Annotated in this window: 50 protein-coding genes, 1 pseudogene and 1 riboswitch (1 of these 52 running past the window's edge); of the genes and pseudogenes, 23 read left to right on the top strand and 28 right to left on the bottom strand. The window is 59.3% G+C overall.

Going from position 1 to position 57,671, the window contains the following annotated elements:
• Window positions 1–154: the end of an ABC transporter substrate-binding protein gene (locus tag G5221_RS19445; RefSeq protein WP_421263744.1), read on the top strand. Its footprint begins 1,085 nt before the window's first position; the window shows 154 of its 1,239 coding nt (coding positions 1,086–1,239); its start codon lies off the left edge, out of view; the stop codon is at window positions 152–154.
• A 75-nt stretch (window positions 155–229) separates the two neighbouring features.
• Here G5221_RS19445 and G5221_RS19440 read toward each other — a convergent pair whose 3' ends face one another.
• Entirely contained in the window at window positions 230–421 is a 192-nt protein-coding gene (locus G5221_RS19440; RefSeq protein ID WP_005339471.1) for a hypothetical protein, read from the bottom strand.
• Window positions 422–590: 169 nt separating this feature from the next.
• Between G5221_RS19440 and tusA the strand changes: the two genes are divergently transcribed.
• Together tusA and G5221_RS19430 are read left to right on the top strand one after the other, a co-directional pair.
• A complete protein-coding gene (gene tusA, locus G5221_RS19435) occupies window positions 591–836 on the top strand; it encodes a sulfurtransferase TusA (protein ID WP_005339470.1) in 246 nt (81 codons plus the stop codon).
• A 21-nt stretch (window positions 837–857) separates the two neighbouring features.
• Window positions 858–1,205, top strand: a complete 348-nt coding sequence (locus tag G5221_RS19430; protein WP_106844546.1) for a RidA family protein — start codon at window positions 858–860, stop codon at window positions 1,203–1,205.
• A gap of 144 nt (window positions 1,206–1,349) precedes the next feature.
• Here the strand turns inward: G5221_RS19430 and G5221_RS19425 are convergent, their stop codons facing one another.
• A complete protein-coding gene (locus tag G5221_RS19425; protein WP_005339468.1) occupies window positions 1,350–2,006 on the bottom strand; it encodes an OmpA family lipoprotein in 657 nt (218 codons plus the stop codon).
• A 129-nt stretch (window positions 2,007–2,135) separates the two neighbouring features.
• Window positions 2,136–2,708, bottom strand: coding sequence for a DNA-3-methyladenine glycosylase I (locus G5221_RS19420; RefSeq protein ID WP_421263743.1), 573 nt, complete (start codon window positions 2,706–2,708; stop codon window positions 2,136–2,138).
• 222 nt (window positions 2,709–2,930) lie between these two features.
• Here G5221_RS19420 and glyQ point away from each other — a divergent pair, with 222 nt between their 5' ends.
• Window positions 2,931–3,854 (top strand): glycine--tRNA ligase subunit alpha, encoded by a 924-nt coding sequence (glyQ, locus tag G5221_RS19415; RefSeq protein WP_005339464.1) that lies wholly within the window; start codon window positions 2,931–2,933, stop codon window positions 3,852–3,854.
• A 9-nt stretch (window positions 3,855–3,863) separates the two neighbouring features.
• Window positions 3,864–5,933: a glycine--tRNA ligase subunit beta gene (glyS, locus tag G5221_RS19410; protein ID WP_421263742.1), complete on the top strand. Its 2,070-nt coding sequence runs from the start codon at window positions 3,864–3,866 to the stop codon at window positions 5,931–5,933.
• Window positions 5,934–6,003: 70 nt separating this feature from the next.
• Here glyS and G5221_RS19405 read toward each other — a convergent pair whose 3' ends face one another.
• The gene (locus G5221_RS19405; RefSeq protein WP_005339460.1) at window positions 6,004–6,801 is read right to left on the bottom strand and encodes a hypothetical protein; all 798 of its coding nucleotides are present in this window, start codon (window positions 6,799–6,801) and stop codon (window positions 6,004–6,006) included.
• Window positions 6,802–7,094: 293 nt separating this feature from the next.
• On the opposite strand from G5221_RS19405, the pseudogene G5221_RS19400 reads away from it, so the two are divergent.
• Window positions 7,095–7,854 (top strand): annotated as a pseudogene (locus G5221_RS19400) (EAL domain-containing protein).
• A 124-nt stretch (window positions 7,855–7,978) separates the two neighbouring features.
• Here G5221_RS19400 and G5221_RS19395 read toward each other — a convergent pair.
• Both G5221_RS19395 and G5221_RS19390 read right to left on the bottom strand, forming a co-directional pair.
• On the bottom strand, window positions 7,979–9,196 hold the full coding sequence (locus tag G5221_RS19395; protein WP_421263741.1) for a 4Fe-4S binding protein: 1,218 nt from the start codon (window positions 9,194–9,196) through the stop codon (window positions 7,979–7,981).
• Window positions 9,197–9,352: 156 nt separating this feature from the next.
• Window positions 9,353–10,060, bottom strand: a complete 708-nt coding sequence (locus G5221_RS19390) for a GntR family transcriptional regulator (RefSeq protein ID WP_421231678.1) — start codon at window positions 10,058–10,060, stop codon at window positions 9,353–9,355.
• A 282-nt stretch (window positions 10,061–10,342) separates the two neighbouring features.
• Here G5221_RS19390 and G5221_RS19385 point away from each other — a divergent pair, with 282 nt between their 5' ends.
• Window positions 10,343–11,932: an alpha-glucoside-specific PTS transporter subunit IIBC gene (locus tag G5221_RS19385; RefSeq protein WP_216954471.1), complete on the top strand. Its 1,590-nt coding sequence runs from the start codon at window positions 10,343–10,345 to the stop codon at window positions 11,930–11,932.
• Window positions 11,929–13,254 carry a 6-phospho-alpha-glucosidase gene (locus G5221_RS19380; RefSeq protein ID WP_206665121.1) on the top strand — a complete coding sequence of 442 codons (1,326 nt, stop codon included), beginning with the start codon at window positions 11,929–11,931 and terminating at the stop codon, window positions 13,252–13,254. Before G5221_RS19385 ends, G5221_RS19380 begins: the two co-directional genes overlap by 4 nt.
• A 64-nt stretch (window positions 13,255–13,318) precedes the next feature.
• Here the strand turns inward: G5221_RS19380 and G5221_RS19375 are convergent, their stop codons facing one another.
• On the bottom strand, window positions 13,319–14,323 hold the full coding sequence (locus G5221_RS19375) for a substrate-binding domain-containing protein (RefSeq protein ID WP_005355925.1): 1,005 nt from the start codon (window positions 14,321–14,323) through the stop codon (window positions 13,319–13,321).
• 434 nt (window positions 14,324–14,757) lie between these two features.
• Between G5221_RS19375 and G5221_RS19370 the strand changes: the two genes are divergently transcribed.
• From G5221_RS19370 to glpG, 7 genes are all read left to right on the top strand, one after another.
• Window positions 14,758–15,879 (top strand): branched-chain amino acid ABC transporter substrate-binding protein, encoded by a 1,122-nt coding sequence (locus G5221_RS19370; RefSeq protein WP_005339442.1) that lies wholly within the window; start codon window positions 14,758–14,760, stop codon window positions 15,877–15,879.
• Window positions 15,880–15,945: 66 nt separating this feature from the next.
• A complete protein-coding gene (gene livH / locus G5221_RS19365) occupies window positions 15,946–16,872 on the top strand; it encodes a high-affinity branched-chain amino acid ABC transporter permease LivH (RefSeq protein ID WP_005339439.1) in 927 nt (308 codons plus the stop codon).
• A complete protein-coding gene (locus tag G5221_RS19360; protein ID WP_005355922.1) occupies window positions 16,872–18,140 on the top strand; it encodes a high-affinity branched-chain amino acid ABC transporter permease LivM in 1,269 nt (422 codons plus the stop codon). The genes livH and G5221_RS19360 overlap by 1 nt, the downstream gene beginning before the upstream one ends.
• Window positions 18,137–18,910 carry a high-affinity branched-chain amino acid ABC transporter ATP-binding protein LivG gene (gene livG, locus G5221_RS19355; protein ID WP_005339435.1) on the top strand — a complete coding sequence of 258 codons (774 nt, stop codon included), beginning with the start codon at window positions 18,137–18,139 and terminating at the stop codon, window positions 18,908–18,910. The genes G5221_RS19360 and livG overlap by 4 nt, the downstream gene beginning before the upstream one ends.
• A 10-nt stretch (window positions 18,911–18,920) precedes the next feature.
• The gene (locus tag G5221_RS19350; protein WP_236297787.1) at window positions 18,921–19,622 is read left to right on the top strand and encodes an ABC transporter ATP-binding protein; all 702 of its coding nucleotides are present in this window, start codon (window positions 18,921–18,923) and stop codon (window positions 19,620–19,622) included.
• A 122-nt stretch (window positions 19,623–19,744) separates the two neighbouring features.
• The gene (gene glpE, locus G5221_RS19345) at window positions 19,745–20,068 is read left to right on the top strand and encodes a thiosulfate sulfurtransferase GlpE (protein ID WP_005355913.1); all 324 of its coding nucleotides are present in this window, start codon (window positions 19,745–19,747) and stop codon (window positions 20,066–20,068) included.
• Window positions 20,065–20,898, top strand: coding sequence for a rhomboid family intramembrane serine protease GlpG (gene glpG / locus G5221_RS19340; protein ID WP_005339431.1), 834 nt, complete (start codon window positions 20,065–20,067; stop codon window positions 20,896–20,898). The genes glpE and glpG overlap by 4 nt, the downstream gene beginning before the upstream one ends.
• Window positions 20,899–20,964: 66 nt before the next feature.
• Here the strand turns inward: glpG and G5221_RS19335 are convergent, their stop codons facing one another.
• Window positions 20,965–23,409: a VolA/Pla-1 family phospholipase gene (locus G5221_RS19335; RefSeq protein WP_421263740.1), complete on the bottom strand. Its 2,445-nt coding sequence runs from the start codon at window positions 23,407–23,409 to the stop codon at window positions 20,965–20,967.
• Window positions 23,410–23,709: 300 nt separating this feature from the next.
• On the opposite strand from G5221_RS19335, the gene ubiK reads away from it, so the two are divergent.
• Window positions 23,710–23,967 carry a ubiquinone biosynthesis accessory factor UbiK gene (ubiK, locus tag G5221_RS19330; RefSeq protein ID WP_005339429.1) on the top strand — a complete coding sequence of 86 codons (258 nt, stop codon included), beginning with the start codon at window positions 23,710–23,712 and terminating at the stop codon, window positions 23,965–23,967.
• 54 nt (window positions 23,968–24,021) lie between these two features.
• Here the strand turns inward: ubiK and G5221_RS19325 are convergent, their stop codons facing one another.
• The 6 genes from G5221_RS19325 to trxA all read right to left on the bottom strand — a co-directional run bounded on the left by G5221_RS19325 (window position 24,022) and on the right by trxA (window position 30,499).
• On the bottom strand, window positions 24,022–25,035 hold the full coding sequence (locus tag G5221_RS19325) for a sensor domain-containing diguanylate cyclase (RefSeq protein WP_227341660.1): 1,014 nt from the start codon (window positions 25,033–25,035) through the stop codon (window positions 24,022–24,024).
• Between the two features lie 218 nt (window positions 25,036–25,253).
• Window positions 25,254–25,952, bottom strand: a complete 699-nt coding sequence (gene fre, locus G5221_RS19320) for an NAD(P)H-flavin reductase (RefSeq protein ID WP_042054686.1) — start codon at window positions 25,950–25,952, stop codon at window positions 25,254–25,256.
• A 146-nt stretch (window positions 25,953–26,098) separates the two neighbouring features.
• On the bottom strand, window positions 26,099–27,568 hold the full coding sequence (ubiD, locus tag G5221_RS19315) for a 4-hydroxy-3-polyprenylbenzoate decarboxylase (protein WP_005339421.1): 1,470 nt from the start codon (window positions 27,566–27,568) through the stop codon (window positions 26,099–26,101).
• A 45-nt stretch (window positions 27,569–27,613) separates the two neighbouring features.
• Window positions 27,614–28,594, bottom strand: coding sequence for a hypothetical protein (locus tag G5221_RS19310; protein WP_421263739.1), 981 nt, complete (start codon window positions 28,592–28,594; stop codon window positions 27,614–27,616).
• A 108-nt stretch (window positions 28,595–28,702) separates the two neighbouring features.
• On the bottom strand, window positions 28,703–29,968 hold the full coding sequence (gene rho / locus G5221_RS19305) for a transcription termination factor Rho (protein ID WP_005342418.1): 1,266 nt from the start codon (window positions 29,966–29,968) through the stop codon (window positions 28,703–28,705).
• 204 nt (window positions 29,969–30,172) lie between these two features.
• Window positions 30,173–30,499 (bottom strand): thioredoxin TrxA, encoded by a 327-nt coding sequence (trxA, locus tag G5221_RS19300; RefSeq protein ID WP_005339416.1) that lies wholly within the window; start codon window positions 30,497–30,499, stop codon window positions 30,173–30,175.
• Window positions 30,500–30,612: 113 nt separating this feature from the next.
• Between trxA and rhlB the strand changes: the two genes are divergently transcribed.
• The 4 genes from rhlB (at window position 30,613) to G5221_RS19280 (ending at window position 34,872) form a co-directional block, all read left to right on the top strand.
• A complete protein-coding gene (rhlB, locus tag G5221_RS19295; RefSeq protein WP_421263738.1) occupies window positions 30,613–31,902 on the top strand; it encodes an ATP-dependent RNA helicase RhlB in 1,290 nt (429 codons plus the stop codon).
• An 11-nt stretch (window positions 31,903–31,913) separates the two neighbouring features.
• On the top strand, window positions 31,914–33,404 hold the full coding sequence (gene gppA / locus G5221_RS19290; protein ID WP_227341662.1) for a guanosine-5'-triphosphate,3'-diphosphate diphosphatase: 1,491 nt from the start codon (window positions 31,914–31,916) through the stop codon (window positions 33,402–33,404).
• A gap of 195 nt (window positions 33,405–33,599) precedes the next feature.
• A complete protein-coding gene (locus tag G5221_RS19285) occupies window positions 33,600–34,577 on the top strand; it encodes a DUF4382 domain-containing protein (RefSeq protein WP_266135501.1) in 978 nt (325 codons plus the stop codon).
• A 25-nt stretch (window positions 34,578–34,602) separates the two neighbouring features.
• Window positions 34,603–34,872 (top strand): Rho-binding antiterminator, encoded by a 270-nt coding sequence (locus G5221_RS19280; RefSeq protein ID WP_421173146.1) that lies wholly within the window; start codon window positions 34,603–34,605, stop codon window positions 34,870–34,872.
• A gap of 59 nt (window positions 34,873–34,931) precedes the next feature.
• Here G5221_RS19280 and G5221_RS19275 read toward each other — a convergent pair whose 3' ends face one another.
• On the bottom strand, window positions 34,932–35,678 hold the full coding sequence (locus G5221_RS19275) for a class I SAM-dependent methyltransferase (protein ID WP_421258819.1): 747 nt from the start codon (window positions 35,676–35,678) through the stop codon (window positions 34,932–34,934).
• Window positions 35,679–35,748: 70 nt separating this feature from the next.
• Here G5221_RS19275 and G5221_RS19270 point away from each other — a divergent pair, with 70 nt between their 5' ends.
• On the top strand, window positions 35,749–36,489 hold the full coding sequence (locus tag G5221_RS19270) for a substrate-binding periplasmic protein (RefSeq protein WP_227341664.1): 741 nt from the start codon (window positions 35,749–35,751) through the stop codon (window positions 36,487–36,489).
• A gap of 5 nt (window positions 36,490–36,494) precedes the next feature.
• Here the strand turns inward: G5221_RS19270 and G5221_RS19265 are convergent, their stop codons facing one another.
• Together G5221_RS19265 and prlC are read right to left on the bottom strand one after the other, a co-directional pair.
• Entirely contained in the window at window positions 36,495–39,041 is a 2,547-nt protein-coding gene (locus G5221_RS19265; RefSeq protein ID WP_421258821.1) for a putative bifunctional diguanylate cyclase/phosphodiesterase, read from the bottom strand.
• A 204-nt stretch (window positions 39,042–39,245) separates the two neighbouring features.
• On the bottom strand, window positions 39,246–41,288 hold the full coding sequence (prlC, locus tag G5221_RS19260; RefSeq protein WP_421263737.1) for an oligopeptidase A: 2,043 nt from the start codon (window positions 41,286–41,288) through the stop codon (window positions 39,246–39,248).
• A 424-nt stretch (window positions 41,289–41,712) separates the two neighbouring features.
• Window positions 41,713–41,798, top strand: a riboswitch (cyclic di-GMP riboswitch).
• Between the two features lie 54 nt (window positions 41,799–41,852).
• On the opposite strand from prlC, the gene G5221_RS19255 reads away from it, so the two are divergent.
• Both G5221_RS19255 and G5221_RS19250 read left to right on the top strand, forming a co-directional pair.
• Window positions 41,853–44,042, top strand: coding sequence for an immunoglobulin-like domain-containing protein (locus tag G5221_RS19255; RefSeq protein WP_421263736.1), 2,190 nt, complete (start codon window positions 41,853–41,855; stop codon window positions 44,040–44,042).
• A 168-nt stretch (window positions 44,043–44,210) separates the two neighbouring features.
• A complete protein-coding gene (locus tag G5221_RS19250; RefSeq protein WP_421263735.1) occupies window positions 44,211–47,717 on the top strand; it encodes a hypothetical protein in 3,507 nt (1,168 codons plus the stop codon).
• 83 nt (window positions 47,718–47,800) lie between these two features.
• On the opposite strand, the gene hemB is transcribed toward G5221_RS19250, so the two are convergent.
• From hemB to codB, 11 genes are all read right to left on the bottom strand, one after another.
• Window positions 47,801–48,817 (bottom strand): porphobilinogen synthase, encoded by a 1,017-nt coding sequence (gene hemB / locus G5221_RS19245; protein WP_005357271.1) that lies wholly within the window; start codon window positions 48,815–48,817, stop codon window positions 47,801–47,803.
• Between the two features lie 3 nt (window positions 48,818–48,820).
• A complete protein-coding gene (locus G5221_RS19240) occupies window positions 48,821–49,606 on the bottom strand; it encodes a TatD family hydrolase (protein WP_042054696.1) in 786 nt (261 codons plus the stop codon).
• A gap of 188 nt (window positions 49,607–49,794) precedes the next feature.
• A complete protein-coding gene (gene tatC, locus G5221_RS19235; protein WP_005339388.1) occupies window positions 49,795–50,550 on the bottom strand; it encodes a twin-arginine translocase subunit TatC in 756 nt (251 codons plus the stop codon).
• On the bottom strand, window positions 50,547–50,993 hold the full coding sequence (gene tatB, locus G5221_RS19230; protein WP_042054697.1) for a Sec-independent protein translocase protein TatB: 447 nt from the start codon (window positions 50,991–50,993) through the stop codon (window positions 50,547–50,549). Before tatB ends, tatC begins: the two co-directional genes overlap by 4 nt.
• Before the next feature lie 3 nt (window positions 50,994–50,996).
• Entirely contained in the window at window positions 50,997–51,248 is a 252-nt protein-coding gene (gene tatA, locus G5221_RS19225) for a Sec-independent protein translocase subunit TatA (RefSeq protein WP_005339385.1), read from the bottom strand.
• 42 nt (window positions 51,249–51,290) lie between these two features.
• A complete protein-coding gene (ubiB, locus tag G5221_RS19220) occupies window positions 51,291–52,931 on the bottom strand; it encodes a ubiquinone biosynthesis regulatory protein kinase UbiB (RefSeq protein ID WP_159157928.1) in 1,641 nt (546 codons plus the stop codon).
• Window positions 52,931–53,539: a ubiquinone biosynthesis accessory factor UbiJ gene (locus tag G5221_RS19215; RefSeq protein WP_021230987.1), complete on the bottom strand. Its 609-nt coding sequence runs from the start codon at window positions 53,537–53,539 to the stop codon at window positions 52,931–52,933. The genes ubiB and G5221_RS19215 overlap by 1 nt, the downstream gene beginning before the upstream one ends.
• Before the next feature lie 8 nt (window positions 53,540–53,547).
• Window positions 53,548–54,300: a bifunctional demethylmenaquinone methyltransferase/2-methoxy-6-polyprenyl-1,4-benzoquinol methylase UbiE gene (gene ubiE, locus G5221_RS19210; RefSeq protein WP_005342396.1), complete on the bottom strand. Its 753-nt coding sequence runs from the start codon at window positions 54,298–54,300 to the stop codon at window positions 53,548–53,550.
• A 65-nt stretch (window positions 54,301–54,365) separates the two neighbouring features.
• Window positions 54,366–54,743: a fluoride efflux transporter CrcB gene (gene crcB, locus G5221_RS19205; protein ID WP_005339378.1), complete on the bottom strand. Its 378-nt coding sequence runs from the start codon at window positions 54,741–54,743 to the stop codon at window positions 54,366–54,368.
• A gap of 95 nt (window positions 54,744–54,838) precedes the next feature.
• Window positions 54,839–56,104 carry a cytosine deaminase gene (locus G5221_RS19200; protein ID WP_159157926.1) on the bottom strand — a complete coding sequence of 422 codons (1,266 nt, stop codon included), beginning with the start codon at window positions 56,102–56,104 and terminating at the stop codon, window positions 54,839–54,841.
• On the bottom strand, window positions 56,098–57,342 hold the full coding sequence (gene codB / locus G5221_RS19195) for a cytosine permease (RefSeq protein WP_421263734.1): 1,245 nt from the start codon (window positions 57,340–57,342) through the stop codon (window positions 56,098–56,100). The genes G5221_RS19200 and codB overlap by 7 nt, the downstream gene beginning before the upstream one ends.
• Between the last annotated feature and the right edge of the window lie 329 nt (window positions 57,343–57,671).

Here is a 57,671-nt window from a genome sequence, read left to right as displayed (position 1 = left end):
CAACCTGCTGCCCAGCATGGCGGAAGGGATGGCGACGCCGACCAATATGCGGCAGGCGATCCTCGATGTGCTGAGCAACTTCTTCAACGACCCCAAGGCCAACCCGGAGCAGACGGCGCTGCATCTGGAGCGGGCGATGCGCTCGACCCGCTGATCCGGGCACATAACCAAACGGCAGAAATGACAAAGGCGGAATTGCTCCGCCTTTGTTGTTGAATCGTCATCCGATTCAGGATTGATCGTTCTCGTCCTCATCCTCGTCATAGTAATCGCTGAGCTCGATCCAGAGCCCCAACCCGACCATCACCATGGAGCCGAACCAGGTACCGGTATTCCCGATCGGGCTGCCCATCACTATCATGGCGAAGGACAAGAACCCCATGCCTGCATAGGCCTGTAATCTGCCGTAGGAGACCTGCATATTCACCTCCTTGTTGAATATGGTTCAATTTTTATATTACTCGTCCGGCGCAAGCTGGATAGGGTCGAATAACATTTCGGTTACATATGCTGGTGAATGGGTCGTTTGTTTGATTATTTTTTAGCCCTGAGTATCATTGGCAGCCGAATAGGTTGAAGGTTGATAATAGATGAGTGATTTATTCTGCGGCGCAACTCACGAGTTGGACGCAATCGGGCTTCGTTGCCCGGAACCCGTTATGATGGTTCGCAAGAAAGTGCGGCTGATGGCGGATGGCGAGACCCTGCTGGTCAGCGCCGACGATCCTTCAACCACCCGCGACATCCCCAGTTTCTGCCGCTTTATGGATCACACCCTGGTCGCCAGCGAGACAGAGCAGGCCCCCTACCGCTATCTGATCCGCAAGGGTCAATAAGCCCCCGTACCGGAGCACTCCATGACAACCATTACCCGAATCGGCACCACCCAGCGTTGGTCAGACGTGGTCATCCACAATGGCACCCTCTACGTGGTGGAAGTGCCCGTCAGCGAAGAGGCCGACATCCACCAGCAGACCCGCGAAGTGCTTGAGAGCCTGCAACGCCTGCTGGAAGCCAACGGCTCCGGCGTAGACAAGATCCTGATGGCCAACATCTATCTCAAAGACATTGGTGACATCGCTGCCTTCAACGAGCAGTGGGATGCCTGGATCCCGGCTGGCACCGCACCCGTGCGCGCCTGCGTACAGGCCCGTCTGGCCCACGAAGGCTACAAGGTGGAAGTGCAGCTGACCGCCGCTGTCTAAGAGGCGCTTATCCCCCTCATCCCCGCCCCTTCTCCCACGAGGGGAGAAGGGAGCAAACAACAAGGCGTCATTGCTCGCCACGGCGCCAATAGAAAGGCCCCGCCATCACTGGCGGGGCCTTTTCGTTACCGAAACCTGAACGACTTAGGCGGTCGGGGTCAGGGTAATGGTCACGCGGCGGTTCTGGGCTTTGCCAGCGGCTGTGCTGTTGGTAGCAACTGGCTGATCCGGGCCCACGCCGGTGGTGGAGATGCGGCTACCTGCTACGCCCTGACCAATCAGCTGAGCGGCAACGGCATCGGCACGATCGCGGGAGAGCTTCATGTTCAGATCGCGGGAACCGGTACTGTCGGTGTGACCGACCACGTTCAGGCGGGTCTTGTCGAACTCGGCAACCACCATGGCCACGCCGGAGAGGGTGTTGGCACCGGCCGCTTTCAGCTGGGAGCTGGAGCTGTCGAAGGTCACGTTGTTCGGCATGTTGAGGATCAGCTCATTGCCATTGCGGGTCACGCTGACGCCGGTGCCCTGCAGCTTCTCGCGCAGCTTGGCTTCCTGCACGTCCATGTAGTAGCCGATACCGCCACCCAGGGCCGCGCCGGCAGCAACGCCGGTCAGGATGCCCTTCTTGCGGTCACCCTTGCTGGAGGAGAGCGCACCTACGGCCGCACCGGCAGCGGCGCCAGCCAGCGCGCCCCAGGCACCTTTGGAGGTCTGGGATTCACCTGTGTAGGGGTTGGTGGTACAGCCGCTCAGGGCAACGGTCAGTGCCAGAGCAGGCACCAGGATCTTGGCTCGCATGAAAAAACCTCTGTGAAAACAATCCGGCACCATGCCGGGGGCCGGATTGTAACGCGCTGGCACGCCATTGTCTGACGCAAGCCTGAACAGATGGCGAGAGTGGTGTTTTTTTGGGCAATCGGCGGGCTGTCAGCGCGGTAACTGACACTCGGCGTGGCAAGGACAGCTGACCAGATGATCGTTCACCATCCCCACCGCCTGCATAAATGCGTAGCAAATAGTGCTGCCGACGAAGGTAAAGCCGCGTTTCTTGAGCGCTTTCGACATGGCATCCGACTCCGGCGAGGTCGCCGGAATATCGCCGTTGCCCTGCCGCTGGTTGACGATGGGGGTGCCGCCAACAAAGCCCCACAGGTAGTCGGCGAAGTCGATCCCCTGCTCCTGCAACGCCAGATAAGCGCGGGCATTTCTGATGATCGACTGCACCTTGAGCCGGTTGCGGATGATGCCGCTGTCCTGCATCAATCGCTCCACATCCTGCTCGTCGAACCGGGCAATCTGCACCGGATCAAAGTCGGCATAGGCGCGGTAGTAGCTCTCGGTACGCTTGAGGATGGTGATCCACGACAGCCCAGCCTGCTGGCCGTCGAGGCAGAGCTTGGCAAACAGCTCGCGGGCGTCATAGACCGGCCTGCCCCACTGTTTGTCATGGTATTCAATGTATTCCGGGTCTTTGGTCACCCAGGCGCAGCGCAGTTCCATTTCCTCTCCCTCGTCATTTCAGCGGTTTGCCCGACCCTGCCCACTCTGCAGGCGGCACTGCTCACATCATATACCGGACATCCCGCCCGACCAGCCAGGGCGCAGCACCATCCCGCGAATCCGCTGCAATTTCGCCTATTATCCGACCATGCCAGACGGTATACTCCCTCGGTTCACATTCAGCAAATCTTGCTCTGATTTTCACTTCGCGCGAAAAAAATTATGCAAAAATTCGATGTCAAAACCTTTCAGGGCCTGATCCTGCAGCTGCAGGACTATTGGTCCCGCCAGGGCTGTACCATCATTCAGCCGCTGGATATGGAAGTGGGTGCCGGTACCTCCCACCCCATGACTTGTCTGCGTGCCCTGGGCCCGGAGCCCATCGCCTGCGCCTACGTGCAACCGTCCCGCCGTCCGACTGACGGCCGCTACGGTGAAAACCCGAACCGCCTGCAGCACTACTACCAGTTCCAGGTGATCATCAAGCCTTCCCCCGACAACATTCAGGAACTCTATCTGGGCTCCCTGAAAGAGCTGGGCATGGATCCTGAAATCCACGACATCCGCTTCGTGGAAGACAACTGGGAAAACCCGACTCTGGGTGCCTGGGGTCTGGGTTGGGAAGTGTGGCTGAACGGCATGGAAGTGACCCAGTTCACCTACTTCCAGCAGGTTGGCGGCCTCGAGTGCAAGCCGGTCACCGGCGAGATCACCTACGGTCTCGAGCGTCTGGCCATGTACATTCAGGGCGTGGACAGCGTCTACGATCTGGTCTGGTCTGACGGCCCGCTGGGCAAGACCACCTACGGCGACGTGTTCCACCAGAACGAAGTGGAGCAATCCACCTACAACTTCGAACACGCCGATGTGGAGTTCCTGTTCCACTGCTTCGAGCAGTACGAGAAGGAAGCCCAGAACCTGCTGGCACTGGAAAAACCGCTGCCGCTGCCTGCCTACGAGCGCATCCTCAAAGCCGCTCACTCCTTCAACCTGCTGGATGCCCGCAAGGCCATCTCGGTCACCGAGCGTCAGCGCTACATCCTGCGCATTCGCACCCTGACCAAGGCCGTGGCAGAGGCATACTACGCCTCCCGCGAAGCGCTGGGCTTCCCTATGTGTCAGCGCAGTGAGAACAAGCAAGGTTAAGGAACGGACATGGCACAACATACATTTCTGGTAGAGATCGGTACTGCTGAGCTGCCGCCCAAAGCCCTGCGCTCCCTGGCCGAAGCCTTTGCCGACAACTTCAAAGCCGAACTGACCAAGGCCGATCTGGCCTTCGGCGACGTCGAGTGGTTTGCCTCACCGCGCCGTCTGGCGCTGAAGGTAAGCGAGCTGGCTGGCGAACAGCCGAGCAAGAGCGTCGAGAAGCGCGGCCCGGCCGTAGCGCAGGCGTTCGATGCCGAAGGCAAGCCGACCAAGGCTGCCGAAGGCTGGGCCCGTGGCAACGGCATCACCGTTGAGCAGGCCGAGCGTCTGGTCACCGACAAGGGCGAGTGGCTGGTTCACACCGCCAAGGTCGAAGGCCGTCCGGCCAAAGAATTGCTGGGCGAGCTGGTTGCCTCTGCACTGGCCAAGCTGCCCATCCCCAAGATGATGCGCTGGGGCGACAAGACCATCCAGTTCGTGCGTCCGGTCTTCACCGTGACCCTGCTGCTGGATGGGGATCTGGTCCCCGCCCACATTCTGGGTATCGACTCCGCCCGCACCCTGCGCGGTCACCGCTTTATGGGCGAGAGCGAGATCACCATCGACAACGCCAGCCAGTACCCGCAGATCCTGCAGGAGCGCGGCATGGTGATTGCCGACTTTATGGCGCGCAAGGCCAAGATCAAGGCTGACGTCGAAGCGGCCGCTGCCGCCTTCGGTGGCGTTGCCGATCTGGACGACGCCCTGCTGGAAGAAGTGACCGCACTGGTCGAGTGGCCAGTGGTGCTGACCGCCAACTTCGAAGAGAAGTTCCTGGCCGTACCGGCCGAGGCCCTGGTGCACACCATGAAGGGTGACCAGAAGTATTTCCCGGTCTACGACAAGAACGGCAAGTTGCTGCCGAAGTTCATCTTCGTCACCAACATCGAGTCCAAAGACCCGAGCCAGATCATCAGCGGCAACGAGAAGGTGGTGCGCCCCCGTCTCTCTGACGCCGAGTTCTTCTTCAAGACCGACCTCAAGCAGACCCTGGCCTCCCGCCTGCCGCGCCTTGAAACCGTGCTGTTCCAGCAGCAGCTGGGCACAGTCCGGGCCAAGGTCGAGCGCATCGAGACCGTCGCCGGCTTTATCGCCGAGCGCATCGGTGCCGATGTCACTCAGGCCAAGCGTGCCGGTCTGCTCTCCAAGTGTGACCTGATGACCAACATGGTCGGCGAGTTCACCGACACCCAGGGTGTCATGGGGATGCACTACGCCCGTCACGATGGCGAAGACGAAGCAGTGGCCGTGGCCCTCAACGAGCAGTACATGCCGCGCTTTGCCGGTGATGCCCTGCCGTCCGGTCTGGTTGCCTGCGCCGTCGCGCTGGCCGACAAGTTCGACACCCTGGCCGGTATCTTCGGCATCGGCATGCTGCCGAAGGGTGACAAGGACCCGTTCGCCCTGCGTCGCGCCGCCATCGGTGCCCTGCGCATCATGACCGAGAAGCAGCTGGATCTGGATCTGGTTGAACTGGTTGAAGAAGCGGTACGCGTCTACGGCGACAAGCTGACCAACAAAACCGTCGTCACCGACGTGGTCGACTTTATGCTGGGCCGCTTCCGCGCCGCCTATCAGGACGAAGGCATCGGTGCCGACGTGGTGCTGGCCGTACTGGCCCGCCGCCCGACCCGTCCGCTCGACTTCGATCGTCGCGTCAAGGCCGTCAGCCACTTCCGCACGCTGGATGCCGCACTGGCACTGGCCGCCGCCAACAAGCGCGTGAGCAACATTCTGGCCAAGGTTGAAGGCGAATTGCCGACTGCCGTCAAACCGGAACTGCTGGTCGATGCCGCCGAGAAGGCGCTGGCCACCCAGGTTGCCGAACTGCAAGCCGAACTGGCCCCGCTGTTCGCCGCCGGTGACTATCAGGCTGCCCTCACCCGTCTGGCCGCCCTGCGCGAGCCGGTCGATACCTTCTTCAACGAGGTGATGGTGATGGCCGATGACGAAGCCCTCAAGGCCAACCGTCTGGCACTGCTGAACAACCTGCGCAACCTGTTCCTGCAAGTCGCGGATATCTCCCTTTTGCAGTGATGTTGGTTGGGTTGAGTGATATAAAGAACGGCGCCGTTAAGGCGCCGTTTTTAATGACAAACTATTCCTATTACGATGCACTGATGTAAGGTAATAATCCCTTACCTACTTCAGCAATTACACATTTAGCCTGTCCACTTTCTACACGATGAGCTTCAATTAGCCGAGAGCTAATTAATTCATTTATCGAATGCTGAACCCTATTTCTAGTACCTTGGTCATGAATTCCTTTTGCTGCACAATATGCTTGAGTAAACTCAAAAAGCCAGTCTGACGTTATCTTTGTTCCCGTTGATGTAGATGTACCCAACGATATCAAAGGCCAATTATTAAAATCGGCCATAATAGTTAACGCTTGAGGAGTGAGCTTTTCTATCTGAGACAGGGAATATTTATGCTGCTCAAATAATTTCGCAAAATCATTTCTTACAATATAAATTAGCGCAGAAGACAGATGGGAAGACAACTCTATATCTGGAGGTGTATCATCAAGAATTCTCAGTATTTTATTGAAAATAGTATTGCCCTGAGGGCTTGATAAAAACTCTTTTAGTTGAGTTAGAGCCATTTCATGTTGGTCATTTCTATCAAAATATTGAGCCAAAAGAAATTCTTTTTTTGCTTCTTTCAAATCTTCATCTACAGACTCATTCCAGTTTATTATCTCAGAAACTATTTCACCGATCTTAAAAACACCTAATACTTTATCTCTTATGAATTTCTTTACGTGTGTAGATGAAATTTCATCGACTTGCTCTTTGCTTAACTCTACGTTTTCAATCCTAGCATCTAGAGTTTTAGCTTGTGCATTAAAGTAATGCTCTGGATAATTTATTATTTCCTTTTTAATTAGCTGACCTTTTGCCATATATAAATCCTCAATATTAAACATCTAAAAATTATTTCAGCAAGATTATCACAACGAGGATTTATACGAAGCTTATTTTCCAAAAATGTGACCCACTCTTCTGGTATCTCTTGCCTCCAGCTATAGCAACCAGTGGCCTCCTTCCGGCTGGCCGCCGCGGACTCGCAGGAACAACAGAAACAAACGCATCTCGATCGTCCGATTACACTGCGCTAATCGAACCTACAGGGGGTAATGAGCTGTTATCATTTGAGACAGTGCCCAGCGCCGCCACGCCCAATCAGAGGAACGTCATGGATATACCTGCCGCCCCGTCCCCCGCCATCTGCCAGCAATGTCAGGAGCAGGTGGATCTCGACTTCGATTTCACCATGGCCTTTCAGCCCATCGTCGATTGCAGCCAGCGCACCGTCTTCGGCTACGAGGCGCTGGTGCGGGGGATCAACAACGAACCGGCGCAGAGCGTGATTGCCCGGGTCAACGACGACAACCGCTACCGCTTCGACCAGCTGTGCCGGATCAAGGCCATCGCGCTGGCCGCCCGGCTCGATATGCGGGGCATGCTGAGCATCAACTTTCTGCCCAATGCGGTCTACCGCCCGGAGCGCTGCATTCGCACCACCCTGCAGGCGGCCCGCGAGCACCTCTTCCCTATCGAGCAGATCATGTTCGAGCTGACCGAGGTGGAGCAGGTGCAGGATAGCCAGCATCTTCGCGGCATCGTCGATCACTATCAGGCCCTCGGCTTCAAAACGGCGATCGATGACTTTGGCGCCGGTTACTTGGGCCTCAACCTGCTGGCCGATTTTCATCCCAACATCGTCAAACTCGATATGCACCTGCTGCGCGGCATCGACCAGGACCCGACAAGCCATAGTGCGCCACTGTCTGGCGCTGTTTGCCGAGTTGCAGATCACCCCGCTGGCGGAGGGGATCGAGACCCGCGAAGAGATGGCCTGCCTGCGGGAGATGGGCATCAACCTGATGCAGGGCTACCTGTTCGCCCGCCCCGGCTTCGAAACCCTGCCCGAGGTGGATTTCGCCAGCTTATAAGCCAGTCGGTCTGCACTGCCTCCCCCTCAGCCCACTCCCACCCGAATATGAAAACGGACACCCGAGGGTGTCCATGTGCATACCCTATGACCTTGCGCCATGGTCACACAGTCACCCTCCCCGGTTAATGGGTCAGCTGTGGCAACAGTTGCAGCAGGTGAGCCCGTATCGCCAGCGGCGTCTGGCTAACCCAGATCTCCAGCAGGCCATACGCGAGCAACGGCAGCACCAGCAGCAACAGGCAGAGCAGCCCCAGCAAACGGCTTGGTGCAAGCCGCTTCACCTTGCTGCCAAGGTGCAGGGCCTCGACCCGCTTGGGGCAGGCGGCCACGCAGCTCAGGCAGCCGGTGCACTCCAGGCTGCGTACCGCAATAAGCTGGTGCACAGCAATGCGCGATGGACAGGCCCGGCTGCACTTGTCGCAGTCATGACCCTGGCTTCGCAGGCAGCGGGCCGGGTCACGGCGAATGCGCAGCGGCGTCAGTAGCCCCAGCAGGGCGAGCCAAGCGCCATAGGGGCAGAGGTAGCGGCAGAATCCCTGACGAAAGGTCGCGGTAAGCAGCAACACCCAGCCGAGGCACAGACCCGAGATCAGGGTCAGGTTGAAGAAGAAGGCCCCCATCTTCATATCCGCCGCCTGATGGTAGGGGCTGGTGAAGTAGCCGGGCAGGGCAGCAGCCGGCACCGCCAGCAGGATGATGAAGAGCAGAAAGCCGAGCACCAGAAATTTCTGGGTGCGCAGGGCAAGATCCAGCCAGCGCGGCGGGCTCCACTCCCCCGGCAGCAACCGGTGGCGCAGGCCATGTAGCCATTCCCCCACCAGCCCGAGCGGACAGAACCAGGCACAGAACGCCCGCCCCAGCAGCAGGGCCGACAGGGAGAGCACCAGTACGGTGACGGTGGCCGCCGGATGGTGGGGATCCACCAGCCCCTGCGCGAACCAGGCCCGCAGCCCGAGGCCACCGGCGATGGGCAGGAAGGCATCCACCACGTCCGGGCGCACCAGCCAGGGGCTCATCCCCTGTCCCAACTGCCAGATATGCAGGCTGTATTGCACTGTGACCAGCCCCCAGCAGAGCAGCAGCAGATGGCGAGTGCGCGCCCGCAGCCACTGGCTGTCGAGCGCTTCTAGGGCGGGCAGCGGCCGCCTCTGGTGCCGGAGGGCAAGCACGGCGGTGACCGTCCCCAGTGCGAGCCAGAGCAGGCTGTCGGCCGCCAGCAACCAGACCAGCCCCAGCAGGCCGAGCGCAAGACGCCCCGGCCAGCCGGTGCGCACCTGCCACGCCAACAACACCAGATAAACCATACCGGCCACCATGGTTATCGCTTCAATCACGCTCATGCATCCCCCACTGCCTACATCCGGATCCGGCAGCAAGGATAACTAACATTTGAGTTGATTATTTTGATCTGCATGGGCCGAGGGAGGAGTTATGGCCAATGCCTCCCTCGCAGGCTCTCCCCTCTTTCAACGACACGCAGCCTCATCAGCCAGGCACTAGCCGCGGGCACGGTGGAGGTGGTAGTCAACGTGATAGTCGTTGGCATTACGGAACATGATGGAGTAGTTGAGGAACTCTCCGCTCTCGCTGTATGAGAGTGAGGTAAGCCGCAGGATAGGGGCCCCCTGCTCGATATGGAGCAGCTCGGCAGTAGCCCGATCCGCCAGCACGGCACTGAAGCACTCATAGTTGCCCGCAATCGCGATGCCGCACTCCCGTTCGATGTAGTCGAATTTGGACCCTTCCAGATGGGCGACCGACAGATTGCGAAACAGTCTGACCGGCATATAGCTCTCTTCCAGCAGCAGAGCCCGACCATCCACCGAGCGGATCCGGCTTGAGTAATAGACGGGTTCATTCACCTTAACCCTCAGCTGACTGGCGATGGCCGGTGGCGCGGGCATGGTGCGAAATTCCAACACCTGGCTGGTCAAAGTGCGCCCCTGCTCGCGCATCAGTTCGGTAAACCCGCTCAGACCTTTGGTCTCATGCTGAACATCCTTTTTCGTCACATAGGTGCCGCTGCCGTGGCGCCGCTCGACCAATCCCCACTCGATCAACATATCTACCGCTCTGCGGATGGTCATGCGGGAGACGCCATACTGTTCTGCCAGCGCTTTTTCGCCCGGCAACACATCTCCCACCCGACACTCGGCACCGTTTACCCTGATCCTGAGTCGATCAGCCACCGATTTATAGATCACTACTAGACATCTCCTGTGGTCACAACGCCAACCATCTTATTCTTAAGCAAGTGGATAAATTGCATAAAAACAATAACTTAAATTTAAACTAAAGCTGCAAGAACATCACAAAACCAAGAGGTACAACAATATCGCAAAAGTTAGACATCTTTGTCTAAATAACTGCATGCGTCAGATCACATTATTCCAAGATATTTCATGAGGTCTCTTTTTATCGTTGCTAATTTGCATCTGGCAACACCGGCAAGGATTCGATTAGCTATTTCAACCAAGGGACAATATATGCTCAGTCAAATTCAACGTTTTGGCGGAGCAATGTTCACTCCTGTACTGCTTTTTCCTTTTGCAGGTATGGTAGTAGGCATTGCAATTATGCTGAAAAACCCGATGTTTGTCGGTGAATCACTGGCAAACCCACAAGGATTATTCTTCCAGATCATCCATATTATTGAAGAAGGTGGCTGGACAGTATTCAGGAATATGCCGCTTATATTTGCGATTGGCCTGCCAATCGGTCTGGCAAATAAGGCGCAAGCCAGAGCCTGTCTAGCTGTATTGGTCAGCTTCATGACCTGGAACTATTTTATCAACGCCATGGGCATGACCTGGGGCAGTTATTTCGGGGTCGACTTCAGTCAGGATGTGGGGGGGGAAAGTGGCCTCGCCATGGTAGCGGGGATCAAGACCCTGGATACCAGCATCATAGGGGCCATCGTCATCTCCGGCATCGTGACGGCACTGCACAACCGTCTGTTTGATCGCCAACTGCCGGTCTTTCTCGGCATCTTTCAGGGCAGCTCCTTTGTCACCATTGTCGCCTTCTTCGTGATGATCCCCTGTGCCTGGCTGACACTGCTTGGCTGGCCAAAAGTACAGATGGGCATCGCCTCCCTGCAGAATTTCATGCTGGTCTCGGGTCCGGTCGGGGTGTGGGTATACACCTTCCTCGAGCGGATTTTGATCCCGACCGGCCTGCATCACTTTATCTACGGCCCCTTCATCTTCGGCCCAGCGGCAGTAGAGGGAGGCATTCAGCTCTACTGGGCGCAGCACATGCTGGAGTTCAGCCAGAGCACTCGCCCGCTGATTGAACAGTTCCCTCAGGGTGGCTTCGCCCTGCACGGCAACTCGAAGATTTTCGGTGCCATGGGGATTGCTCTGGCCATCTATGCCACGGCAGCCAAAGAGAACAAGGCCAAGGTGGCAGGCCTGCTGATCCCGGCCACCCTGACCGCCATTCTGGTCGGTATCACCGAGCCGCTGGAGTTCACCTTCCTCTTCATCTCGCCTCTGCTGTTTGCCATCCACGCCCTGCTGGCAGCCACCATGTCGACTGTGATGTACCTGTTTGGTGTGGTCGGCAACATGGGTGGAGGTCTGCTCGACCAGTTCCTGCCGCAGAACTGGATACCCATGTTCCACAACCATGCGGGAATGATGTTCACCCAGATCGCTATCGGATTGGTCTTTACCGGCATCTGGTTCCTGATATTCCGCGCACTGATTATCCGGCTCAATCTTAAAACACCGGGCCGGGAAGACAGTGAAATAAAGCTTTATTCCAAGTCAGATTATCAGGCAGCCAAAAAACAGCGTGGCAGTGATAGTGCAGCACAAATTATCGAAGCGCTTGGCGGAGTCAATAATATACGCAGCCTAAATAATTGTGCCACCCGCTTAAGAATATCGTTGGCTAACAGCAAACTGGCAGCAGCAGATGAGGAGTTTATTAAATTGGGTGCCCATGGGGTCGTCCGCCATGGCGATAGTATCCAGGTAATTATCGGTCTGCATGTACCTCAGGTACGTGAAAATATGGAATCGATTATGAACAACAGTCATCAACAATCGTCTTTAGTAATGGAGTCATGATCATGAAAAAATTCTCTGTAGTCATTGCCGGTGGTGGTAGCACTTTTACTCCAGGTATCGTTCTGATGTTGCTGGAAAATCAACATCGCTTCCCGCTCAAGGAGATCAAATTCTACGACAACGATGGTGCCCGTCAGGAGATCATTGCCGAAGCCTGCAAAATCCTGCTGAAAGAGAAGGCTCCCGAGATCGCCTTCAGCTATGGCACCGACCCCAAAGCAGCGTTTAGCGATGTAGATTTCGTCATGGCCCATATCCGGGTTGGCAAATATCCGATGCGCGAGCTGGACGAGAAGATCCCGCTGCGTCATGGGGTGGTCGGTCAGGAGACCTGCGGCCCGGGCGGTATCGCCTACGGCATGCGCTCCATCGGCGGAGTGCTGGAGCTGGTCGACTATATGGAGCAGTACTCACCCAATGCCTGGATGCTCAACTACTCCAACCCGGCCGCCATTGTGGCCGAAGCGACCCGTCGCCTGCGTCCCAACGCCAAAATCCTCAACATCTGCGACATGCCGATCGGGATCGAGGGGCGCATGGCCCAGATTGCCGGTCTCAAATCCCGCAAAGAGATGCGGGTACGCTATTACGGCCTCAACCACTTTGGCTGGTGGACCCGCATCGAGGATCTGGAAGGTAACGACCTGATGCCGAAGATCAAGGAGCACGTCGCCCGCCACGGCTATGTGCCCAATAGCGCCAGCCATGCCGAAGCAAGCTGGAACGATACCTTCGCCAAGGCAAAGGATGTGTGGGCGCTCGACCCGGATACCCTGCCCAACACCTATCTGAAGTACTACCTCTACCCGGACTATGTGGTGGCCCACTCCAACCCGGAACACACCCGCGCCAACGAGGTGATGGAGCACCGCGAGAAGCAGGTCTTCACCGCCTGTAGCGACATCGTCAAGGCAGGCAATTCAGCAGCGGGCGAGCTGGAGATCGATGAACACGCCTCCTATATCGTTGACCTGGCAACCGCCATCGCCTTCAACACTCAGGAGCGGATGCTGCTGATCGTTCCCAATCGCGGCGCCATCCCCAACTTTGACCCGGAAGCCATGGTCGAGATCCCCTGCCTGGTCGGCAGCAGCGGGCCAGAGCCGCTACAGGTGGGCAGCATCCCGCTGTTCCAGCAGGGCATGATGGGTCAGCAGGTCGCGGTCGAGAAACTGGTGGTCGAAGCCTGGGTCGAGCACTCTTACCAGAAGCTGTGGCAAGCCATCACCCTCTCCAAGACAGTGCCCAGTGCATCGGTGGCCAAGTCCATTCTCGATGACTTGATAGAGGCCAACAAAGCCTACTGGCCGGAACTGAAATAACCCGCCCATAAACAAAAACCCCCTCGTGACAGAGGGGGTTTTTCGTGTTGGCAACGGGTGCGGATTAACGCAACGGTTTGACCGAGCGACGGACGATCAGCTCCGGCTGTACCGTCATCGATTCCACTTCCAGCTCCTTGTTGCGGATCCGGCTGACCAGATGCTTCACCGCCAGCTGGCCCAGTTCGGCCTTAGGGTGACGGATGGTGGTCAGCGGCGGGCTGGAGAAGCGCGCCATCTCCACATCGTCGTAGCCGATGATGGAGATATCGTCCGGCACCTTGACTCCCGCTTCCCAGGCAGCGCAAATCGCGCCGATCGCCATGGGGTCATCGAAGGCAAAGACCGCAGTCGGACGAGGCTGCAGGGCCAGGATGCGCTGCATGGCATCGAAGCCGCTCTGGCTCTCGTAGTCCCCTTCAAAGACCTGTTCATCTTTGAGGGTCAGACCGTGTTCGCCCAGCGCATCACGTACTCCGTCCAGTCGCTGCTGGGTGGTCGGCTTGGAGAGCTGGCCAGTGATGCAGACGATGTCGCGGTGCCCCAGCTCCAGCAGATGGCGAACGGCCATGCGGGCGCCGATGCGGGCGTTGTCGTTGATGACGTTGGCGAAATCGCACTCCGTGCCCCAATCCAGTACCACCTGCGGCACGTTCTTGTGGATGCGCAGCATGTCACGCAACGGGGTGTCGATATCGGTACCCAATACCAGCAGGCCATCCACCCGTTTTTCCATCAGCATTCTCAGGTAATGCTGTTGGCGAGGCGGCTGGTTTTCGGTGTTGCAGAGGATCAGGCTGTAGCCCTGTTCGAAGCAGTACGCTTCAACCCCTTGCACCACTTCTGCGAAGAAGGGGTTTACGCTGGTGGTCACCAGCATACCAATGGTCTTGGTCGAATTTATTTTAAGACTGCGCGCTACCGAGTTGGGCGCGTAGTTGAGTTCTGCCACCGCCTCAATCACTTTCTGGGTCGCGTCTTCGCTGACCCGCCGAGTGTGGTTGAGCACATGTGAGACGGTGGAGATGGATACGCCTGCGCGCGAGGCGACATCCTTGATAGTGGCCATCTCTGTCTCCTGACTGTCAAAGGCGGAACATTAGCAGATTTCCCGAATAAAGGCTTGGTTTTAACGAGCTCTGCCACGGAATTGTCAATGCCGGCTAATTTAGGCGCTCATTTCTGTTTGCGCAAATGGATTCTGGTCAAAATGGGAGCGCTGTCAGAGTAAAATATCGCCAGATTAATCCTCTGGCGTTTGTCAGAATCGCCTCTCGTTACCAAGATGTTAAGTCAACAAATCAAAATTAAGCTCTGATTAGGCGAAAATAACAGGTCATTTATTTCAAAATCCGCCCATCCAACCCCCTCTGGTTAGTATCTTTAACAGCTTGTTATTGCCCCGTGAGGAATGATAGAACCATACCTATAGCCGGATGCACGGGATGTAGATCCGGAATGGCACACGGAAATGAAACAATCCACTGATTAAGGGACGAATCAATGCATAAGTTGAGCAAAATCACAGTTGGCGCAGCGGTTTCTTTGGCTCTGTTTGGATCGATCTCCATCGCCCACGCGGCAGACACCATCAAGATCGGTATCGCAGGCCCGGTCACCGGCCCGGTAGCCCAGTACGGGGACATGCAGTTCACCGGCGGCAAGATGGCGGTCGAGCAGATCAACAAGGCTGGCGGTATCAATGGCAAGCAGATCGAAGCGGTCGTCTATGACGATGCCTGCGATCCCAAGCAGGCGGTGGCCGTTGCCAACAAGGTGGTGAACGATGGCGTCAAGTTCGTGGTCGGTCACCTCTGCTCCGACAACACCCTGCCCGCCTCCGACATCTATGAAGACGAGGGGATCCTGATGGTCACCCCCGCCTCCACCAACCCCAAGATCACCGAACGCGGTTACCAGCTGACCCTGCGCACCATCGGCCTGGATAGCGATCAGGGCCCGACTGCTGCCAAGTACATCATCGAGCAGGTCAAACCCCAGCGCGTGGCCGTTATCCACGACAAGAAGCAGTACGGTGAAGGGATCGCTTCCAGCGTCAAAGCTGCGCTCGACAAGGCTGGCGTGAAAGTGGTGGCCTTTGAAGGGATCACCGCCGGTGACAAGGACTTCTCCGCCCTGATCGCCAAGCTGCAGAAAGAGAACGTCGATTTCGTCTACTACGGCGGCTATCACCCTGAGCTGGGCCTGATCCTGCGTCAGGCTGGCGAGAAGGGGCTGAAAGCCAAGTTCATGGGCCCGGAAGGGGTGGGTAACAAGGACATCTCCGCCATCGGTGGCCCGGCTTCCGAAGGCCTGCTGGTGACCCTGCCGAACAAATACGATCTGGTACCTGCCAACGCCCCGCTGGTCGCTGCGTTCAAGGCCAAGGGTCAGGACTCCTCCGGCCCGTTCGTCTGGACTACCTATGCCGCGGTGCAAACCCTGGCCGCCGGTATCGCCAAGGCGGGTGAAGATGACCCGGCTGCCGTTGCCGCCGCCATCAAGGCCGCACCGATCGATACCGTGATGGGCCCCCTGACCTGGGCACCGAACGGTGACCTGAAAGGCTTCGAATTCGGTGTGTTCCAGTGGCACGCTGACGGTACTTCCAGCCAAGTCAAATAATCTGCCGATCGGGGGTGAGTACGCTCCCCCCCTCCTCTCTTTGCGGGCAAGTACAGGGAACGCAGTATGTCCGAACACCTCCTCTATCTGGTTCAGCAACTGCTGAACGGATTAACCATAGGCAGCACCTATGCGTTGATCGCCATCGGCTACACCATGGTCTATGGCATCATCGGCATGATCAACTTCGCCCACGGCGAGGTGTACATGATCGGCTCCTATGTCGCTTTTATGGTGATGGCGGGGCTCATGATGATGGGCATCGACAGCACCTTTCTACTGCTGGGGGGCGCCTTCCTGGTCAGTATTATCATCACCGGCACCTATGGCTGGAGCATCGAGCGGGTCGCCTACCGGCCGCTGCGCGGCGGCAACCGGCTGATCCCCCTCATCTCCGCCATCGGTATGTCGATCTTCTTGCAGAACATGATGCGGATGGCGCAGGGCTCGCGGGATATCGCCATGCCCAGCCTGATCTCCGGTGGCTGGACCCTGGGGGGGGAGGATGGTTTTCAGGCCAGCCTCTCCTATATGCAGCTGATCATCTTCGTGGTGACTTTCATCACCATGCTGGCGCTGACCCAGTTCATCGGCCGCTCCCGCATGGGCCGCGCCTGCCGCGCCTGTTCGGAAGATATCAAGATGGCCAACCTGCTGGGCATCGACACCCACGTGGTCATCTCCATCACCTTCGTGCTGGGGGCCGCGCTGGCCGCCGTCGCCGGGGTGCTGCTCGGCATGTATTACGGCGTCATCAACCCCTACCTCGGCTTTATGGCCGGTCTGAAGGCCTTCACTGCCGCAGTGCTGGGCGGTATCGGCAGCATTCCGGGCGCCGTACTGGGCGGCCTGCTGCTCGGCGTGGTTGAAGCGCTCACCGCCGGTTATCTCAGCACCGAGTACAAGGATGTGATGGCGTTTGCCCTGCTCATCTTTGTGCTGCTCTTTATGCCTACTGGCATCCTGGGTCGTCCGGAAGTGGAGAAAGTGTGATGAAACATCAATTTATCCACGCCTGTATCGCCAGCCTGGTGCTGCTGGTGCTCTCCTTCTGGCTGCTCGGCTTCAAGCTGGAGACCGATGGCTCCAGCCTGCAGGTAGTGAGCCGCCTCGATGTGTCGCTGGCCTGGCTACTGGGGGGCGCCACCCTCGTTTTCTGGTTCCAGATGCTGCGCGGCCAGATTGCCAAGCTGTTTCAGGCCTCCATCAGCGGCTTCTCGGTCGGCTTCACCAAGCTGGTGCTGCCGAGCCCGGAAGAGGCGCCCAAGCTCTATAACCTCACCGCCGTGCTGGTACTGCTGTTCGCAGTGAGCTGGCCCTTTATGGCCTCTCGCGGTGCCATCGATCTCGCCACCCTCACCCTGATTTACATCATGCTGGGGCTGGGGCTGAACGTGGTGGTCGGCCTCGCCGGTCTGCTCGATCTCGGCTATGTCGGCTTCTACGCGGTCGGCGCCTACAGCTATGCCCTGCTCAACACCTACTTCGGGCTGAGCTTCTGGGAGTGCCTGCCCATCGCCGGGCTGATGGCCGCCACCTTCGGCTTCCTGCTCGGTTTCCCGGTGCTGCGGCTGCGGGGGGACTATCTGGCCATCGTCACTCTGGGTTTTGGCGAGATCATCCGCATCCTGCTCAACAACATGACCACCCTGACCGGCGGCCCGAACGGCATATCCGGCATCCCCAAGCCAACGCTGGGGGGGCTGGAATTCAACCGCACCGTCAAGGATGGGGGCTTTGATACCTTCCACAACTTCTTCGGCATTACCTACAACGCCAACCACAAGGTGATCTTCCTCTACCTGATGGCGCTGGTGTTGGTGGTGGTGACCCTGTTCGTCATCAACCGCCTGCTGCGCATGCCCCTTGGCCGCGCCTGGGAAGCGCTGCGGGAAGACGAGATCGCCTGCAAATCGCTGGGGCTCAACCCCACCATCATCAAGCTGACCGCCTTCACCATAGGCGCCACCTTCGCCGGTTTTGCGGGTAGTTTCTTTGCCTCGCGGCAGGGCTTTATCAGCCCGGAATCCTTCGTCTTTATCGAGTCGGCCATCGTGCTGGCGATCGTGGTGCTGGGGGGCATGGGCTCCCAGATCGGGGTGGTGCTGGCCGCCATCGTGATGACGGTGCTGCCGGAGCTGGCCCGCGAATTCAACGAGTACCGCATGCTGATGTTCGGCCTCTTGATGGTGTTCATGATGATCTGGCGGCCACAGGGATTGCTGCCGATGACCCGTCCGCATCTGGAGTTGAAGAAATGAGTACACATCAGAAGTTAATGGAAGTCTCTGATTTGTCGATGCGCTTCGGGGGCCTGCTGGCCGTCAACGGGGTCAAGCTGGATATCGACAAGGGCGAGGTGATCTCCATCATCGGCCCCAACGGCGCGGGCAAGACCACCATCTTCAACTGCCTGACCGGTTTCTACTGCCCGAGCGGCGGCACCATCCGTTACAAGGGTGAGGAGATCCAGGGGCTGCCCGGCCACCTCATTGCCCGCAAGGGGATTGTGCGTACCTTCCAGCACGTGCGGCTGTTCAAGGAGATGACAGCGGTGGAGAACCTGCTGGTTGCCCAGCACCAGCACCTCAACACCAGCTTTATCGCCGGTCTGTTCAAGACCCCAGCCTTCCGCCGGGCGGAGCAGGAGGGGCTGGAGCGGGCCGCCTTCTGGCTGGATAAAGTGGGCCTCAAGGATCTTGCCAACCGCGCCGCCGGCAACCTGGCCTACGGTCAGCAGCGCCGCCTCGAGATCGCCCGCTGCATGGCGACCCGTCCCGAGCTGCTGATGCTGGACGAACCGGCCGCCGGTCTCAACCCGAAGGAGACCGACGAGTTGGACGAGCTCATCATGAGCCTGCGGGACGAATTCGGGGTCTCGGTGCTGCTGATCGAACACGATATGAAGCTGGTGATGGGCATCTCCAACCGTATCTTCGTGGTCAGCCAGGGGACCCCGCTGGCCCACGGCAAGCCGGATGAAATCCGCAACAACCCGGCAGTGATCAAGGCCTATCTGGGCGAGTCGTAAGGACAAAAAGATGTTAGAACTTCGCAACGTATCGACCCACTACGGCAAAATTCAGGCGCTGCACGATATCAGCGTCGAGGTGAAAGAGGGGGAAATCGTCACCCTGATCGGCGCCAACGGCGCGGGCAAGACCACCCTGCTGATGACCCTCTGCGGTGAACCCAAGCCCAGCAGCGGCTCCATCTGGTTTGAGGGGGAGCAGATCAGCTCCCTCACCACAGCCCGCATTATGCGCAAGGATATCGCCGTGGTGCCGGAGGGGCGCCGCATCTTCGCCCGCCTGACGGTGGAGGAGAACCTGCTGATGGGCGCCTTCTTCGTCGACAAGGCAGAGCAGCATGGCCTGCTGGATCAGGTATTCACCCTGTTCCCGCGCCTGCACGAACGCTTGCAACAACGGGCGGGCACCATGTCCGGCGGCGAGCAGCAGATGCTGGCCATCGGCCGTGCCCTGATGAGCAAACCACGCCTGCTGCTGCTGGATGAACCCTCGCTGGGGCTCGCCCCCATCGTCATCCAGCAGATCTTCGACACCATTGAGCAGTTGCGCCAGAAGGGGATGACCATCTTTCTGGTGGAGCAGAACGCCAACCAGGCGCTCAAGCTGGCCGACCGCGGTTATGTGCTGGAGAACGGCCACGTGGTGCTGCAAGACACGGGCGCCGCCCTGCTGGCCAACCCGGCCGTGCGGCAGGCCTATCTGGGCGGTTAACCCACTGAGCCGCATGCCATATCAACAAGGGAGCCGCAGGCTCCCTTATCTTTTGTGGGGTTAGTTTGCGCCCAAGCTTGCGGTACACTGGCCCGTAATCAACCTATTCGCAGGACATCCCGATGGACCAGTTTGCCCATATCAATGCCCATGATGCCCACCAGAAACTGAGCGCGGGTGAAGCCCGTCTGGTGGATATTCGCGACCCGCAATCCTTTGAAGCGGCCCACGCGGTCGGCGCCTTCCACCTCACCAATGGCACGCTGGTGCGCTTTATGAATGAAGTGGATTTCGATACCCCGGTCATCGTGATGTGCTATCACGGCAACAGCAGTCAGGGGGCGGCCCAATACCTGCTGCAACAGGGTTATGACGAGGTCTACAGTCTGGATGGCGGTTTCGAGGCGTGGCGCCGGGAGTTTCCCATCGAGGCAGGCGAGGCATGATCCAGCTGCTGGTGCTCGACAACGCCCGCATGGCACAGGCGCTGGTGGACTATCTTGCTACCCTGGGCATCTCCTGCGAGCTGACCCAGTCCGAGCTGGGGGTCACCATCTGGCTGGCGGACGAGCAGCGCCTCGCGCAGGCCCAGCTGGAGGTGAAGCGATTTCTGGCCGAGCCGGGCCACCCGCGCTACATGGAGGCCTCCTGGCAATCCGGCCGCGCCGATGCCCGCATCGACTACAGCAAGGGGATGACGGACCCCATCACCGATTTCCTCCATCAGGCGGGACCACTGACGCTGGTGGTGATCATCGCCTGTCTCGCCATCTACGGGATCGAGGCCATCGGCCTGCCCATCTACGACGAACTGGCATTCCACCCGACACTGGCCCAGTTCACCGACTGGCAGGCGTGGCGCTATTTCACCCCCGCCCTGATCCACTTCTCGGTGCTCCATCTGGTGTTCAACTTGCTGTGGTGGTGGTATCTCGGCGGCCAGATCGAGCAGCGCCTCGGCAGCGGCAAGTTGCTGATCCTGCTGCTGGTGGGCGCCGCCCTGCCCAATATCGCCGAGTTCTTCGCCAGCGGCCCGCTGTTTGGCGGCCTCTCCGGCGTGGTCTATGCCCTGCTCGGCTACTGCTGGCTGCGCAGCAAGCTGCAACCGGCCTGTGGCCTGACTCTGCCACCGGCGCTGATGGGCTTTATGCTGTTCTGGATGGTGCTCGGCTTCTTCGACATGCTGGGCACCAGCACCGCCAATATCGCCCACCTGACCGGTCTGCTGGTCGGCCTGCTGCAAGGCTGGCTGGATCGCAACCACCAGCCGACCTGATTATTCAGCAGTTTCAGAAACGAGAACGCCGCCCCGAAGGGCGGCGTTTGCTTATGGTCTGCGCAGTTACTGCTTGAGCAGGGTGTCGTCAGTCACCTTGACCGCCGCACCGCCACTCATAAAGAAGCTGGCGAACTGGGTCTGGCTCTCGGAGGTGACCGCGCCAGTCGGATCAAAGTTCTCGTCAGGGGCCAGCAGCGAGCTATGGCCCCCTTTCAGGAAGCGCGCAGCATGGTGACCCGCCGGGAGCACGCCGGAACCCTTCAGCTCTTGCAAACCCAGTACCCGGAACAGCGGCTCGGTGCCACCCAGCGGCGCAGAGGCGATGCTGTTGGGGATCACCTGATCCGGCAAGCTGAGCGCCCCATCACCAACAATTTCGGTGGCGAACAGCGGGAAGCTCTTGGCGACGCCACTGCCCAGATTGATCGGGTCGGCAGAGTCCAGCACTGACTGGGCGGCAAAGGTATAGCTCTGCAAGGTGCTCGCAGCCCCCGCCTGAGTAGCCGCATCCAGACTGGGCAGGAACTCGTTCACGAAACAGGTCGGCACCGCCGTCTGGCAACCGGGAGCATAAGCCTCAAACCCGGCCTTCAACTCAGGACTGCCCGAGGTGAGCACGCTCATCTTGATGGTCGGCCCGAAGCTCGGCGAGTTGAGCAGCAGCGGGGCGATGCCGCCACCCGGCATCGCCAGACCGCCGGTATCGAACTTGAACAGGGCATCAGCCTGAGCACTGCCGGTGGTCTGGTTGGCTACAGCCAGCAGATTGGCCCCGGTAATGGCACCGAGTGAGTGACCGAGGAAATGCACCTTCAGACCAGCACCACCCAATTGGCCACCCAGCCCCTTGGCATTGGCCAGACCGACAGCCAGGCGAAGGCCAAGCAGATCGGCCACGCTCTGTTTCAGGTTGTCCCGCGCCACCGTCAGATAACCCAAATTCAGATAGGGAGTCGGGTTCTCGGAGGTGGTGACGGTATCCATGCTGCCGCTCAGGGCATAGCCACGCTCACCGTGCAGCGGGTGATCGATCACCACCACAGCAACCACCTTGTTCACTGATGGGTCTAACCCGGCACCTATCTGGCTCAGCGCCAGCGCATAGGCGTTCTCCTTGATGGAGGTGACCCCGTGCTGATAGATGATCACATCGGTGACAGTGCTGAGGTCAGTGGTGGGGGCAAAGATCCGCAGCGGTACAGATTGTACTTCGGTCAGGGTCGGCAGCGGGTTGAAACGACCGATATTGCGCTCGGCATCCAGCGGCTTGCCACCGGAGGTGAGGGTCACCCCGATCAGCTTGCTCGCCTCCCTCAGCAGATCGGCCTGACGGCTCGGATCGGCGATCAGCTCACCCAGCAGTACTGGGTCCACACCCGCCCCGACCAGCCCACCGATCACCTCGGTATCACCCGCTTTCAACGCATTGGCGATGGCATAGAGGCTGGGAATGGCGCCATGCCAGGATTGGGTCTTGGCCTTGTCCCAGGAGCCGGCTATCGCTGGAGTAGAGAGGAAGTAAGGGAGCTTGACGGCACCGGTATACACCTTGGTCACCGCCGCGATGCCGTTCAATGTGGCATTGGCAGCGACAGCGGCAGCAATCGCATCCCGATCATCTTGAGGCAAGAATGGCTCGTTCGCCAGCTGGGTCAGGAAGGATACCCCGCCATTGAGCGCATCAATCGTATAGGTCCCCGGCAGGCTGGTGTTGCCTTTGGCGTCCTGCTTCCACAACGATGCGGCATCCAGGGTCGGGCTCTGCAACACGGTGGCCGCAGCTCCCTTCACAGCCAGCAGCACATCGGCGCCAGATTGGGTGGCAAACCAGTCGGAGAAAATCACCCGATCGCCGGTAATCCCGGTAGCGGCCTTGAACAACGCTTCCTGCAGCGCAATCAGGCTGCTGATGGTCTGCTCCTGCGCGGTTGCACCAGCCGTCGATTTGAAGTTGCTGTAATCACCGCCGGCCTTGAGCGGCGTACCACGACTGTCCTTGAGGGAGTCGGTCGCCACGATCATGTAGTAGGAAGAGGGATTGAGCGGCTTGAGCGGAACCAGATTGAGTTTGCCGCCACCATCACTCACCACAAAGTCAGTGCCATAGGTCAGAGGCTTATTGTTCTTCACTCCAACGGGTCGCTGAGTCACCGGATCCAGTACCAGCTCCAGCAGGTAGAGGGGCGCAACGGCAGAGACATACTCGCTGGCCGCCGGGGCCGGCACAGAGACACCGGTCACGGTCGCCGGTACCAGCTGGACGGGTTGGGTGGTTGACCAGCCATCAAGGGTGGAGAGGGCAGATACCGGGTTCGACAGATCAGCAGTTTCTGTCGAAAACTTCAGGGTACCATCGCTGGCGCGGGGGGCCAGCACACTCGGGCGAAGTCCATTGGCTCCACTCAGGGCATAGTCCAGGGAGCTGGTAGTATCTCCCTTGTTGTCATCTCCACCACATCCGCTCAGCAGAGCGCTGACAACAGCTGCATAAATTAGCTTCTTCTTCATTTTTTATTCTCTTTTTATAGGGTTGTTATCCATCACCAGCCAACGAGGCCATCACGACCGCGACTGCAAGACGTTAACATAAAACCAACAACCAACGAGACTCATGTTGGTCATCTTCTGCTCAGGTTTGTGGCGAGAATCAAGGTTTTACGTCAACAAAGGGGCGCAAGGGTAACAACAGTGAGTGATTAACCAGACCCGACCAGCCAGCGGGCACCATCACGACTAAAAAGCCGCCGCGATCTCGGCAAAGTGAGGGAATTGTCGGTAGAATGTCCGCCAACGCTTAAGGAGGACATCATGATCGACCCGAAGAAACTGGAAGAGATCGCCAAGCAGGTGCACAACTCCCTGCCACCCGGCATTCGCAGCATGGGTGAAGAGGCCGAGAAGAAGATGCGTCAGGTACTGCAAGCGCAGCTGGGCAAGCTGGATCTGGTCAGCCGTGAAGAGTTCGACGTGCAGACCAAGGTGCTGCTGCGTACCCGGGAAAAACTGGCCGCCCTCGAAAGCAAGCTGGCTCAGCTCGAGCAGCAGCTCGGCGCCAAAGGCGAATAACGAAAACCCCAGCTCAGCTGGGGTTTTTGCTTTGTATTGAACCTGTAAAAAGCATCACACCTGAAGCAGATACCAGGCCCGCTTGCCGCGCGCCTTGGCCTCGTACATGGCCCGGTCGGCCACCTCCAATGCCTGTCGGAAGCTCAATGGTTGCTCCTCCCACAGGGCGATGCCGATACTCAGCCCCACCCGCTGCGGGCAACCGGGTTTGGGCACGTAACCATGCATCCGGCAGATCAGGGCATCGGCCAGATGAGCCAGAGCATGGTTTGATACATCACGATGCAGATAAACCACAAACTCGTCACCGCCGTAACGGCCGCACAGGGCAGAGCCCGGCATAATGAGACGCAACCACTCCGCCATCTGCTGCAGTACCTGATCACCACAAGCGTGGCCCAACTGGTCATTGATCCCCTTGAAGTCATCCAGATCGATAAAGAGCAGTGCCCCCGTCCCTTGTGGCGGCTGTAGAGCGAACGCCTTGCCAAATCCCTGCCGGTTGAGCAGGCCGGTGAGCGCATCGCAGTTGGCACGCTCTGCCAGCCGCTGCTCATAAGCCTTGCGCTGGGTGATATCGATATGGGAGCCCATGATCCGCAATGGCCTGCCCTCATCATCCCACTCCACTACGCGACCACGATCCCACAGCCAGGTGATCTCCCCGGCCGGGCTGATGGTGCGGTATTCAGCTTCGTAGAAGGGCGTTTTCCTCTCAAGGTGGGCAAAGTAGCTGCCCATGGCATGGGCGCGATCGTCGGGATGGAGCTTGGCGCTCCACTGATCGAAATGAGGGGCCATGTCACCGGCCTGAAAGTTCTGCAGATTGAAGACCCGCAGTTCGCCGGTGGGAATGGTGCCCTGCCAGAGACAGATGCCGGTGCCATCGAGGGCGGCATTGAGCTTCTCCTGCAACAGGCCGTTTTCATGCTGCAAAGCGGCGATCTCTGCCTGCAAACGGGCAAACGCATCACCACCGGAGGAGGGTTCCGGCATGGCGGCCAGCTCAGTCGCGCAGGGTGCCTCCCGATCATACCCGGGTTGCCCCCTTGCCTCTTTGCTTAACACTGCGCCTCCTTGTGCTTGCTCTATGGATACTCTTGTCAATCCAAACAAAGATGCCACCAGCCAAGCCAGATTAGTAGCCATTCATAGCCAATATATTGAAAAATAATGGGATAACGCCGCGATAATCCAACCATTCGGTACGATCAGGTACTGCGGCAGCCACAAAAACAAAAGCCCCCGGCAAAACCGGGGGCTGCGTCATCCAAGCGGGGATCCCGTCAGATAAATTCGTAGGCGTCACCGAAGATGCGCTCCGGCTCGGCGCCGAGGATCTTGAACTCCTCACGCGCGGCCCCCGCCATCTCGAAGCGACCGGCGACATAGATGTCGTAGTCGTGGAGGCTGACGAAGTCATCCATGATCGCCTTGTGCACCAGTCCGCTCTTGCCGGTCCAGTCAGCATCCGGCTCCTGCACCACCGGGATAAAGGTGAGCGGCGCATAGTCACGCTCCCACTGCTGCATCTGCTCCAGTTCGTAGAGCCAGTGAGCCTGACGCACCCCCCAGTAGAAGAACACCGGGCGCTTGCTGCCTGTGTCGATCAGATATTCCAGAATGGAGCGGGCGTAAGAGAAGCCGGTGCCGCCCGCCATCAGGATCAGCGGACGGGGAGACTCATCGCGCAGGAACGCCTTGCCAGCCGGCAATTCGACCTCGATCTCCCCCTGCTCGCGCATGCGGGCCAGCACCTGACCGGCATAGGCGTTCTCGGGAGTGGCACCAATTTGCAGCTCCAGCACGCCCGGGCGGGTCGGCGAGTTGGCGATGGAGAAGGGGCGCTTGTCCGAATCGCTCATCACCACCAGCAGATACTGGCCCGGCTTGAAGCTGATCGCTTGCTGCGGCGTCAGAGCCACATGCCAGATGGTGTCGACATATTCGCGCAGTTCCTCTACGCGGCATTTGATACGTTGCATTCTTGTCCTTGTGGCGGGCTCGCTCGGCCCGCTTCGCTCATTGTTTCACTATGGAGTGACGACCAGCAGCCCTGGCCCCGTCAGTCGAGAATACTCAAATCAGTGCGGATCGCATCACTTTTTGCAGCAAAGCTGTCATGTTTGCCTCATCCGAGGATATTGAGCTCATCCCAGATGGCATCGACCTTCTGCTTCACCGCCTCATCCTGAACTATGGGCTGACCCCACTCCCGATTGGTCTCGCCCGGCCACTTGTTGGTGGCATCCAGCCCCATTTTGGAGCCGAGGCCGGAGACCGGCGAGGCGAAGTCCAGATAGTCGATCGGCGTATGCTCGATCAAGGTGGTGTCCCGTGCCGGGTCCATCCGGGTGGTGATGGCCCAGATCACATCCTTCCAGTCACGGGCGTTGACGTCATCGTCACACACCACCACGAACTTGGTGTACATAAACTGGCGCAGGAATGACCAGACTCCCAGCATCACCCTCTTGGCGTGGCCCGGGTAACGCTTCTTGATGGTCACCACCGCCATCCGGTAGGAGCACCCCTCCGGCGGCAGATAGAAGTCCACAATCTCGGGGAACTGCTTCTGCAGCAGCGGCACGAACACCTCGTTCAGCGCCAGACCCAGTACCGCCGGTTCATCGGGCGGACGGCCGGTGTAGGTGCTGTGATAGATGGCATCGCGCCGCTTGGTGATGTGGGTGATGGTAAAGACCGGGAACTCGTCCACCTCGTTGTAGTAACCGGTGTGGTCGCCATAGGGCCCTTCCGGCGCCATCTCACCCGGCTCCAGATAGCCTTCCAGCACGATCTCGGCGCTGGCGGGCACCTCCAGATCGCAGCTGATGGCCTTGATCACCTCGGTACGGCTGCCGCGCAGCAGACCGGCAAAGGCATATTCGGAGAGAGTATCCGGCACCGGCGTCACCGCGCCGAGAATGGTCGCCGGATCGGCACCGAGTGCCACCACCACCGGGAATCGCTCGCCCGGGTGGGCCTCCTGCCACTCGCGAAAATCGATGGCACCGCCACGATGATCCAGCCAGCGCATGATCAGCTTGTTTTTGGCGATCTTCTGCTGGCGATAGATGCCGAGGTTCTGGCGCTTCTTGTAGGGGCCGCGGGTGATGGTGAGGCCCCAGGTGACCAGCGGCGCCACATCGCCGGGCCAGCAGTGCTGGATCGGGATCTGGTCGAGATCGACCGCATCTCCCTCCTGCACCACCTGCTGGCAGGGGGCAGAAGAGAGGCGCTTGGTCGGCATGTTGAGCACCTGCTTGAAGATCGGCAGCTTCTCCATCAGCTCCTTGAATCCCTTGGGCGGCTCGGGCTCCTTGAGATAGGAGAGCCAGACCCCGACCTGACGCAGAGCGCCCACATCGGGCTGCCCCATGCCCATGGCAACCCGATCCGGGGTGCCGAACAAATTGGTCAGCACCGGCATGGTGTAGCCTTTGGGATTTTCGAACAGCAGAGCCGGGCCACCCGCACGCAGGGTGCGATCGCTGATCTCGGTCATCTCCAGATAGGGGTCTATCTCGCGGGTGATGCGCTTGAGTTGTCCGTTTTGTTCCAGCTGCGCGATGAAATCACGCAAATCCTTGTATTTCATGCAAGTTCCCAACCGGGTTCAGGAGGTCACGCATTATAACCCTGGCTACCCATCGGGTGTACCCGAATCAGGCAGCAGACTCGGTGCTGCGGGGGGGAGATCACGCTGGCCGAGGCGTCTGGCAAGGCCGGAGAGCAACTGGGGTTCATCCACCTCCATCAACAGACCGGCCACCAGCGCCCCGTATTGGCGGTTGGAGAGCTCGGCCAGCAGGTATTTCTGGGCTTGTGGCGGCAAAGGAGAGAGGGCGCTCAGCTGGCGCAGGGCCGGCTCTCTCAAACCGGGATTGCCGCTGGCGGCAATCAGCAGGGAGCTGGCCGTATTGCCATGATGGAAGCGGTTGATGGTGGCGAGTGCGCGCAGCGCATCCTGATCTGCCGGCCGCCGCCACAACATGCCATAGAGCGCCGGTTCACCTGTGCGCAGCAGCAGATGGAGCAACAGCTGATTGTCGGGCAGATAGATATTCCGGCTGGCCAGCGCTTGCGCCTCCCGCATCCAGATCGATTGCGGCAAGGCGTCGAGGGCCAGCAACAGAGCTTGCTGCTGCATGGCAATATCGGGGTTACTGCTGTAGTAGATGGACTTTAGCTGGAAGTTGCCCTGGGCAAGTTGCTGCCGATAACGCTGCACCAATGAGTGCAGTTGCCATTCGCCCAGCAACTGACGGGCCTGCGCGGCAAAATCGTAGACAGGTTGCTGCACCAGAAAACCGTCTACCTGCTGCTCCTGCAGCCACTCTGGAGCCTTGTCGGCCTGTGCCTCGACCCAGCGTTGCAACGCGGGGGACGCAGGAGCGGTAACCGGAATATCCCGCAGCAGCTGCAACAGCAGGAACTCCCGCTGCTCGCGGCTCAGGGTCGCCAGCAGAGAGTCGATGGCGGCAAATTGTCCTTGCTGCAGACGGCTCGCCAGATAGTGCCGATGCGTCTGCAGCGTCTCGGCTGTCGCCGTAGCCGGAGCACTCTGCGCACAGACTGGCATTGCACTCAGCAATCCCAGCAATAACCAGACAACAGGCTTCATGACGTCTCCATCCATGCGACATCGGGATCTCATACTACTAGGGCAACCGGAAAACAGATAAACAAAAACCGCGACCAAGGCCGCGGTTTCGTCATTTTCTGACCGGACTTACTTCTGTTGGCGCCGCATGGCGTCGAAGAACTCGTCGTTGGTCTTGGTCATCGCCAGCTTGTCGATGAGGAACTCGATACCGTCGATCTCGCCCATCGGGTGGACAATCTTGCGCAGGATCCACATCTTCTGCAGCTCGTCACCAGTGGTCAGCAGCTCTTCCTTGCGGGTGCCGGAGCGGGTGATGTCGATGGCCGGGTAGACACGCTTCTCGGCAATCTTGCGCGAGAGGTGCAGTTCCATGTTGCCGGTACCCTTGAACTCTTCGTAGATGACTTCATCCATCTTGGAGCCGGTATCGATCAGCGCGGTGGCGATGATGGTCAGGCTGCCGCCCTCTTCCACATTACGCGCGGCGCCGAAGAAGCGCTTGGGACGGTGCAGGGCGTTGGCGTCCACACCACCGGTCAGTACTTTGCCGGATGACGGGATAACGGTATTGTAGGCACGGGCCAGACGGGTGATGGAGTCCAGCAGGATCACCACGTCTTTCTTGTGCTCGACCAGACGCTTGGCCTTCTCGATCACCATTTCAGCAACCTGAACGTGACGGGAAGCAGGCTCGTCGAAGGTGGAAGCGATCACTTCGCCCTTCACCATGCGCTGCATCTCGGTCACTTCTTCCGGACGCTCGTCGATCAGCAGAACGATCAGTTCACAGTCTGGGTGGTTGTAGGCGATGCTCTGGGCGATGTTCTGCAGCAGCATGGTCTTACCGGCCTTGGGCGGCGCCACGATCAGGCCACGCTGGCCTTTACCGATGGGGGAAGCCAGGTCCAGTACACGGGCGGTGATATCTTCAGTAGAGCCGTTACCCCGTTCCATACGCAGACGTTCGTTGGCATGCAGAGGGGTAAGGTTTTCAAACAGGATCTTGTTGCGGGAGTTTTCCGGACGGTCGTAATTGACCTCATTGACCTTGAGCAGTGCGAAGTAGCGTTCGCCCTCTTTCGGTGGCCGGATCTTGCCGGAAATGGTATCGCCGGTACGCAGGTTGAAACGGCGGATCTGGCTCGGGGAGACGTAGATATCGTCAGGGCCTGCCAGATAGGAGCCGTCTGCACTGCGCAGAAAGCCGAAACCATCGGTCAGGATTTCCAGCACACCGTCGCCAAAGATATCTTCACCACCCTTGGCGTGCGCCTTGAGGATTGCAAAAATAATATCTTTCTTGTGCGCCCGAGCCAGATTTTCCAACCCCATGGATTCGCCAAGCTTGACCAGCTCGGACACAGGAGTGTTCTTTAATTCAGTCAGATTCATAGTGGTGAAAGTCTGTAAGCAAGGATTGAAATGAGGAGACAGTCTGCTGGATTGATGCTGATCGGATTTGATTGCCAGGCTGTGGTTAGCAAAGAGTCAGGCAAAAAGGTTAGCAAACGAGCGATAAACTAGCACCAATCGGGATGAGCGTCTAGGTGATAAAACACAAGGAGCGCATTATTGCAATGCGCTCCTCTTCGATTATTACAGGTTGCCGTCCAGGAACTCTTTCAGCTGAGTCTTGGACAGAGCACCGACCTTGGTCGCTGCCACTTCGCCATTCTTGAACAGCAAGAGGGTCGGGATACCACGAATGCCGTACTTCGGCGGAGTATCAGAGTTATGGTCGATGTTCAGTTTGGCTACGGTCACGCGACCTTCGTACTCTTGGGCAACTTCTTCCAGGATCGGGGCAATCATCTTGCACGGACCACACCACTCGGCCCAGAAGTCGACCAGAACGGCGCCATCGGCTTTGATTACATCTGCCTCGAAGCTGGCATCGCTCAGCTGAACAATCTTGTCACTCATCTCCAACTCCAGTCAGTAAATAAGGCTTTATTGACTCGTCAATAAAGGCAATAGTTGCCCTATTTGAAATGATCCTGTTTATTATTGCAAGCCTAACCTGATAACCTACCGCCATGAGCAAAACACACTTAACGACCGACAAATTCGCCCAAATGGGCCTCGAACCCGAAGTTCTGGCTGGTCTGGAAGCAAAGGGATTTCACTATTGTACGCCCATCCAGGCACTGTCCCTGCCACTGCTGGTAGAGGGCCATGACCTCGCCGGGCAAGCACAGACAGGCACCGGCAAAACCATCGCCTTTCTGGCCGCCACCTTCAACTATCTTCTTACCCACCCGCTGACCAAACCCCGTCTGGTTAACCAACCCAGAGCCATCATCATGGCCCCCACCCGGGAACTGGCAGTACAGATCTATAACGATGCCGACAGCATCGCCGCCTCTACCGGCCTGAAACTCGGCCTCGCCTACGGCGGCGAAGGTTACGACAAGCAGCTGGCCGTGCTGGAGCAGGGCGTCGACATCCTGATCGGCACCACCGGCCGCATCATCGACTACTTCAAGTCCAAAGTCATCGATCTCGGCAACATTCAGGTCGTGGTACTGGACGAAGCGGATCGCATGTTCGATCTGGGCTTCATCAAGGACATCCGCTTCCTGTTCCGCCGCATGCCGCCCGCGACCGAACGTCTGAGTATGCTGTTCTCCGCCACCCTCTCCCTGCGTGTGCAGGAGCTGGCCTACGAACACATGAACCACCCGGAACATGTGCAGGTAGAGCCGGAGCAGATGACCGGCGTGCGGATCAAGGAGGAGCTGTTCTACCCCTCCAATGAAGACAAGATGTTGCTGCTGCTCTCCCTGATGGAAGAGGAGTGGCCGGAAAAAGCCATCGTCTTCGCCAACACCAAGCATGTCTGTGAAGACGTCCATGCCTGGCTGGAAAACGACGGCCACCGCGTCGGTCTGCTGACCGGTGACGTGCCGCAGAAGAAGCGGATGAAGATCCTCGAGGATTTCACCAAGGGTGCGCTCGATATTCTGGTCGCCACCGACGTGGCCGCCCGTGGTCTGCACATCCCTGACGTGACCCACGTCTTCAACTATGACCTGCCCGACGACGCTGAAGACTATGTACACCGCATCGGTCGTACCGGTCGTGCCGGCAAGAGCGGTCACTCAATCAGCCTAGCCTGTGAAGACTATGCCTTCAACCTGCCGGCCATCGAGGAGTACATCCACCACGCCATTCCGGTCAGCAAATATGATCGCGAAGCGCTGCTGGATGACGTGACCCCGCCGAAACGGGTGTTCCGCAACCGTCAGCCGGTGAACCGCAACATGCGGGATCGTCAGGGCGGTGGCAACAGCAACAACCGTCGTCGTCCGCCGCGCAAGAGCTAAGGACAGGCCCGTTGCACAACTCGCCTCTCTATGCCGCCATCGACCTCGGCTCCAACAGCTTTCATATGCTGGTGGTGCGCGAGGTCGCCGGTGCCCTGCGCACCGTCGCCAAGGTAAAGCGCAAGGTTCGCCTCGCAGCAGGGCTTGATCCGGAATTTCGTCTCAGCCGTGCCGCCATGGAGCGGGGCTGGGACTGTTTGCGTCTCTTCTCCGAACAATTGCAGGACATTCCGGCCGACAATATCCGGGTGGTGGGCACCGCCACCCTGCGGCTGGCCACCAACGTCGACGAGTTCCTCAGCGAAGCGGAACGGGTGCTCAACCACAGCATCGAGATCATCTCGGGCGAGGAAGAGGCCAAGACCATCTATGAAGGGGTCTCCTGGACCTCTGCCGGGGAAGGCAACCGGCTGGTGATCGACATCGGCGGCGCCAGTACCGAACTGGTGATCGGCGAACATAGCGAAGCAAAACTGCTCAACAGCCTGCACATGGGCTGCGTCACCTGGCTCAACAATCACTTCGGTGATGGCGAGCTCTCCGAAGCCCGTTTCGAGCAGGCGATTGCCGCCGCCAAGACGGTGCTGGAGAAGGTGGCGGAAGATTACCGCGCCCTCGGCTGGCGCACCTGCGTCGGCGCCTCCGGCACGGTACAGGCGCTGCAAGAGATCATGCTGGCGCAAGGGAAGAGCGAGCGGGTCACCCTGCCGAAGTTGCAGGAGCTGATGGGTCAGGCCATCGCCTGCGGCAAGCTCGACCGGCTGCAACTGGAAGGGCTGGCGGCCGAACGGCTGACCGTGTTCCCCTCCGGCCTTGCCATCCTGATCGCCATCTTCGAAACCCTCGATATCGAGAGCATGACGCTGGCGGGTGGCGCCCTGCGCGAAGGACTGATCTACGGTCTGCTTGGCAACAATCACGACTGTGATGCCCGGGATCGCACCGCCGACAGCCTGATCAGCCGCTATCAGCTGGATAAAGAGCACGCCGAACGGGTGCGCGATACCGCCGTCGAGGCGTTCAACCAGCTGCAACCGGCCTGGCGACTCTCCAAACGCTACGGTCGCCCGATTTTGCGTTATGCCGCCCTGCTGCATGAGATCGGCCTCTGTATCGAATACAAGAAGGCGCCGCAACACGCCGCCTACATCATCGACAACATCGACATGCCGGGCTTTACTCCCGCGCAAAAGAAGCTGTTGTCGGCCCTGCTGTTCAACCAGCGGGACGAATTCAAGCTGGAACCACTGGAGAAACAGGGTGCCGTCACCGGTCGTCAGGCGATCCGGCTGGCCCGTATCCTGCGCATCGCGCTGATCCTCTGCATGCGCCGTACCCAGGGCACAGTGCCCAGCTTCACCCTGCAGGCAGAAGAGGAGTCACTGACCCTGACCCTGCCCAAGGGGTGGCTGGACGAGCACTACCTGCGCGCCAGCGAGCTGCGCCTCGAGGTAGAGCGCCAGCAGAAGATGGGCTGGCCCACCCGCCTGCTGGAAGCCTGATTGGGCCACGCCCAATCAGTGCCCCGGCGTTCCGAAAATCTCTTTCGCTGCCAACACTGGTGCTACTCAGGCCTACACCTTGATGTTATTGGGCTGACGGGCAGATCCCGCCCTTGCGTCTGGGCCCAGCCTCCCCTTCATGACCAACGTTCGACTAGAGTTGGGGTGTCTTCATAACCAACCGGAATGGACGCCATGAAATCCTTGACTCTGATCGGACTGACCACCCTGCTCACCGCCTGCGGCGGTGGTGGCGACAGCAATAGCCAACCACAACCAGCCCAGCTCTCGCTGGCCTTCTCCGACGCCCCGGTGGATGCGGTCAGCAAGGTCTGCATCGCCGTCGCCAACATCAGCATCCACCCCGTCGCCGGCAACGAACAGATCTGGACCACCGCCAGTTTTCTCACCTCGGCCCAGGACGATGGCTGCACCCCGAGCGGCGAGACGATACCGCTCGACAGTGCAGACCGGCCGCAGTTCACCTACATCGACCTGCTGAGTTATCAAGGATCCGCCAGTCGCCCCCTGCTGTCCGGTCAGAGCGTGATGCCCGGTGACTACAGCCAGATGAGGTTGCGGATACTGGATGGACGGGAGGTCAGCAACCAATTTCTGAATGGCACCCCCTACTCCTACGTCAAACGGGATGATGGGGGGATCAAGCCGCTGGAAGTGCCAAGCAGCGAGCTCAAGCTGGATGCCTTCACCATCGCAGCAAACGGCCTCAGCGCCTTCACCACCGAGTTCGACCTGCGCCAGGCCATGGTGCTGCCCGGCCACGAGCAGTACTACAAGCTCAAGCCCAGAGGGGTGCGGCTGGTGAATAACACCCAGGTCACCATCGTCAGGGGCACGGTAGCAGCTGGCTTGTGTGGCGGCCTGCTGACCGACAAGGCTTTCGTCTACTTCTACCAACCCAGAAGTGACGACAACTACCCCGACATGGCGGACAGCGACAACGGCTTCTATGCCAGCGCGCCCGTGTTGCCGCAAAGCGGTGGCGGCTTTGGTTACGAGTTGGGATTTGTTAATCTCGGTAGCTACGATCTGGCGCTGGTCTGCAATGGCCACGAGGACGATCCGGCGCTGGCTGGCGACCCGCTGCAACTGGAACAGGTGCAGAAAGCCCAGGCGGTGGTGGCGCCCGCCACCATCATCAATTTCCAGTAACCGGCGACAAGAGGGCAACCCGCACATGAACACCTACCAACCCATCAGTTGCGATCTCTACGACTGGCTGGAGATCGCCGCCAGCTGGCAGTTGCCGGTCGCGCTGACCAGTCGGGACGGACGTCAGTGGGCGGATCGGATCCGCACCATAGAGGCCCGCGATGGAGTAGAGTATCTCCAGCTGCACAGCGGCGAGCAACTCAGTCTGGCGGATCTGGCGACCATGAGATTCAGCTGGCAGGGGGAGGAAAAACTGATCCGCTTTACCCCGCCGGCCCCAGCCGACGGCCAATAGATGGCAAGAGGGCCAACCCCATCGGGTTGGCCCTCTTCTTTTACCCCTCGCGTGCGGCGTTATCCCGCCAGCGCCGCCATCACATAGACGTCAAAGCGGTTGCTCTTGGTCTCGATAGCCATGCTGGGTTTGTGCTCATTGAGCCAGCCAGCATAGTCCGGTCGCTTCACCACTACCCGCTTTTGTGCCATCTTCAGCGCCGCCGGCAGCAGGGCATCGGCGTCAAGATCCGGCCCCACCAGCGACTGAAACACCCGCATCTCTTTTTTCACCAGCGCCGACTTCTGTTTGTGGGGGAACATGGGGTCGAGGTAGATGACGTCAGGCCGCTCGGTTAGCCCTAGCAAGGTCTCCACCGCCGGGCCGTGCAGCAACTGCATCCGCTCGCGCACCCAGGGGCCAATCTCCGGGTCTTCGGCGGCTCGAGCCAGACCATCCTGCAGCAGGGCGGCTACCACAGGGCTGCGTTCGATCAGGGTCACCTTGCAACCAAGAGAAGCCAGAACGAAGGCATCACGCCCCAGTCCGGCAGTGGCATCCACTACGGTCGGTGTGGCGCCGGCCCTGAGCCCCACTGCCTTGGCGATGGACTGGCCACGACCGCCGCCAAATTTGCGGCGATGGGCGACGGCCCCTTCGACGAAATCCACATAGACGGCCCCCAGCTTGGGCTCATCCAGCTTGCGCAACTCCAGCCGCTCCGGGGTAAACACCAGAGCAAACAGGGGAAGGTCGATTTGGCCAAGCTGGCTGGCCAGCGCGTCTGCCTGCGCGGCCTTGGCGGGGTCTTCGAGGAGGATTTGCATGGTCTCTGGATGCGTTCTAAGTTCAGTGAAGCGAGTGTACCACAACCCCCCTCATATCCCGGAGAATCCCATGCAGCTGCTGATAGCCCTGTTGCTTGCCGCCCAGAGCAGCACCAGTCTCAAGGTATGCGGTGTAGACTGGCCCCCCTTCTCCTACGCCGAACAGGGCAAACTGATGGAAGGGATATCGGTGGAGATCCATCAGGAAGCAACCAGACGCCTCGGAATGACCCTAACCCTGCTCGAACTGCCGTGGGGGCGCTGCGAACAGTATGTGAGTACCCAACTGGCTGATGGCATCCTCGACAATGCCCCCCTCCCCGGCTGCTACCACTCTGATCTTGCTACCGCCTTCTATCCGCTGGCCGCCTATGTGCGCAGTGACAGTCCGCTACAGAACTTCTCGTGGGAGATGGCCAAGGGGCTGAAAGTAGGGATGGTCAGGGGCTATGACTATACCGACAAGATCAGGAACTTCACCGGATGGGACCCCATCAAGGCCCATTCAGACAAGCAGTTGCTGCTGTTGCTTGAGAAGAGCCGGGTTGACCTCATCATCCTCGACTACTTCTCGGCCCCCATCCTCTCCAGGGAGCAGGACGTCAAGATCCGCCCCCTCACCCCCTTTATCGACTCGACACCGCTCTACCTCTGTTTTGGTAAGCAGAAAGCAGACCTGTTGCCTGCCTACAACAAGGCGCTGCAACAGATGCTGGATGAAGGGGTACTGGATCGCATCTATCTGCGCTATCTCGGCGAGAATTACCGGACACTGCAAACGAAGCAGGCAGAGATGACATCGAAGGAGTAAACCCCCTAACTGATCTGCAGAAACATCCCCTTGTCATTGAGCTGCAGATATTCGGTGAGATCGTCATAGGCCAGCGGGCGGCTGAGCAGATAACCCTGGGTGAAGGCACATCCCTTCTGACAGAGGAAGTTGAGTTGCTCGCGGGTTTCTACCCCCTCAATCACCACCTGCATACCGAGGTTGTGCACTATGTTGATGATGCCGTCCAGCAGCATCCGATCCTGCTCGTTGAAGGGGATATGGCGCACAAAAGAGCGGTCGATCTTGACCAGATCCACCGGGAAAGAGCGCAGATAGTTGAGGGCCGAGTAGCCGGTACCGAAATCATCGATAGCCAGCTTGCAACCCGCCTCGCGCAGGGCATCGATCCGCACCCTGTGCTGATCACTGCTCTCCATCAGCAGAGATTCGGTGATTTCGATGACGATGTCGGCAGGATCGAGCCCGAAGTGCTGGATCACCTTGAGCCACTCGCTCGCCTCAGGGTCGATAGTCTGGAACTCCATGGTGGAGCGGTTAATCGACATCTGCAGATCAGGGAAGCCGGACTGCTGCAACCGAGCCAGATCCCGGCATGATTGCCACAACACCAGCGCACCCAGCCCCTGAATCAACCCCGCCTCTTCCGCCAGCGGGATAAACTCGGCTGGCGACACCTGTCCCCACTGGGGGTGATACCAGCGCACCAGCGCCTCAAGCTTGGCGACCCGACCGCTGCGGTTGTCCCAGATCGGCTGGTAGGCCATGGTTAACTGCTCCAGCTTGATCGCCTCCGCCAGATCCTGTTGCATCTGGTGGCGCTGACGCACCTCTTCCCGCATTGAGGAGCAGTAGGTACCGATCAACCGCCCCTGCCGCTTGGCGGCAAACAACGCTTGTTCGGCGTTTCGCAGCAGCTCGTCACTCTCGCTACCATCGACGGGGCAGAGGGTCATCCCCACGGTTGCCGTAACATAGAGATGCTGGTTGGCCAGCATGAAGGGACGGGTAAAGCTACCGATAACCTGCTTGGCAAACACCTCGGCCTGACGACGGGTGACGATGCCTGGCACCAGAAAGGCGAACTCGTCACCACCGATGCGGGCCACCAGGTCCTCGGTGCGCACCCGGCTCACCAGCCGGTCCGACACCTCCCGCAACAGGGCGTCACCGGCATGGTGATCCATGCTGTTGTTGACCGCCTTGAAGTTGTTGAGGTCGAGCACCATCAGGGCGAAGCGCTCGCCCCGCTCGCAGAAGCGGCTGAGACAGCGACTGAACAGCCAGCGGTTGGGCAGGCTGGTGAGGTTGTCATAGTTGGCCTGTGCGGCGATCTTCTGCTCGGCCAGTTTGGTTTGGGAGAGGTCGCTGAAGATGGCGATGTACTGGCTGATCCTGCCCCCTTCCCGCAGGGTGCTAATCATCAACTGCTGTGGATAGAGCTTGCCATTCTTGCGCTTGTTCCACACCTCACCACGCCATACCCCCACCCGCTCCAGCGCATGGTACATGTCGGCATAGAAGGTCTGATCGTGCAGCCCCGACTTGAGCAGGCTGGGGCGCTGGCCTCGCACCTCGTCACTGCTGTAGCCGGTGATCTGCTCGAAGGCCGGATTGACCGAGATGATGCGGCTATCGGCATCACAGACCAGGATCGCCTCGGAGAGATTGTCATAGACCCGGTGGGAGAGCTTGAGCTGCTCCGCATGGCGCTTGAGAGGATCGATATTCTCCAGCAGCACCATCAGGTAGTCCGGCTGCTGCTGCTTGTCACGGATCAGGGTGACGGTTACCCGCCCCCACAAGATCTGCCCCCCCTTGCAGAAGTAGCGCTTCTCCCGGGTGAAACTGCTGCGCTCGCCACGGCGGATCTCTTCGTAGCAAACGAGGCTGCCCTGCCAATCCTCGGGATGGTTGATGTCGGAGATGGATCGCTGCAGCAACTCGTCGAGGGGATAACCAAGCATCTGCTCGATGGCCGGGTTGGCCCAGAGGATACGGCCAGCCAGGTCCAGCTTGCCGATCCCCACCGGAGCCTGGAACAGCATGCTCTGCAATGCATGGGACGGTTCAGGCAGAGGGGAGGGCAGCTGTCGTTGCAGCATCAGCGCCAGCTCGCGACCCGCCAACGGAGCAAGCAACCGGAGTAACCCAATCACCTTGCTCATATTGGCCTGCGGCTGACGATAAAGCAGGGCGCAGATACCTATGGTCTCGCCATCTGCATTCCTGAGGACAATCCCGGCATAGGCCTGAGGTTGCCACTCCTGTGCAAGGGGAACGTTGGCAAAGAGCTGAAGCAGACGATCGCTGAACCAGGCTTCCCCCTCCTGCCAGGTAATGGCAACCGGAGAGTCAGTCAGTGGCAGCGTCAGGGCATCGGTGTCAAGGGAGGAGGGATAGGCGGTCTGAACCGTCAGGTGGGTAGCATTTGATTCCCTGCTGGCGATCAGGACGACATCAGCCATCACAGCAGCGGCGATTTCACTCACAAAGGTATCGAAATATCCCTGACCGCTCGAGTGAGCCAGACTGGAGATGATTTGACAGACGGAATCGAGTGCTCGCCTCATGGCAAGTGGCTTTCTCTCCTTGAAGGTTAGAACACGACTCTACTGAAGAGCCGTAGGCTGTGCAAATATGCAATCAGCAAGATATTAAAAAGCCTTGAAAAAAGGGACCAAAAGGTCCCTTTTTATCGCAGAAATCACGTCTTGATCCCACTATGGCTCAAAAATGTATCTGCTTGAGGCTCTGTGCAGTCGTGGCCATCAGCCTCATGCGGCAATCCCACTGTGTCTGAGCAGAGCATCCACCTTGGGCTCACGACCACGGAAGGCTCGGAACAGCTCCATCGGCTCCTTCGAGCCCCCCTTCTCCAGAATATTCTTCAGGAAAGATTGTCCGGTGGCCGGGTTGAAGATGCCCTCCTCCTCGAAGCGGGAAAAGGCATCGGCAGAGAGCACCTCGGCCCACTTGTAGCTGTAGTAGCCCGCCGCATAGCCGCCCGCGAAGATGTGGGAGAAGCTGTGCTGGAAGCGGTTGAACGCCGGTGGCGTCATCACTGCTACCTGACTGCGCACCTCATCCAGCAGCGCCGGAAGCTGCGCCGGATTGGCCGGATCAAACTCCTGGTGCAGACGGAAGTCAAACAGGGCGAACTCCAGCTGGCGCAACATCTGCATCGCAGCCTGGAAGTTGCGGGCGGTCAGCATCTTCTCCAGCAGATCGGCTGGCAGCGGTTCGCCGGTCTCGTAGTGGCCGGAGATAAAGGCCAGTGCTTCGGACTCCCAGCACCAGTTCTCGAGGAACTGGCTCGGCAGCTCTACCGCATCCCAGGCCACGCCGTTGATGCCGGCCACGCCGGCCACATCGACCCGGGTCAGCATGTGGTGAATGCCGTGGCCGAACTCGTGGAACAGGGTAACTACTTCGTTGTGGGTGAACAGCGCAGGTTTGCCATCCACCGGACCGTTGAAGTTGCAGGTCAGGTAGGCCACCGGCTTTTGCAGCGAGCCATCCTGACGGTAGCGACGACCCAAACAAACATCCATCCAGGCCCCGCCCTGCTTGTGCTCGCGGGCATAGAGGTCGAGATAGAAGCTACCGCGCAGCTCGTCGTCGGCATCGAAGATGTCGTAGAAGCGCACGTCAGGGTGCCAGGTGTCGATGCCGAGGCGCTCGCGAACCTTCATGCCGAACACCCGCTTGACCACTTCGAACAACCCTTTCACCACCTTGTTGGCAGGGAAATAGGGGCGCAGCTGCTCATCGGAGATGGAGAACTTGTGCTGTTTGAGCTTCTCGGCGTAGTAGGGGAGATCCCAGGCGGCCAGCTCGCTCTGACCATGCTGCTCGGCGGCGAAGGCGCGGATCTCCTCCAGCTCGGCCTTGCCTTGCGGCAGGGATTTGGCCGCCAGATCGGTGAGGAAGCTCACCACCTGTTCGGTCTTGTCCGCCATCTTGGTGGCCAGGGAGAGCTCGGCATAGTTGGCAAAGCCCAGCAGCTGGGCCAGTTCGCGGCGCAGGGTGAGCAGCTCGCTCATGATGGCGGAGTTGTCCCACTTGCCCGCATTGGGGCCCTGATCGGAGGCGCGGGTGGTGAAGGCCTCATACATCTCGGCGCGCAGCTCGCGGTTGTCCGCGTACATCATCACCGGCAGGTAGGAAGGGATATCCAGAGTGAACAGCCACCCCTCTTTGCCTTTAAGTTCAGCCATCTGACGGGCAGCGGCACGCACACTGTCGGGCAGACCGGCCAATTCGGCTTCATCGGCCACCAGCTTGTGCCAGCCCTGGGTGGCATCCAGCACGTTGTTGCTGAAACGGGAGGCCAGCTCGGAGAGGCGGGCCTGAATCTCGCCGTAACGCTGCTGCGCCTCGGCAGGCAGACCGATGCCGGAGAGGCGGAAGTCACGCAGGGTATTCTGGATCTCCTTGCGCTGGGCGCCGCTCAGCAGCGGGAAATCATCGCTCTGGGAGAGGGCCAGATAGGCCTGATAGAGCCCTTCATGCTGACCGACATAGGTCTGGAATTCGGAGAGCAACGGCAGGCAGGCGTCATGGGCCTCGCGCAGCGCTTCGCTGTTGAGTACGGAGTTGAGGTGGCTGACCGGTGACCAGATCCGTGACAGGCGGTCATTTACCTCTTCCAGCGGGGCAATCAGGCTATCCCAGGTATGGGGATCACGCTGGGCCAGCACATCGCTGATCTTCTGCTTGCAATCAGCAATCGCCTGAATCACGGCAGGCTGCACCTGCTCCGGCTTGATCTGGCTGAAAGGGGGCAGCGAATCCATTGTCAGCAAAGGGTTATTCATCCCGGTTACCTCTTGTTTGGTCTTGAACAGACCGCTTTAGCAGCTCTGTATGGCTTTCTAACATGTGGCCAAGCCACGCAATAATCAAGCGGGAATCCACCTCTCGGCACTGTTTTCCCCTCTTTGTGAGCTCAAACACCTCTCTGCCAGATACTGGACGGCAACAGCATGAATAATCGGTACTTTTTTGCTCTTTTTGCGGCTTTTTCAACTCTCGAACCACAAGGGAGCAGACCAAATCCAATCGACAAAAGAGTAGGTTACAGCGGCCTATCACCGGCCCTTTCCATGCTTGGAAAATAACCAATCAACAAGTTAATAACCAAAACAAATCATACACATACGTTGATTAATTTATTTTTAAGTGCATATCATAAGCAGCCTGTTACTCAGGTCACTTGATTCTCTGTGCTGCACAGAAATCGGGTGAAAAAGGCAAAGTGACCCGAAAGGGCGCGACGCAAAGCCACCGGTCTAAGGGAAAACACCTATGACAGCGGGGCTGCCCCCGGGAGCGTTCGGCCATAGCTGTACGCTCCGTTTGTACTGTATGGAGATATCAAGATGAACAAATTGAAGTTATCCCTGCTGGGCTGTCTGCTCGGCATGGGCGCCCCCATGGCATATGCCGCCAGTGCCGGTCAGGCGATGGTCAACCCCCAGTCCGGCGTAGTAGTCGGCTATTGGCACAACTGGTGTGACGGCTCGGGCTACAAGGGCGGTATCGCCCCCTGCGTCAAGCTCGATCAGGTCAACCCGCAATATAACGTGGTCGATGTCTCCTTCATGAAGGTCTATGGCAGCGATCCCATCCCCACTTTCAAACTCGACCCGGCCATCGGCATGAGCGAAAGCCAGTTTATCGAGCAGATCGCCGAGCTGAACCGTCAGGGCCGTGCCGTGCTGCTGGCGCTGGGCGGTGCCGATGCACACATCGAGCTGCGCAAGGGTCAGGAGCAGGCCTTTGCCGACGAGATCATCCGTCTGGTGGAGACCTATGGCTTCGACGGGCTGGATATCGACCTGGAACAGGCCGCCATCACTGCCGCCGACAACCAGACCGTGATCCCGGCGGCCCTGCGTCTGGTCAAGGATCACTACCGCGCCCAGGGGAAAAACTTCCTCATCACCATGGCGCCGGAGTTCCCCTATCTGACCCAGACTGGCGCCTACATCCCCTATATCCGCAATCTGGAAGGGTACTACGACTGGATCAACCCCCAGTTCTACAACCAGGGTGGCGACGGTATCTACATCGATGGCATCGGCTGGATTGCCCAGAACAACGATGCCCTGAAAGAAGAGTTCATCTACTACATGGCGGATTCGCTGAGCAACGGTACCCGCGGCTTCTACAAGATCCCCCATGACAAGCTGGTGTTCGGTATTCCGACCAACATTGACGCCGCAGCCACTGGCTATGTGCAGGATCCGCAGAAGCTCTACAACGCCTTCAACCGCCTGAAGAGCGAGGGGCAACCGCTGCGTGGCGTGATGACCTGGTCCATCAACTGGGACATGGGCCGCAACGCCGCCGGTCAGTCCTACAACGAATCCTTCATAAAGAGCTACGGCCCCTTCATCCACGATCAGGAGATCACGCCGCCGGTCGACAACGGCAAGCCGGTGTTCAGCGGCCTGAGCGATACCCGCATCAAGCAGGGTACCGCCTTTGATCCGCTGGCCGGGGTCAGCGCCAACGACAAGGAAGATGGCGACCTGACTGGCCAGATCCAGGTGGAAGGATCGGTAGACAGCCAGCGCATCGGCCTCTACCCCCTCACCTACAAGGTGAGCGATCGCGACAACAACGTCACCGAGCAGGTACGCACCATCGAGGTCTACAGCATGAAGCCGGTGTTCAGCGGTGTCACCGACACCACGCTGGAACTGGGTACCGCTTTCGATCCGATGACCGGCGTCAGCGCCCATGATGAAGAAGATGGCGACCTGACCGCCCAAATCAAGGTCAGCGGCAACGTCGACAGCAGCAAGGTCGGCCGCTACACCCTCACCTATCAGGTGAGCGACAGCGCCGGTCAGCAGGTAACCCAGCAGCGCAACGTGACCGTCAGGGAGCAGGGCGCCGTCTGTGAAAACAGTTGGGATGCCAAGAAGGTCTACGTGGGCGGCGACATCGTCAGCCACAACGGCAAGAACTGGCTGGCTGGCTGGTGGACCCAGAACGAAGAGCCGGGCACCACGGGTGACTGGGGCGTCTGGCGCGTACAGGGCGACAGCGACTGCGGCGGCACAACGCCACCCGCCGAAGGCAGCAGCGACTTCACCGTCAGCGCCATGGCGAGCGAGTACACCATAGTCAACGGTCAGGTCAGCATCCGTTTCAACGTGACCACCGCCAACCCGGTACAGATCACCGCAACTCTGGAGCAGAGCGGACTCAGCCACGGTACCACCAGCAGCCAGGTGAACGGCACCAGCACCCTGGTGCTGCAGGGCAGCAATGTGACCGATGGCAGCTACGAAGTGGTGATCACCGGTCTGGCTGACGGCCAGCAGCCGGTGGTGCAGCGCTTCCCGGTTGCGCTGACCGAAGAAAGCAGCAGCGGTGGCGAAGGTGACTACCCGGCCTACGCCCCCAACACCGGCTATCAGGCCGGTGATCGGGTCAGCAATGCCGGTGGCAACTACGAGTGCAAACCCTGGCCCTACAGCGGCTGGTGTGGCGGCTCGACCAGCCACTATGCGCCGGGTACCGGCTCTGCCTGGAGCGATGCCTGGATCAAGCTCTGACCTTGCCCCAACCACTAACGGGGGCCGACAGGCCCCCGCCCATATCCTGCCCGTCGGCCACGCTGCCGATGGGCAGGATGCACTGACCCGGACGGGTTAGCCCCTCTCTTTTACATGCTTGCCAACCACCCAAAAACATCCAACAACAACCAAGATAAGGAAATCACCATGCCAAGAACCACCAAGCTTGCCACCCTGCTCGGTTTGCTGCTGTCGGCCCATGTCGTGGCCGATGAGCGCGAACAAGCCTATTTCAAACAAACCTATCAGGAGCACTACGAACAGATGACGGCACGCCTCGCCGCGCTGCATCAGAGTGCGGCTGACGAGCAGAACGTGATCATCAAGGATGGCAAGCGCCACCTTGCCATCAACGGCCTGCTCTACCCGCTGACGGCGGATAACCACATCCTGTTCGATCTGCCCAAACCCCACTTTTTCGACGAAACAGCCATTCGTAACGTCTTTGATTTCTTCGATGAGGAGTGGGAGCTGACCTGGTACGACGGTGGGGTCGTAGCGGTCAACAAACGCTTTGGCAACTATGACTACGGCAACGGCTGTCTGCTGGAGTACTTCCCCCACGGCCAGATCCAGAATGGCGAACGCACCCGGGTGGTGATGGAGACCAGCTCCTGCAGCGTCAACTCGTTTGCCACCTCGCTGCAATATCTGGACAAAGGCGAGGAGCTGGCGGCCGACCAGCTGGGGCTGGACGCCAGCCTGATCACGGCGGTCGAGCGCTATCAGGATCGGCTCTATGTCAGCCAGAACGGCAATCCGGGCCATGTGGCCATTATCGATATCCCGAGCCGCCAGCAGATTGGCGAGATCCGCGGCACCGAAACCGGCAGTGCCACGGCCTACAACCAGGTCAGTGAATTGTTTGTCCGCAACAGCCTGCTCTACGTGGTCTCGCGCTACTCGCACCGGGTCGATATCTTCGATCTGGCCGATGAACATCGCCATGTCACCACCCTGGGAACCGGTCGGGATTCCGGCAGCAACAGCCTGCACCGCACCCAGGCCGTCTTTGCCAATCAGGATTACGTGCTGGTGGCCGATGCGCTGAGCGAGATCAAGGTCTACCGCCAGCAGGATGTGACGCCGGAGAACAGCCTCAAGACCCCCATTGCCGGTCGGCTCGCCTTTGAAGGAAAATACAGCCACCGTCTGGTGCAACTCCATCAGGTGGGTGACTATCTCCTGGCCCATACAGCCGGCAAAAACTACTACATCTATGACTTGCGCAAACTGGCTGATGCCATCGCCAGCAACACCCCGCTGGCGCCTGAGCAGGTGATCGCCGACAGCAATCTGCAAAAAATCGACATGGATGGCGATCGGCTGGTGGTGAACTTCAAGGACCGCATCGAGTGGCATGATGTCGATACCCTGATCGCCAACGACTTTCAGTTCAAGCACCCGACCTTTACTGTTCGGGAGATCAACCAGCAGCCTGTGGCTGCGCTGAAAGATCTCCAGCTGGCGGGCTCGGAGCTTGTCACCGCCAACGAGCGCGGCCTGGGTTTCAACCAGCTGCTGAGCAAGGAGATCAGCTTCACGGCCGACGAGCAGTTGCCGGCTCGCCCGCTGATCTTCGATCAGCTGATGCCGGCCGCAGTCAGCTACATACTGCGCAATGACGAACCCTACGAGGTGCTGATCGATCGCGCCCAGCGTTCGGTCAACATCAATTCTCTGGTCAAGACCGAGCTGCTTGATAACGACACGGTGCGCATCACCAACTATGCCGCCAGAGAGCTGCATGACATCAATATCGAGTCACGCCTGAACGGTATCAACAAGTGGCTGATCCTGGGCCAGCTCGATCGCCTGCCCGCCTATGCCCAAATCACCCTGCCACTGAGCGCCTTTGGCGAACAGGGACGCTTCAACAGCGCCAGCCGCGATGGTGTGTTTGATCTCAACAACCTGCTCGACAACAGCATCAATCTGCCTGCCCAGTTCGAGCACAGGTTCAGCTCCAACTCGGATCTGTTTGCCCAGAAGCTGGCACGCCTCAAGCCAAGCTGGAACGTGCGCTTCGCCACCAACACCAGCGGCTCCTGGCGCCCCATCAATGCCCTCTACGCCCGCGAGTGGCTGATCATCGCCACCAACCTGGCCTACATGGTCTCGACCGAGGAGTTCAAACACGTCTGGTACAACTTCAAGGCGGTGAACGGCTACGAGATGTTCGGCAATGGCGGCAACAGCTATGTGCCGAACGGGATCTTTACGGCCGCCGATTATGACTACTACTACCACAGCCTGATGAAGCGCCCCTACCTCAACCTGGGGATCACCGCCATGGGGGGCGGGCTGGGGAGTGGTGGCATCACCGGGGTCGATACCTTTAACTTTGTCAGCCACTACTACGGCAGCTGGGGCATCATTGCCCACGAATTTGGCCACGGCTTCGATGGGAAGTCCTACAGCCATGAGAGCGCGTTTGCCCGTGGCAGCCACGGCTGGCATCCGCTGATGACGGGCATGGCCAACTACCATATCCGCAAGGGCGACCTGCCCTATCTGGACGATGATCTCAACGGTTTCCACAAGCCGGAAAACGACATCTATCGCTACAACTCGGTCAGCCAGGGGGCTCGCAAGCATCGCGCTGACAGCCACATGTACTATACCGACCACTACTTCATGCAATTCTCCACCATGCCGCAAGGCTGGGTAGCCAACGGCAGCGACTTCAGTGCCGGGCAGCTGGCGGCCCTGACCAATCAGGAGCGACTGCTGATGGGCTGGATCCCCAAGGAGTCGGAGAAAGGCAATCTCTGCCGGTTCACCTTCCAGGATGGCGAGCAGTACTACGGCTACGTCGAACAGCAGGCTGAGGGTCTGCTCTGTGATGCCGGCTCCCTGATCCGTTATCGTCAGCCCGATGGCCAGTTTGTGCCGCTGGTCTCGGCCATCAACCAGTTTGACTGGCTGTCACTCCACCACAAGGGCAAGCTGGCTCAGCCGGTGCTGCACCAGAATGGTCGCCAGCTCTGCTACAAGAATGTGGCGGGCTTTTACGGTATCGGCTTCGTCAATGACAACAACCAGTGCACCCAGCTGCCCAACGTCTATCAGACCAATGGCAAACACTGGCTGACCAGCTCTGGCTGGACCGGTCTCACCTACCTGAGCGGGGACTTCATCCTGCCCACGACCGGTAGCAGCAGTGACTTCACCGTCACCGATCTGGCGGCCGAATACTTCATCGTCAACGGCGCGCTCGACTTCAGCCTGACACTGACCACCACCAACCCGGTGACCGTCACCGCGACCCTGTTGCAGGATGGCAATCCGGTCGCTACCGGCAGCGCTCTGATCGATGATCAGGGTTCCCTGCAGCTGACGCAGTCGGGCCTTGCGGCCGGCAGTTACGAGCTGTTGCTGGCGGGCATGGCTGAGGGGAGCAAACAGGGCTTCGAGCGCCGCTTCACCCTGGCATTGGTGGAACAGGCTCCGGGTGGTGACAATGACGGTGGTAACGGCAGCTACCCGGCCTATGTTGCGGGCACCGCTTATCAGAGTGGCGAACGGGTCAGCAATGCCGGTGGCGACTACGAGTGCAAACCCTGGCCCTACAGCGGCTGGTGTGGCGGCTCGACCAGCCACTATGCGCCGGGTACCGGCAGCCACTGGAGCGATGCCTGGATCAAGCTGTAATCAGCCGATCGTTACCAAAAGAGAGCCATAACGACAGAGGGGGAGCCATCGGCTCCCCCTCTCGTTTATCTCTTCAACCCGGCTTAGCGGGCATCTTCCTTCAGCCACTGCGCTACGCGCTTGGCGAAGTAGGTGAGGATGCCATCGGCCCCGGCCCGCTTGAAGCAAAGCAGAGACTCCATGATGGTCTCCTTCTCTTTCAGCCAGCCGTTCTGGATCGCCGCCATGTGCATGGCGTACTCGCCGCTCACCTGATAGGCAAAGGTCGGCACGCCGAACTGATCCTTCACCTGACGAACCACGTCCAGATAGGGCATGCCCGGCTTGACCATCACGCTGTCGGCCCCTTCCTGAATATCCAGCGCCACTTCGTGCAGGGCTTCGTTGCTGTTGGCCGGGTCCATCTGATAGGTAGCCTTGTTGCTCTTGCCAAGGTTGCCGGCAGAGCCGACCGCATCGCGGAACGGGCCGTAGTAGCAGGAGGCGTACTTGGCGGAGTAGGCCATGATCTGGGTGTTGATGAAGCCATTCTCTTCCAGCGCAGCGCGGATGGCGCCGATGCGGCCATCCATCATGTCGGACGGCGCGACGATATCGACCCCGGCCTCGGCGTGGGAGAGCGCCTGCTTGATCAGGATCTCGGTGGTGATGTCGTTCAGCACATAGCCTTCGTCATCGATAATGCCGTCCTGCCCGTGGGTGGTGAACGGATCGAGCGCCACGTCGGTGATGACCCCGAGCTCCGGGAAGCGGGCCTTGAGGGCACGCACGGTGCGCTGGGCCAGCCCGTTCGGGTTGTAGGCCTCTTCCGCCATCAGGCTCTTGCTCTCCAGCGGAGTGACCGGGAACAGGGCAATAGCAGGTACGCCCAGTTCCACCAGCTCGGCGGCTTCCTCCAGCAGCAGATCGATGGAGAGACGCTCCACCCCCGGCATTGAGGGAACGGCTTCCCGACGGTTCTCCCCCTCCAGCACGAACACCGGATAGATGAGATCGTTGACGGTCAGTACGTTCTCGCGCACCAGACGACGGCTGAAATCATGTTTGCGCAGACGGCGCAGGCGGCGGCCCGGAAAGGCGCCCGGAAGAGTTGTAGCCATGAATCACTCCTGGAGAGGAAGTTGGAAGAACGCGGCGGAGGTGGCCCGGGTATGGGCCAGCAAGGCCTCGGGCGCTTCACCACGACAGGCCGCCACCACCTGGGCGATGTGCGGCAAAAAAGCGGGTTCGTTGCGTTTCGGGCGCGGTTTCAGATCTCGCGGCACCAGATAGGGGGCATCGGTCTCGATCATCAGCCGACCGGTCGGAATACGCGCTACCTGTTCGCGCAGCAGCTGACCACGGCGCTCATCGCAGAGCCAGCCAGTCACCCCGATATGCAGCCCCAGCGCCAGACACTCGTCCAGCTCCTCGTCGGAACCGGTGAAGCAGTGCAGCACGGCTCCCGGTAGTTTCGGCAACCAGGGACGGAGGATCTCGATAAAACGGGCGTGGGCATCGCGGCAATGGAGAAACACCGGCATCCCGAGCTCGGCGGCCAGTGCCAGCTGGGCGTCGAACACAGCGTCCTGCACCGGACGGGGGGAGAAGTCGCGGTTGTAGTCGAGACCGCACTCGCCAATAGCGACCACCTGCGGCAACGCCGCCAGCTCGCGCAGGGCGGGCAGGGTCGCCTCATCGACACTCTTGGCATCGTGAGGGTGTACCCCGGCGGTGGAGAAGCAGTAGCCCGGCCAGCGGGCGGCCAACCCGGCGCTCTCGCGGCTGCCAGCCAGATCGGTACCGGTGAGGATCAGCGCCTCCACTCCGGCGGCACGGGCACGGGCCACCAGCTCAGGCTGTTCACCGGCGAACTGGCTGCTGGTCAGGTTTAAACCGATATCGATCATGGAATGAGACGTTCCGAACAAAAGGAATACATATCAGGTATTTGAAAACCATCTACCGAATGGGGTCTTACCATACGCCTCGAACGGGAGCATGAAAAGAGGAAGGGAGCCTCAGCTCCCCTCGTTCTGCTATTCCTGCGGACGTCGTCATCCTCTCGCCGTCCGGCAAACAGGTGACGAACAGAGCCTCAGCTCTCCCCATCCGGTTGTTCCTGTTGCTCTTCATCCTCTTTCTTCACGTAGAAGCGGGCGAAGAACAGACCTATCTCCCACAGCGCCCACATCGGGATGGCGAGCAGGGTCTGGGAGAAGACATCAGGCGGCGTCAGCAGCATGCCGACCACAAACACCCCGACAACGACGTAGGGACGTTTCTCCTTCAGGTTTTGCGGTGTGGTCACGCCGGTCCAGCAGAGCAGTATGGTGGCCACCGGAATTTCGAACGCCACCCCGAACGCGAAGAACAGGGTCAGTACGAAGTCCAGATAGCTGGCGATGTCGGTCGCCACCGTCACCCCGGCGGGTGCGGTACTGGTGAAGAAACCGAACACCAGCGGGAACACCACGTAGTAGGCGAACGCCATCCCTGCATAGAACAGCAGGGCACTGGAGACCACCAACGGCATGATCAGGCGCCGCTCATGCTGGTACAGACCGGGGGCGATAAAGGCCCAGGCCTGATAGAGCAGATAGGGGATCGCCACGAAGAAGGAGACCACCAGGGTCAGCTTGATCGGCGTCAGGAAGGGGGTCGCCACATCCGTCGCGATCATGCTGGTCCCTTCCGGCAGCTGGCTGAGCAGCGGCTGGGCCACGAAGTCGTAGATGTTGTTGGAGAAGTAGATCAGCGCCAGAAACACCACGAGGATGGCAGTAATGGAGCGCAGCAAACGGGTTCTCAGCTCAACCAGATGGCTGATCAGGGGTTGTTCGGCCTGACTCATGGCTTCACCTCCCCTTTTACTGTGGAGTCGCTGACCGGCACCGGCTCGCTCTCCCGCTGGCTATTGACCGGTGGCTCGTCGTGGCTCAGCTGCACCGCAGGCTCCGCCTGGGCGACCGGCTCGGGGCGCGGCGGACGGATCTCGTTCTCCACCTGATAGGGGCGATTGACCGACTGGGCCGCCGCTTTGAGCTGTTCGATGGACTCCTGCAGCTCGGGGCTCAGGTTGCTCATCTGCAACTGTTCGGCCTTCTTGAGGTCGTTATGCAGCTCTTGCAACTTGAGCTCCTGCTCCAGCTCGGACTTGACCGAGTTCGCGGTCGAACGAATGAGGCGGATCCAGTGGGTAGCCGTTCGGATGGCAACCGGCAGCCGCTCGGGCCCCAGTACCACCAGTGCTACCACACCGATAACGACCAGCTCCCAAAAACCGATATCGAACATGGCTTAGGCCTGGTCTTTGTCTTTCTGTTTGGCGGTCTCACTGCTCTGAGTGGCCGCTTCGTTCAGCTGTTTCGGGGGAAACTCGGCATCTTTCTGCTCGGCCTTGGCATCAGCCGGCTCGTCGGAGAGGGCTTTCTTGAACCCTTTGACCGCCGCGCCCAGATCACCGCCAATGCCGCGCAGTTTCTTGGTACCGAACAGCAGCACGACGATGACTGCAATGATCAACAATTGCCAAATACTGATACCACCCATGATTTTCTCTCCAGAACAGGCGCCTGACGGCGCGGTTGTTGATTAATGGGAACGGGTTCGCAACCAGCCGACCAGCCAGCAGAGGGCTGCACCGGCGAGACTGGCTTGTCCCCACTCAATGTGTTGTTTTTGGGTCAGCAAGAATACACCCGCCAATAGCAGGCTGGCTCCAACCCCTAAGAGGTAGCGGGCCTGCCCCTGCCGACGGCTGTGACGGCGGAACTCGGCAAACATCTGGTCGAAATGACGCTGCTGATGACGGGTCTGGCGCAGGGTCTCATAGACCAGCTCCGGCAGCTCCGGCAGCTTCTCCGCCCAGAATGGCGCCTTCTCCTTGATGGCGTTCAATACCGACTTGGGCCCGACCTGTTCGTGCATCCAGTTCTCGAGGAACGGCTTGGCGGTCTGCCACAAATCGAGTTGCGGGTAGAGCTGGCGCCCCAACCCTTCCACATAGAGCAGGGTCTTTTGCAGCAGCACCAGCTGCGGCTGCACCGTCATATGGAAGCGACGCGCGGTGTTGAACAGGTTGAGCAGCACGTGACCGAACGAAATTTCAGAGAGCGGCTTCTCGAAGATGGGCTCCAGCACGGTGCGGATGGCGAACTCGAACTCGTCCACCTTGGTGTCTGCCGGTACCCAGCCCGACTCCACATGCAGCTCCGCCACCCGACGATAGTCTCGGTTGAAGAAGGCGAGGAAGTTCTCCGCCAGATAGCGTTTGTCTTCCCGATTGAGGGTACCGACGATGCCGCAGTCGATGCCGATCCAGAGCGGGTTTTCCGGATGTTCGTAAGAGACGAAGATGTTGCCCGGGTGCATATCGGCGTGGAAGAAGCTGTCGCGGAACACCTGAGTGAAGAAGACCTCGACCCCGCGCTCGGCCAGCAGCTTCATATTGGTGCCGTTGGCTTCCAGCGCTGGAATGTCGGAGACCGGAATACCGTAGATGCGCTCCATCACCAGCACCTGCTCGCGGCAGAGGTCGGTGATGATTTCAGGCACATAGAGCGCCTCGGAGCCGGTGAAGTTGCGGCGCAGCTGGATGGCGTTGGCCGCCTCGCGCATCAGGTTCAGCTCGTCGAGGATGGTCTTGCGATACTCCTCCACCACCTCGATGGGGCGCAGTCGCGCACTCTGGGGCACGAAGCGGGCCACCAGACGGGCCAGCGCCTGCATCAACCGCAGGTCAGCCTCGATGACCGGCTCGATGTCGGGACGGATCACCTTGACGACGATCTCGCGGCCACTATCCTTCAGCCGGGCAGTATGCACCTGCGCGATGGAAGCCGACGCCAGCGGCGTCTCGTCGAAGTCGTCAAACAGGGTTTCGATGGGACAACCCAGGCTCAGCTCGATCTGCTGACGCGCCGCCTGACCACAGAAGGGGGGCACCCTGTCCTGCAGCAGGGCCAGCTCCTCGGCGATATCCGGCGGCAACAGGTCGCGGCGGGTCGAGAGCATCTGGCCAAACTTGATGAAGATGGGGCCAAGGGCCTCGAAGGCGAGGCGGATGCGGGCACCGCGGCTGAGATCCGGTTGCTTGTTCTTGAGCCAGAACAGGGAGCGACGGGCCAGACGACCCGGCCAGGGTTGATAGCGGGCGGGCACCAGCTCGTCGATGCCCTGCTCCAGCAGGATGGTGATGATGCGATAGAGGCGTTTGAACTCCTTCGGGGTCATCAGGTCACCTGCTGTTCGAAGCGGGCCAGCCGCAGTTCGACGGCCTTGAGCTGCTGGGCCAGCACCTCGACGTCATCGTTGAAACTCGCCACTTCCAGCGGGCCGGGGGCGAGGCGGGCCTCTTCGGTCAGATATTCCGCCAGCTGGCTGCGGGTACGGCACAGCTCGCGGCCGACCAGACGACGCGCCTGACGGGCACCGCTGAACAGGGTGTGGGCAACGACATCGCCGGTATAGCGCGACAGCTCCTCTTCCCAGTCGATATCCAGCTCACCCAGCAGCACGCTGAATGCCTGTACCAGCTGGGGATCACCGCTCAGATCCAGTTTCTCCTCGCGGATATAACGGGTCAGGGCGGACGGGTCTTTCAGCAGACCGAGGGCGGTCAGCGACAGGCTAAGCACCGCATCCGCCTCCCCTTCATGCTGGGCCAGCACATCCAGCCGACGCTCGGAGAAGACGAACCAGAGCGGCTTGAGTTCACGCAGCTCCAGCTTGAGCACCTTGCCCACCAGTTTGCGCAGCCGCTCCGGGCTCTGTTTGTCCAGCGCCAGCAACTGGTTGAGGCTGGTTTCGATCACCGCGGTGACCATGGCATCCATCGGCATAGGCAACCTTAAAACTTGTAACCGCGGTGCAGGGCGACCACACCCTGAGTCAGATTGAAGTACTCCACCTGCTCGAAACCGACATTTTCCATCATGCCGGCCAGGGTCTGCTGATCCGGGTGCATGCGGATGGACTCTGCCAGATATTTGTAGCTTTCACTGTCGTTCGCGACGATTTCGCCCATTTTCGGCAGCAGTTTGAAGGAGTAGAGGTCATAAAGCTTGGCGATCACTTCACTGACCGGCTTGGAGAACTCCAGCACCAGCAGACGGCCACCCGGCTTGAGCACCCGGAACATGGAGGCGAGCGCCTTGTCCTTGTCGGTGACGTTGCGCAGGCCGAAGCCGATGGTAATCACGTCGAAGTGGTTATCCGGGAAAGGGAGCGCCTCGGCATTGGCCTGCACATAGGAGACGTTGTTGGCGACCCCCAGATTGCGCAGCTTGTCGCGGCCCACTTTCAGCATGGAGTCGTTGATATCCGCCAGCACCACCTGACCGGTCTCGCCGACGATGCGGGAGAACTTGGCGGTCAAGTCACCGGTACCACCGGCCAGATCCAGCACCTTCTGACCCTTGCGCACACCGGAACAGTCGATGGTGAAGCGCTTCCACAGGCGGTGGATGCCGAACGACATCAGATCGTTCATCAGATCATACTTGGCTGCCACCGAATGGAAGACACCTGCTACCAGAGTTTCCTTCTCGGTCGCGGCCACGGTTTTAAAGCCAAAATGCGTTGTCGTTGCTTGTTCTGACATCCCTTAAACACCCATAGAGCAAAGAATGGCCGCCAGTTTACCAGAGCCACTGGCGTCCGGACACCTTAAACCCGGCTCGCAACCAACTGCATGCCCAGCACCACCATGGCCAGACAGAGGAAGAGATTGAGACCGATATTGAGCAGCGCTTTCAGATAGGCCCCATGTTGAGCCAGCACTACCGTATCGAGGGCAAAGGAAGAAAATGTGGTCAGGGCACCGAGGATCCCCACCATCAGCAGCGGCTTCATCGGGTGTTCCACCACGTGACCGTGGCTGATGAGGGCGAACGCCACCCCCATTATGAAAGAGCCCACCACGTTGACCACCAGAGTCCCGTAAGGAAAGTGGCGCCCCAGCAGCAAGGCCATCAGTTCGGCAATCCCAAAACGAAGGCAGGCGCCGATGGCGCCCCCTGCAGCAACATAGAACCAGGTTTGCATGGTGTCACTCCCTCAGGGTCAGGCCGCCATTATGTCGCAATGGCGGCCCTTGTGCCCAGAGGCGGAACTAATCGACATCCAGCCTGATTGAAATCTCAGCGGCGAAAATCGATGGGCTCTGGCTGACCCAGCACGATTTCGGTCTGGGCCGGACGGGTCTGGGCAATCACCTTGCCGTGGCGGATCGAGTAACGCACCGGCACCTGACGGCGCACCGCATCGAAGCCATTGTCGGCAGGCAGGATCAACAGGTTGGCCGGTTTGCCCACCTCGATGCCATAGCGATCCTGCACGTTCAGGGTGCGGGCGCTGTGGCTGCTGATCAGCTTCAGACCGTCGTTGATCTGCTCGTAGCCCATGATCTGGCAGACATGCAGCCCCATGTGCAACACCTGCAACATGTTGGCGGTGCCCATGGGGTACCAGGGATCGAACACGTCGTCGTGACCGAAGCAGACGTTGATGTTCGCCTCCAGCATCTCCTTCACCCGGGTAATGCCGCGGCGTTTGGGATAGGTATCGAACCGTCCCTGCAGGTGAATGTTCACCAGCGGATTGGCCACGAAGTTGATGTCCGCCATCTTCAGCAGCCGGAACAGGCGGGAAGCATAAGCGCCGTTGTAGGAGTGCATGGCGGTGGTGTGACTGGCGGTGACTCTATGACCGATACCCCGCTCGTAGGCCAGGGTCGCCAGCGTCTCGATAAAACGGGACTGCTCGTCATCGATCTCGTCGCAGTGCACATCGACCAAAACCTGATACTTCTCGGCAAGATCGAAGATGTAATGCAGACTTTCGACCCCATATTCCCGGGTAAACTCGAAGTGGGGGATCGCACCAATCACGTCGGCACCCAGCTTGAGCGCCTCCTCCAGCAGTGCCTTGCCATTCGGGTAGGAGAGGATCCCCTCCTGCGGGAAGGCGACGATCTGCAGCTCCACCCACTCCTTCATCTCTTCCCGCACTTCCAGCATCGCCTTGAGCGCGACCAGATTGGGATCGGAGACATCGACGTGAGTACGGACAAACTGGATGCCGTTGGCGATCTGCCACTTCAGCGTCTGGATGGCGCGCTGTTTCACATCCTCATGGGTCAGCAGCGCCTTGCGCTCGGCCCAGCGCTCGATCCCCTCGAACAGGGTGCCGGAGAGGTTCCAGCTCGGCTCGCCCGCTGTCTGGGTGGTATCGAGGTGAATGTGGGGTTCGATAAAGGGAGCGATCGCCAGACCGCCCTCCCCGTCCAGCACCCGACCGGCGACGGCATGTTCGTCATGGGGTTCGATGGCTGTGATGACCCCATCCTGACAACGGAGCTGCCACAACCCTTCCCGATCGGTCAAACGAATATGTTGAATCAGCATTTGCTAGCTTCCTGTACCAGAACCGGCCGCTGGGTGAGGCGAACCAGAATGAAATAGGTGAAGGCGGCGCCCAATACCGCGTTGAGTGGCACTATGCCCGGCAGCCACTTGCCGACAGCCACCCCGACTGCCGTGGCGACCAGCGCCTGCCAGCGCACCGTCTCGAACTGCTGATCGGCAAATTGACGGTAACGCTCACGATTGAGCAGGAAATCCATGATGATAATGCCACCGATCGGCGGAATTGCCGTACTCAAAAAGGCCAGCCAGCCGACAAAGTTGTTGTAAAGCCAGAGGGCGCAAGCGGTACCGATGAGGCCGTTGATCACGCTGAGCGGCTTGCTCTTGAGGCCGGTAATGTTGGCAAAACCGAGGCCGGAGGCATAGAGCGCGTTGTCGTTGGTGGTCCAGATATTGAGGCCCAGCACCAGAATGGCGGGGATCAGTAAACCCTGCATCAACATCACTTCCGATATATCGGCCTGCCCTGTCACCGCCGCACCGGCTGCGCCGAAGACGAACATTAGCGTGTTGCCCAAAAAAAACGCCACCATGGTAATCATGACGGCGCCCCAGGGTTTGCGACCAAATCGGACAAAGTCGGCGGTCAGGGTTCCTGCACTGATAAAGGAACCGACCACCATGGTCAATGCCGTGGTGAACTCGATGGGATTGCTTGGTTGTACCTGCTGCAGTGCAGCCATGCCACCGGTCGAGGTCACCGCCAGCCAGACCGAGTAGCCACCGAGCAGGGCGATAGCCGGTACGGCCACAAAGCTCAGCACCATCAGGGCGGAGATCCCGAAGTAGACGGTCACTGTCATCAGAATGCCCGAAATGGCGATCAGCCAGTTCACATCAATGCCGGTCGCCTTCTGCACCGGCAGCGCAAACATCGCCACGCCGACACCGAACCAGCCAACCTGAGTGCCGCCCAGCAGCAGGGATGGTAGCCAGGAACCTTTCACCCCAAACGAGTAGCGCGCCAGCAGATGGGTAGAGAGGCCGGTTGAAGCACCGATATAGCCGAGACAGGCGGTGTAGATACCCAGCAGCAAATTGCCGAGCAGTACCGCCTTGATGAAATCATCGAACACCAAGCCGGTGCCCAGCGCACCACCGGTCCACATGCTGGCAGAGAAGAAGGTCAGGCCGAACATCACCAGCATCAGCGACAGCACACCTTTGCGCCCTTTGGCGGGAACCGCCCCCAAACAGTATTCGTTATCCTGCGCCATGCTCTTTCTCCACGTAATAGGCAAAACGCGCCGGATTTTACATGTAAAACGTTTTACGTCAATCAATCATGGTTAAATATCTGGATAAAACCATCAATAGCAGTCAAATGAGTAACATATTGGGACTCAGATCAGCAGAAAAACAGGGCTGGCCACAAACAGAGGAATACATTGAAGTTAAGGAATATGAGGAGATTTTTTGGAAAGCGACAGATGCAAAAAAGCCTCCCTTTTCAGGGAGGCTTTCTCTTTAATGGTGCTGATACCCAGAATCGAACTGGGGACCTCATCCTTACCAAGGATGCGCTCTACCGACTGAGCCATATCAG

The organism is Aeromonas sp. 602200, assembly GCF_049173895.1.
Taxonomy (GTDB): domain Bacteria; phylum Pseudomonadota; class Gammaproteobacteria; order Enterobacterales; family Aeromonadaceae; genus Aeromonas; species Aeromonas veronii_A.
Note: the sequence above shows the minus strand (reverse complement) of the source record. Positions and strands in the feature narration are given on the sequence as shown.

Excerpts from the sequence above, each read along its gene's own strand:
- G5221_RS19335 (WP_421263740.1), bottom strand. The coding sequence starts at position 23,409 with ATGAAGAAGAAGCTAATTTATGCAGCTGTTGTCAGCGCTCTGCTGAGC.
- codB (WP_421263734.1), bottom strand. The coding sequence starts at position 57,342 with ATGGCGCAGGATAACGAATACTGTTTGGGGGCGGTTCCCGCCAAAGGG.
- prlC (WP_421263737.1), bottom strand. The coding sequence starts at position 41,288 with ATGAATAACCCTTTGCTGACAATGGATTCGCTGCCCCCTTTCAGCCAG.
- G5221_RS19215 (WP_021230987.1), bottom strand. The coding sequence starts at position 53,539 with ATGCCGATGGATGCCATGGTCACCGCGGTGATCGAAACCAGCCTCAAC.
- G5221_RS19420 (WP_421263743.1), bottom strand. The coding sequence starts at position 2,708 with ATGGAACTGCGCTGCGCCTGGGTGACCAAAGACCCGGAATACATTGAA.
- G5221_RS19280 (WP_421173146.1), top strand. The coding sequence starts at position 34,603 with ATGAACACCTACCAACCCATCAGTTGCGATCTCTACGACTGGCTGGAG.
- G5221_RS19255 (WP_421263736.1), top strand. The coding sequence starts at position 41,853 with ATGAACAAATTGAAGTTATCCCTGCTGGGCTGTCTGCTCGGCATGGGC.
- ubiE (WP_005342396.1), bottom strand. The coding sequence starts at position 54,300 with ATGTCAGAACAAGCAACGACAACGCATTTTGGCTTTAAAACCGTGGCC.
- G5221_RS19385 (WP_216954471.1), top strand. The coding sequence starts at position 10,343 with ATGCTCAGTCAAATTCAACGTTTTGGCGGAGCAATGTTCACTCCTGTA.
- G5221_RS19395 (WP_421263741.1), bottom strand. The coding sequence starts at position 9,196 with ATGAGCGTGATTGAAGCGATAACCATGGTGGCCGGTATGGTTTATCTG.
- G5221_RS19250 (WP_421263735.1), top strand. The coding sequence starts at position 44,211 with ATGCCAAGAACCACCAAGCTTGCCACCCTGCTCGGTTTGCTGCTGTCG.
- ubiK (WP_005339429.1), top strand. The coding sequence starts at position 23,710 with ATGATCGACCCGAAGAAACTGGAAGAGATCGCCAAGCAGGTGCACAAC.
- fre (WP_042054686.1), bottom strand. The coding sequence starts at position 25,952 with ATGCAACGTATCAAATGCCGCGTAGAGGAACTGCGCGAATATGTCGAC.
- G5221_RS19380 (WP_206665121.1), top strand. The coding sequence starts at position 11,929 with ATGATCATGAAAAAATTCTCTGTAGTCATTGCCGGTGGTGGTAGCACT.
- livG (WP_005339435.1), top strand. The coding sequence starts at position 18,137 with ATGAGTACACATCAGAAGTTAATGGAAGTCTCTGATTTGTCGATGCGC.
- tatB (WP_042054697.1), bottom strand. The coding sequence starts at position 50,993 with ATGTTCGATATCGGTTTTTGGGAGCTGGTCGTTATCGGTGTGGTAGCA.
- G5221_RS19265 (WP_421258821.1), bottom strand. The coding sequence starts at position 39,041 with ATGAGGCGAGCACTCGATTCCGTCTGTCAAATCATCTCCAGTCTGGCT.
- glyQ (WP_005339464.1), top strand. The coding sequence starts at position 2,931 with ATGCAAAAATTCGATGTCAAAACCTTTCAGGGCCTGATCCTGCAGCTG.
- ubiB (WP_159157928.1), bottom strand. The coding sequence starts at position 52,931 with ATGACCCCGAAGGAGTTCAAACGCCTCTATCGCATCATCACCATCCTG.
- G5221_RS19270 (WP_227341664.1), top strand. The coding sequence starts at position 35,749 with ATGCAGCTGCTGATAGCCCTGTTGCTTGCCGCCCAGAGCAGCACCAGT.
- hemB (WP_005357271.1), bottom strand. The coding sequence starts at position 48,817 with ATGGCTACAACTCTTCCGGGCGCCTTTCCGGGCCGCCGCCTGCGCCGT.
- ubiD (WP_005339421.1), bottom strand. The coding sequence starts at position 27,568 with ATGAAATACAAGGATTTGCGTGATTTCATCGCGCAGCTGGAACAAAAC.
- G5221_RS19285 (WP_266135501.1), top strand. The coding sequence starts at position 33,600 with ATGAAATCCTTGACTCTGATCGGACTGACCACCCTGCTCACCGCCTGC.
- glyS (WP_421263742.1), top strand. The coding sequence starts at position 3,864 with ATGGCACAACATACATTTCTGGTAGAGATCGGTACTGCTGAGCTGCCG.
- glpG (WP_005339431.1), top strand. The coding sequence starts at position 20,065 with ATGATCCAGCTGCTGGTGCTCGACAACGCCCGCATGGCACAGGCGCTG.
- G5221_RS19240 (WP_042054696.1), bottom strand. The coding sequence starts at position 49,606 with ATGATCGATATCGGTTTAAACCTGACCAGCAGCCAGTTCGCCGGTGAA.
- rho (WP_005342418.1), bottom strand. The coding sequence starts at position 29,968 with ATGAATCTGACTGAATTAAAGAACACTCCTGTGTCCGAGCTGGTCAAG.
- crcB (WP_005339378.1), bottom strand. The coding sequence starts at position 54,743 with ATGCAAACCTGGTTCTATGTTGCTGCAGGGGGCGCCATCGGCGCCTGC.
- G5221_RS19200 (WP_159157926.1), bottom strand. The coding sequence starts at position 56,104 with ATGCTGATTCAACATATTCGTTTGACCGATCGGGAAGGGTTGTGGCAG.
- G5221_RS19430 (WP_106844546.1), top strand. The coding sequence starts at position 858 with ATGACAACCATTACCCGAATCGGCACCACCCAGCGTTGGTCAGACGTG.
- G5221_RS19405 (WP_005339460.1), bottom strand. The coding sequence starts at position 6,801 with ATGGCAAAAGGTCAGCTAATTAAAAAGGAAATAATAAATTATCCAGAG.
- tatA (WP_005339385.1), bottom strand. The coding sequence starts at position 51,248 with ATGGGTGGTATCAGTATTTGGCAATTGTTGATCATTGCAGTCATCGTC.
- tatC (WP_005339388.1), bottom strand. The coding sequence starts at position 50,550 with ATGAGTCAGGCCGAACAACCCCTGATCAGCCATCTGGTTGAGCTGAGA.
- G5221_RS19375 (WP_005355925.1), bottom strand. The coding sequence starts at position 14,323 with ATGGCCACTATCAAGGATGTCGCCTCGCGCGCAGGCGTATCCATCTCC.
- G5221_RS19310 (WP_421263739.1), bottom strand. The coding sequence starts at position 28,594 with ATGAAGCCTGTTGTCTGGTTATTGCTGGGATTGCTGAGTGCAATGCCA.
- G5221_RS19440 (WP_005339471.1), bottom strand. The coding sequence starts at position 421 with ATGCAGGTCTCCTACGGCAGATTACAGGCCTATGCAGGCATGGGGTTC.
- glpE (WP_005355913.1), top strand. The coding sequence starts at position 19,745 with ATGGACCAGTTTGCCCATATCAATGCCCATGATGCCCACCAGAAACTG.
- G5221_RS19425 (WP_005339468.1), bottom strand. The coding sequence starts at position 2,006 with ATGCGAGCCAAGATCCTGGTGCCTGCTCTGGCACTGACCGTTGCCCTG.
- G5221_RS19350 (WP_236297787.1), top strand. The coding sequence starts at position 18,921 with ATGTTAGAACTTCGCAACGTATCGACCCACTACGGCAAAATTCAGGCG.
- G5221_RS19275 (WP_421258819.1), bottom strand. The coding sequence starts at position 35,678 with ATGCAAATCCTCCTCGAAGACCCCGCCAAGGCCGCGCAGGCAGACGCG.
- G5221_RS19360 (WP_005355922.1), top strand. The coding sequence starts at position 16,872 with ATGAAACATCAATTTATCCACGCCTGTATCGCCAGCCTGGTGCTGCTG.
- tusA (WP_005339470.1), top strand. The coding sequence starts at position 591 with ATGAGTGATTTATTCTGCGGCGCAACTCACGAGTTGGACGCAATCGGG.
- G5221_RS19370 (WP_005339442.1), top strand. The coding sequence starts at position 14,758 with ATGCATAAGTTGAGCAAAATCACAGTTGGCGCAGCGGTTTCTTTGGCT.
- livH (WP_005339439.1), top strand. The coding sequence starts at position 15,946 with ATGTCCGAACACCTCCTCTATCTGGTTCAGCAACTGCTGAACGGATTA.
- rhlB (WP_421263738.1), top strand. The coding sequence starts at position 30,613 with ATGAGCAAAACACACTTAACGACCGACAAATTCGCCCAAATGGGCCTC.
- trxA (WP_005339416.1), bottom strand. The coding sequence starts at position 30,499 with ATGAGTGACAAGATTGTTCAGCTGAGCGATGCCAGCTTCGAGGCAGAT.